We start from the raw sequence: 56,453 nt of genomic DNA, 5'->3' as shown, positions 1-56,453 counted from the left end.
GCTCCGCCACCGCGGACGACCTGAGCCTGCGGGTGAGCGAGGCCGGTGACGGCCCGGACAGCGTGCGCCAGACCCTCGCCTTCGCCCAGGCGCTCTCCGAGGCCACGGCGGCGACCGGCCGCTGATGTCGTACACCGTCGCCACGGGCTCCGGCCGGGACGAACCCGCCCTGCTCGACCCCCGTTCCGCACCCCTGCCCCGCTACGGCAGCGGCGCCCTGTCCGATCTGCTGCCGTCGATCGCCTCGGGCCTGGGCGTTCCCGGACTGTCCGATGCCATGGACCTCACCCCCGCCGACCGGGTGTGTGTCTTCCTGATCGACGGCCTGGGCTGGGAGTTGCTGCGCGCCCACCCCGCCGAGGCGCCTTTCCTGCACTCGCTGCTGGGCACCTCCATGAACGGCACCGGCACCCCCATGACCGCGGGTTTCCCCTCCACCACGGCGACCTCGCTCGCCTCGGTGGGCACCGGCCTGCCGCCCGGCGCGCACGGCCTGCCCGGCTACACCGTCGCCGACCCGGCCACCGGAGCGCTGATGAACCAGCTGCGCTGGCGGCCGTGGACCGACCCGCACGTCTGGCAGCCCTACCCCACGGTCTTCCAGCTCGCGGACGCGGCGGGTGTGCACACCTGTCAGGTCTCCGCCCCGGACTTCCAGCACACCCCGCTCACGAAGATCGCGCTGAGCGGCGGTACGTTCCACGGCCGGCTCTCGCCCGAGGAGCGCATGGACTTCGCGGCCGACCGGCTCGGCGCCGCCGACCGCTCGCTCGTCTACACCTACTACAGCGACGTCGACGGCAAGGGACACCGCTTCGGCGTCGACTCCGACGAGTGGCGTGCCCAGCTCGCCACCGTGGACCGGCTCGCGCGGCGCCTCGCCGAACAACTGCCGCCCCGCTCCGTGCTGTACGTCACGGCCGACCACGGCATGATCGACATCCCCTTCGACGCGGAGTCGCGCATCGACTTCGACGAGGACTGGGAGCTGCGCGCCGGAGTCGCCCTCCTGGGCGGCGAGGCCCGCGCCCGCCATGTCTACGCCGTGCCCGGCGCCGCCGCCGACGTGCTCGCGGTGTGGCGCGAGGTGCTCGGCGAGCAGATGTGGGTCGCGGGGCGCGACGAGGCCATCGAGGCGGGCTGGTTCGGCCGCCCCGGCGAGGGCGTGGACGACCGGGTCCACGGCCGGATCGGCGATGTCGTCGCCGCGGCCCGGGACGACATCGCGATCGTCGCCACCGAGACCGAGCCGAACGAGTCCGCGATGGTCGGGCTGCACGGCTCGATGACCCCCGTCGAGCAGCTCGTGCCGCTCCTCGAAGTACGCTCGTAAAGCACCGGGGCTGCCGCGGTACGGTCCCGAACCGGCCGGCCGCCGCCCCCCGTTCCCCGAGCCCACCCCCACCCCCCCCGCACTCCACGGCCCCACAAGTCGACGACGTACGAAAGGCATTGGCCTTCCCATGCCCGAGCTGGTGTTCTTCTCCGGAACGATGGACTGCGGAAAGAGCACGCTCGCTCTGCAGATCGAGCACAACCGCTCGGCCCGCGGACTGCAAGGGATGATCTTCACCCGCGACGACCGCGCGGGCGAGGGCAAGCTGTCCTCCCGGCTCGGCCTGGTCACGGACTCCGTCGAGGCGGGTGAGGGTTTCGACTTCTACGCGCACATCGTCGCCCACCTCTCGGCGGGCGGCCGCGCCGACTACGTCATAGCCGACGAGGCGCAGTTCCTCGCTCCCGAGCAGATCGACCAGCTCGCCCGGGTCGTCGACGACCTCGGACTCGACGTGTTCGCCTTCGGGATCACCACCGACTTCCGCACCAAGCTCTTCCCGGGCTCGCAGCGCCTGGTCGAACTCGCCGACCGTATCGAGGTGCTCCAGGTCGAGGCGCTGTGCTGGTGCGGGGCCCGGGCCACGCACAACGCCCGTACGGTGGGCGGGCAGATGGTGGTCGAGGGCGCCCAGGTGGTCGTCGGCGACGTCAACCAGCCCGAGGCCGTGGTCGGTTACGAGGTGCTGTGCCGGCGCCACCACCGCAAGCGGCAGACGGCGGCCGCCGCCCGCGCCGCGGCGCTGTCCCCCGACGTGCTGCCCGTGGACGCCCTCAACGGCCGGTCCGCAGGCTGAAGACGGCGCCCTCCGGGTCGGCGACGGTGGCCACGCGCCCGGCCTGCGCCTCGTGCGGGGGCGTGAGCACCGCCCCGCCGAGCTCCACCGCCCGCGCGGTGGCCGCGTCGACGTCGGCCACCGCGAAGTACGTCATCCAGTGCGGGCCCTGGCCGTGCGGCGGCGCGCCACCGGTCCCGCGCACCGCGGCGACCGGGCGGCCCTCCAGACACAGCGTCAGGGCGTCCTCCTCGGACGCGTCCGCGGGCTTGGCCTCGTAACCGAACAGTGCCTGGTAGAACTTGACGACCGTCGAGGTGCGCCGCGTGAGCAGCTCGTGCCACGCCGGGGTGCCGGGCACGCCCGCCAGCGCGGCACCCACCAGCTCCCCGCCCTGCCAGGCGCCGAACGGTGCCCCCGCCGGATCGCAGGCGAGCACCAGCCGCCCCGCGTCCTCCGCGTCGAGCGGGCCCACGCCCACCGTGCCGCCGCAGGCCCGGATCCACTCCGCGGCCGAGTCCGCGTCGTCCGTGGCGAGATAGGTGGTCCAGGAGGTCGGCAGCCGGCGGCCGGGGGTGCGCTCGCCGAGTCCGGCCACGTCCTGGCCGTCCAGCGTGGCCCGTACATAGGGGCCGAGCTGGCGCGGCCCCGGACTGTAGAACTCCCAGCCGAACAGGCCGCCGTAGAAGTCCTGGGTCGCGGCCAGATCATGGGCCAGCAGACTCGTCCAGCACGGAGTGCCCGGTGTGCGCCGCGTCTCGCCCGTGATCCTCCGGGGAGACCCCCAAACCTCGGTCATCGTCACTCTCTCCTCGGACCATCGTGGTGGCCGCGCGTCCAGTGCCGGTCCGCGGCGCGCGGGTGGTACGGGACGGGGCACGTGCAGATGGTCGCACCACCTGACGTGACGCGCCCCCCGGCCGCGCCGGGATTCACGGGTTCCCGCAGGAGAATGCCCGAATTCACGTTTCGGTTCCGTTTCGGCGCCGTTGCCGTCCAGTATCGATCAGCTGTGCGCCGCCTTGCCAGGGGGCCGTTCGGCGCAATGTCAGATACGACAGGATGGGGGCCATGAACACCATCGTCACCGCAGTCGAACTCATGAGCAGGGCGGCCGAGTTGGCGCCGCCCGTCCTGCTGGACGTCCGCTACCGGATGGGCGGCCCGCCCGGCCGCCCGGAGTACGCGGCCGGACATCTGCCCGGCGCGGTCTACGTCGACCTGGAGACCGAGCTCGCCGGACCGGCGGGCGAGCGGGGCCGGCACCCGCTGCCCGAACTCGCCGTGTTCACCGAGGCGATGCGGCGCGCCGGGGTGCGCTCCTCGCGCGAAGTCGTCGTCTACGACGGGGGCCAGGGCTGGGCCGCCGCCCGCGCGTGGTGGATGCTGCGCTGGGCGGGCCACCCCCGGGTACGGGTCCTCGACGGCGGTCTCGCCGCGTGGACGGCGGCGGGCGGAGAACTCACCAAAGAGGGACCGGCAGTGGAGCGCGGGGACTTCACCCCCGCGCCCGGGGCGCTGCCGCTGCTCGACGCCGACGGCGCGGCGGCACTGGCCCGGCGCGGTCTGCTGCTGGACGCCCGGGCGGGGGAGCGCTACCGGGGCGAGACCGAGCCGATCGACCGCGTCGCCGGGCACATCCCGGGCGCGGTGTCCGCCCCGACCACGGACAACGTGGCCGAGGACGGGCGGCTGCGGCCCGCCGGGGAACTCGCCGCCCGCTTCGCGGCGCTCGGCGCGGGCGGCGGCACCGAGGTGGGTGTCTACTGCGGTTCGGGCGTCTCCGCCGCGCACGAGCTGCTGGCCCTGGCGGTCGCGGGCATCCCGGCCGCCCTGTACGTCGGTTCCTGGAGCGAGTGGTCGGCCGACCCCACCCGCCCGGTGGCCACGGGCCCGCAACCGGGCTGACGGGGAGTCACCCGAGGCCGCCGCGGACGGGACCCGCACGCGCCGGTGCCCGTACGGCGCCGAGGGGGCGGACCGCAAGCGCGGCACCGGTCCGCCCCGGGGCGGACCGCTGCGGGGCGAAGGCCCCCCACGCGCAGCCGGATGCCACCAGGACGCCGGGCCGCGGGGTCGCCCCGGCGGTGCTTCACGGAAGGGCGGCCCCCAGGCCGTGGCGGCGGCGCGCCTTGATCCCGGGCCGCCGGGCGGGCCGCCGCTCACCGGCCGCCCCCGGTCCGGGGCGGCGGGGCGGCGGGGCGACGGCCGGGGACCGCGGCGGGGCTCACTCCTGTTTCTTACGGCGCGTGCCGAAGACGATCTCGTCCCAGCTCGGCACCGCCGCCCGGCGGCCCGGCCGGACGCCGTCCGCCTCCGCCTGACGGTCCGTCGTGCCGATCAGCCGGTCCCGGTGGCCGGCCACCGAACGCGGCATCAGCACGTCCGCGTACGCGGAGCCCGCGCCGCTGGCGGCCGGGGCCGACTGGGAGGCCTCCGTCTCCTCCGCCTCCGCGACCGGGGCCACCGACGGCGGCTCGGGGACGACCATGTCGCCCCGGAAGCTGGGCACGGCCTCCAACAGGCTCGTCAGCGAGTCCCGTTCCTTGCCCGGCTCCTTGCCGGACTCCTCGCCGGGCGCGGCGCGCTCCCCGCCGTCGGCCCCCTCCGGCGACTGCCGGTCCGGGGCGCGGTCCGCCCGGTCCCGGGGCAGGCGGGCGATGCGCGGCACGAACGGGAAGCTCGGCTCGGGCGTGTCGTCGGCCTCGCCGATCAGCGCCCGGGCCTCGTCGTCCATCGCTTGAACGATCCGCCTCGGAGGGTCGTACGTCCAGCTCGCGGCGCGTGGCTCACCTGCCGCCCGGTAGACGAGGAGGACCTCCCACGTGCCGTCGTCGCGGCGCCAGGAGTCCCACTGGGCGGTGTCCTTCTCGGCCCCGCGCAGCAGCAGCCGCTCGGCGACGGCCTCGCCGAGCTGCGGGCCCGTGCTCTCGCCGGGGCGGCGCACGGGCGTCTTGCGGGCCCGCTCGGCCATGAACGCGCGCTCGGCGAGCACCGGGCCCTCGAAGCGCCGCACGCGCTCCACCGGGATCCCGGCCAGCTGGGCGACCTCCTCGGCCGAGGCTCCGGCGCGTATACGCGCCTGGATGTCACGGGGCCGGAGATGGCTCTCCACCTCGATCTCGATCTGGCCCAGGCGAGCGCGGTCGTTGCGCACGGCGGCGCGCAGCCGTTCGTCGATGGGGAGGGTGTACTCCGTGCTGTCCGCAGCCTTGAGCACCAGCCGTGTGCCGTCGTTGGAGACGGCCACGACACGCAGTTCGGGCATGGGGACCTCCCGGGTGGTGCCTGCCGACGTCACGTGCGTCGCTGCTTCCGCTAGTCGAGTGTGGCCTGCCCGGGTGCAGCCTGCCACAACATTGCCGAGTTGACGGGGCGAGAGCCGCCTCGGCCCCTCCCGTATCGGTCCGGGCAGCCGGACGGGATACCGGGGCCAGGGCTCGCCACAGTACTCCATTCGGGCCACGGGGGGTGGATCGGCACGCCATCGAAGTTCACGCGCAGGGCGGGAGCCGATCTGTCCCGCGATGACCGTTGCCCCGGGCACGGGTGTCGAGGTTCACACAATCACCGCATCCGGAACTGTTCGTGAGGCCCGAATGTCTCTTCTGGTCGTAAGAGGGATTGAAGGCTACACAGAGGCGGGAGATGGACGGCAAAGGCGAAAGTGGGGCAAAAGCCAAGGTGGAACCCAAAGGAAAACGCCTTGAGCTGAGCTTCGCGCAGGTCGCCGGAAGCGCCTTGGCGGCGGTGGTCGCCGCGCTGCTCGCGGGCCAGCTCGGGGTGTACGGCACGGTCGCCGGTGCCGGAGTGGTCAGCATCGTCGCGACCAGCGGCGGCACGATCTTCCAGCACCTGTTCAAGCGCACGGGGGAGCAGCTCCGCGAGGCGACGGCGACGGCGGCGCGGCCGAAGCTGCGTCAGGTGCCGACGCGCGGGGAGGGCGCCGAGGACGAGGCGACGCGGATGCTGCCCGCGGCCGACGCGACTCAGCTGTTGCGTGGAGATACGCATACGCCGGAGCCCGGAGCGCACGCGGGCGCGCACCAGGAGCCGTACGCCGGTGTGTACTCCGAGGAGTACACGGAGGGGACGACCCACGGCACCCGGCTGCGCGGCTGGAGGCGACCGGCTCTCGCGGCCGGTTTCGTCTTCGTCCTGGCGATGGTCGGGGTCACGGCGGTGGAGATGGCCAAGGGCTCCGACGCGTCCGGTACCGGCGGCACCACGTCCGTCGGCCAGATCTTCACCGGCAACAAGGGCGGCGAGGAGAAGAAGAAGGACAACCCCCAGCAGCAGGAGAGCCCGAACCCCGGTCACTCGTCGGGCGGCGGGCACGAGCGCGGCACCGGCGGGGACCGCGGCTCGACGCCGGACCCGGATTCCTCGCAGCCGGCCGGTGGCGGCGCGGGCAAGCCGTCGCCGAACCCGTCGGGTTCCTCGGGGTCCTCGGGGTCCTCGGGCTCTTCCTCCGGCGGGCACACCCCGAAGCCCGACCCCACGCCCCCGCCGACGCAGTCGCCGGACAGCGGCAAGAGCGGTGGTGACAAGGGAGGCGACAAGAGCGGCACGGGCGGTACCGGTTCCACCGGTGGCCAGGGCACCGGCAGCGGCGGTGGCCAGAGCGACAACAAGCCGCCGCAGGGGCGGACCGCTGAGAACACTGCAGCGGGCACCACGGGCTCCGGCTCCGTCACCCAGGGCACGGCCCTGTAACGCCTGCGCAGCACCCCGGCACACCAGGGAGCCGCACATGGGCTGCCCCACAGGGACGAAGGAAACATCCGGACGTCCCCGTGGGGCAGCCCCGTTGCTTGTGCGGTGGAGTGCTGGATCAGTCGCCCAGCACGCGCCGCAGATACGCGTTGCCGAACACGCGGCGCGGATCCAGCCGGTCGCGCAGCGCGACGAAGTCCCCGAGGCGCGGACAGACCTCGGCCAGGGCGGAGGCGTCGAGGCTGTGCAGCTTGCCCCAGTGCGGGCGTCCGCCGTGCGCCGTCATGACGCGTTCGGCGGCGGTGAAGTACGCGCGGTAGGGGGTGCCCCGGTACATGTGTACGGCGATGTAGGCGGTGTCCCGTCCGTACGCGGTGGACAGCGGGATGTCGTCCGCCGGGGCGGTGCGCACCTCCACGGGGAAGGAGACCCTCAGCCGTGACCGTTCGACGGCCGACCGCAGTTCACGCAGTGCCGGGACGGCCGCCTCGCGCGGTAACGCGTACTCCATCTCCAGGAAGCGCACCCGGCGGGTGCTGGTGAAGACCTTGTAGGCGGTGTCGGTATAGCTGCGGGCCGACAGGGCGCGGCCCGCGAGCCGGGCGATGGCGGGGACGGCCGCGGGCACGGCCCGGCCGACCGAACACACGGCCTGGAAGAGGCCGTTGGCGACGAGTTCATCCTCGACCCAGCCGCCGACACGGCCCAGGGGAGCGGCGGGCCCCGCGCTGCGGTTGTTGCGCTTGGTGGTGCAGTTGTCGGTGTGGGGGAACCAGTAGAACTCGAAGTGCTCGTTCTCCGCCACGAGTTGCTCGAACTCCGCCGTGACCCGCGCGAAGGACATGGGCTCCTCCCGGGCCCGCAGCAGGAACACCGGCTCCACCGCGAAGGTGAGCTCGGCGATCACCCCGAGCGCGCCGAGGCCGATCCGGGCGGCGCTGAAGACCTCGGGGTGCTCGGTGGCGGAGCAGTCGAGCACCCCGCCCTCGGCCGTCACCAGGGTGAGGCCGGTGAGCTGGGCGGCGAGCGAGGCCGAGTCACGGCCGGTGCCGTGGGTGCCGGTGCTGACCGCGCCGGAGACGGTCTGCTCCATGATGTCGCCCATGTTGGCCAGCGAGAGCCCGTGCGCGGCCAGTTCCTTGTTGAACACGTGGAGCGGCGTTCCGGCCGCCACGGTCACGGTGCCCGCGGCGCGGTCCACCGCGCGGACGCCGGTGAGGCGTTCGGGCCGGATCAGCAGGCCGTCGGTCGCGGCGGCGGCGGTGAAGGAATGGCCGGTACCGGCCGCCTTGACACGCAGCCCCGCCTCCGCCGCGTCCGCGACCGCCTCCGCCAGCTCCCGGGTGGAGGCGGGGGCCACGGTCCGTTCCGGGTGGACGGTGACATTGCCCGCCCAGTTACGCCACGCACCCCTTGTTGTGGTCATCTCCGTCATACGCGTGAGACCCTCCCCTTGCCTGCGGCACGGAAGGACCGTGCCGCTGCGGCGCCGGCCGGCGCAGCCGGCGGTATCCGAGGAACGCCACCGCCACCGCGAGCACCCCCGCCGCCCCGGACACCGCGTACCCCGCGACCGCCCCGGACGCGTCGACCACCGCGCCGGCGGCCGACGAGCCGAGCGCCACGCCGACCGCGAGCCCGGTACTCGTCCAGGTCATGCCCTCGGTCAACTGTGCGCGCGGTACGTGCTGTTCGACGAGGGCCATCGTCGTCACCATCGTCGGCGCGATCGACAGACCCGCGACAAAGAGCGCAACGGCCAGCAACGGCAGGTTCCCGACCAGTTGGAGGGGGATCATACTCACGGTCATCGCGCACACCCCCACGAGCCAGCGCCGGGCGGGGTCGCCCTTGAGGTGCAGCAGCCCGAAGACCACACCGGCCAGGCACGATCCCAGCGCGTAGGCCGCCAGCACCAGGCTCGCGGCGCTCTTGTGGCCCTGAGCCTCGGCGAAGGCGACCGTCACCACGTCGACCGAGCCGAAGATGGCGCCCGTCGCCGTGAACGTCGCGACCAGCACCCGCAGTCCGCGCGAGCTCAGCGCGGAACCCCCGGAGCCGCCCTCGCGCGGGTGGGGCGCCGGCTCCGTCGCGCGCTGCGCGGTCAGCCAGAAGACGCCGACCGCCAGGAAGCAGGCGGCCAGCAGCGGCCCCGCCTCCGGGAACCACGCCGTGGACAGGCCGATCGACAGGATCGGCCCGAAGATGAAGCACACCTCGTCGACGACGGACTCGAAGGAGTACGCCGTGTGCAGCTTGCGCGGCGAGCCCGCGTGGATCGCCGCCCAGCGGGCCCGCACCATCGACCCCACGCTCGGCACGCAGCCCAGGAACGCCGTGAAGACGAACAACAGCCAGTCCGGCCAACCCTGTTGGGCGCTGATCAGCAGCCCGGCCGCCGCGAGCAGCGCCACGCACGTCGCCGGCCGCATCACCCTGCGCTGCCCGTGCCGGTCGACCATCCGGGAGATCTGCGGGCCGAGCACGGCCGCGGACAGCGCCAGGGTCGCGGACAGGGCCCCCGCCAGCCCGTACCGGCCGGTGAGCTGGGAGACCATCGTGACGATGCCGATGCCCGTCATGGACAGCGGCATCCGGCCGAGCAGGCCGGCTATGGAGAACTCCTTGGTGCCGGGGGCGGTGAAGATCTCGCGGTAGGGACTGGGCAAGGGGGCCGCCAGGAAGTCGGGGGGAGAACGGGGAAGGGAAAGGCGGGGGTGACGCGGGCGGACGGAAGGGGTGAGAGTGAGGATGTCGGTAAGGAACGTAAGTGGCCGATACAGCTTACGGTTGGACGTCTGTGCGCCGCACGGCTATTTCCTGCCGCGCGACGGGGCTGCCCGCCCGGCTGTCACCGGTGGGTGGCAGGATCGGAGCCATGTCGGAACAGCCAGCTCAACACTCCTGCTCGACGGGCGCGATGCCCGCCTCGGCAGCGCCGTACGACGCGCTGCTGCTGCTGTCCTTCGGCGGCCCCGAAGGACCGGACGACGTCGTCCCGTTCCTGGAGAACGTCACGCGCGGCCGAGGCATCCCCCGCGAGCGGCTCAAGGAGGTCGGGCAGCACTACTTCCTCTTCGGCGGCGTCAGCCCGATCAACGAGCAGAACCGGCAGCTGCTGCGCGCCCTGCGCGAGGACTTCGCCGCGCACGGCCTGGACCTGCCGGTCTACTGGGGCAACCGCAACTGGGCGCCCTATCTGACCGACACCCTGCGCCAGGTGGCCGCCGACGGGCACCGCCGCGTGCTGACGCTGGCCACCAGCGCGTACGCCTCCTACTCCGGCTGCCGGCAGTACCGCGAGAACCTCGCGGACGCGCTGGCCGCCCTGCGCGGCGAGGGCATCGAGCCGCCGCGCGTGGACAAGCTCCGCCACTACTTCAACCACCCGGGATTCGTCCGCCCCATGGTCGACGCCACCCTGGCCGCCCTCGGCGAACTCCCCGAGGAGGTACGGGCCGGGGCGCACCTGGCGTTCACCACGCACTCCATCCCCACCGCGGCGGCCGACACCTCCGGCCCGGCCGAGGGCCACGGCGACGGCGGCGCCTACGTCGCCCAGCACCTCGACGTCGCGGCCCTCATCGCGGAGGCCGTGCGCGAGGAGACCGGCACCCCGCACCCCTGGCGGCTGGTGTACCAGTCGCGCAGCGGCGCCCCGCACATCCCCTGGCTCGAACCCGACATCTGTGACCACCTCACGGAGCTGCACGCGGCCGGCGCCCCCGCCGCCGTCATGGTCCCCATCGGCTTCGTCTCGGACCACATGGAGGTCAAGTACGACCTCGACACCGACGCCGCCACCCGGGCCGCCGAACTCGGCCTGCCCGTCACCCGCGCCGCCACCGTCGGCGCCGACCCGCGCTTCGCCGCCGCCGTCCGCGAGCTCGTGCTGGAGCGCGCCGCCACCGAACGCGGCGAGCACCCGCGGCGGTGCGCCCTCGGCACCCTCGGCCCCTCCCACGACCTGTGTCCCGTCGGCTGCTGCCCGGCCAGGGCCCCGCGCCCGGCCGCCGCAGGCGCCGACAGCCCGTACGCGTAACCACCCCATCCCAGAAGGAGCATCGTGCACGACGAGTCCCACGGCCCCCTGAAAGCCGAACTCCTCGCTGTGGCCCTGGAGGCCGCCGAACGCGCCGGAGCGCTGCTGCGTGACGGGAGGCCGGCCGACCTGGGCGTGGCCGCGACCAAGACCAGCTCCATCGACGTCGTCACCGAGATGGACATCGCCGCCGAGAAGCTGATCACCGGCTTCCTCTCCGAGCGCCGCCCGCAGGACGGCCTCCTCGGCGAGGAGGGCGCGAGCACCACGGGCACCACCGGAGTGCGCTGGATCATCGACCCCCTCGACGGCACCGTCAACTACCTCTACGGACTGCCCTCCTGGGCGGTCTCCATCGCCGCCGAGCTCGACGGCGAGGCCATCGTCGGCGTCGTCGCCGCCCCGATGCGCGGCGAGACCTACCGGGCCGTCCTCGGCGAGGGCGCCTTCGCCGGCGACCGGCCGCTGCGCTGCCGCCCCGCACCCGCCATGGACGCCGCCCTCATCGGCACCGGCTTCGGCTACCTCGCCTCGCGGCGCGCCTCCCAGGCCGAGGTGCTGCGCGCCCTGCTGCCGCAGGTCCGCGACATCCGGCGGGCCGGCTCCGCCGCCATCGACCTGTGCGACGTGGCCGGCGGCCGCCTCGACGGCTACTACGAGCGCGGCCTCAACCCGTGGGACTACGCGGCCGGGGTCCTCATCGCCCGCGAGGCCGGCGCGCTCACCGGCGGCCGCCCCGGCATCGAGGCATCCACCGAACTGACCGTGGCCGCCCCGCCCGGCCTCTTCGAACCGCTCCAGGCCCGGCTGGAGGAGCTGGGGGCCTGGAAGGGCTGACCCGCGGGCGCCCGGCCCGGCCCCCGGACCGCACGCCAAGGCGCCCCGCCGCTGTTCCGTCAGCGGCGGGGCGCCTCGTGCGCGTGGATCGGACTCTCGCGGCCGTCCGGCCGCCTACGCGGCGTTGACCTCGACCCCGTGCTCGGCGGCCAGCCGGTGCAGATCCTCCAGCGCCGCCTGCTCGACCTCGGCCAGGAATTCATCGCCCGACCGGCGAGCCGCGTCCAGATCGGACCGGGTGCTCGCTATGCGCTGCAGAATGCCGGCGGTAAACGCGTCCATGGTGCTGCGCCCCCTCGTCGTGGGTTCGTTGGCGGGTGGTGCCTGGGGGTCTCCCGGCCGGGGGCCGGAAGCGGAGCGATCGGCTTCCCCTCGCGGCCAGTGGATACGGTGGACCGCCACAAGGTGTGATCGCGGGTGTGCAGTCGTCTTCCCCACCGCTACCGACGCGGAAACCTGCGCCCCGCTTCGAATCCGCCACTCCTCTTCCACCCCCTGTCGCCCCCTTACGGCCGGTTTACCGAGAACCGAGGCAGGATGGAGGGGCCCCTCACCGGGGTCGACCATGCCTGCCCGTCCGGGCCCGAAGGGAAGGAACCACCCGTGCGCGTACTCGTCGTCGAGGACGAGCAACTGCTCGCCGATGCCGTCGCCACCGGACTGCGCCGGGAGGCCATGGCCGTCGACGTCGTGTACGACGGGGCCGCCGCCCTGGAGCGCATCGCCGTCAACGACTACGACGTGATCGTCCTCGACCGCGACCTTCCCGTCGTCCACGGCGACGACGTGTGCCGCAAGGTCGTCGAGCTCGGCATGCCCACCCGCGTCCTGATGCTCACCGCCTCCGGCGACGTCAGCGACCGGGTCGAGGGCCTGGAGATCGGCGCCGACGACTACCTGCCGAAACCGTTCGCGTTCAGCGAGCTGGTCGCGCGGGTACGGGCCCTGGGCCGGCGGACGTCCGTCGCGCTGCCGCCCGTCCTGGAGCGGGCCGGCATCAAGCTGGACCCCAACCGGCGCGAGGTCTTCCGCGACGGCCGCGAGGTGCAGCTGGCGCCGAAGGAGTTCGCGGTGCTGGAGGTGCTCATGCGCAGTGAGGGTGCCGTGGTCTCCGCCGAGCAGCTGCTGGAGAAGGCCTGGGACGAGAACACCGACCCCTTCACCAATGTCGTGCGCGTGACGGTCATGACCCTGCGCCGCAAGCTCGGCGAGCCCCCGGTGATCGTCACCGTGCCCGGCTCGGGATACCGGATCTGACCGTCGATGGCTTCTTCTCCTACGACTCCCGCACCGCCTGCCACTCCGCCCAAGCCGACGTGGGCCCCGCGCCCGCCTGCGGGGCGGCCTTTCCCCTGGCTGCGCCCGACCATCCGGATACGTCTGACCCTGCTGTACGGCGGGATGTTCCTGATGGCAGGCGTGCTGCTGCTGACGATCATCTATCTGCTCGCGGCGCATGCGCTGGACGTGACCAGCACACCGCTCGTGAAGCTGCTGGGTGGCAGTCAGGTCGACGCCAACCGCGCACTCTGCCCGGAATTCACCGGCAATCTCACCTCTGACCAAGCGAACAGGATCCTGGAGATCTGCTCCAGCCGACTGAGGGCAGAGGCTCTCGGCAGCCTGTTGCAACGCTCCCTCTTCGCCCTCCTCGGCCTCGCCGTCATCGCCTTCGCCTTCGGCTACGCCATGGCCGGCCGCGTCCTCTCGCCGCTCGGCAAGATCACGCGTACCGCCCGCCGGGTCGCCGCCACGGACCTGTCGCGGCGCATCGAGCTCGGCGGCCCCGAGGACGAGCTGAAGGAGCTGTCGGACACCTTCGACGAGATGCTGGACCGGCTGGAGCGGGCGTTCACCGCGCAGCAGCGGTTCGTGGCCAACGCCTCGCACGAGCTGCGCACCCCGCTGGCGATCAACCGGACGCTGCTGGAGGTGACGCTCTCCGACCCGGGCGCCTCCCCGGAGGTGCAGCAGCTCGGCAAGACGCTGCTGGCCACCAACGAGCGCAGTGAGCAGCTCGTGGAGGGGCTGCTGCTGCTCGCGCGCAGTGACAACGAGATCGTCGACCGCAAGCCGGTGGATCTCGCCGAGGTGGCCTCGCAGGCCCTGGACCAGACCCGGTCCGAGGCGCAGGCCAAGGGCGTGGAGCTCAGAGGGACCCGGCAGCCGGCGGTGGTCCAGGGCAACGGTGTGCTCCTGGAGCGGATCGCGCTGAATCTGGTGCAGAACGCGGTCCGCTACAACACCGAGGGCGGCTGGGTCGAGGTGACCACCCGGGTCCAGCCGGGCCAGGCGCTGCTGGTCGTGGAGAACACCGGTCCCGTCGTGCCCGCCTACGAGGTGGACAACATCTTCGAGCCGTTCCGGCGGCTGCGTGCCGAGCGCACCGGCAGCGACAAGGGCGTCGGCCTGGGGCTGTCCATCGTCCGCTCGGTGGCGCGGGCGCACGGCGGCCGGATCACGGCGGAGCCGAGGGAGGGCGGCGGTCTGGTCATGCGGGTCGTCCTGCCGACGTGAAGCCGACGGGATGCCGACGGGATGCCGGGGTGACGCCGACGTGACACAGTGGGGTCCGGCCGTCGGGCCCTCCTGTCAGGAGAGGAAATTCGTTCGCTTTGGGCGGAATCGTCCGGGCTCGGAACGGGCCTCGTTCCACCCCGGGCGGTGTGTGATCGCTCACATGCGGCGAGTTCCGGCCATCCACTCTCCGTGATCGGCGTTCGTCCCGGAAGCCCTGGAAAATGGGGGTTTCCGAGGGTCGTGATCACGGGAAGTACACGTGGAGGCGCGTCGGCACGCGGTATCCGGACCGTGTACGGTCCCGTTCGCCATCCAACCCCATCACCTCTTCAGGTGTGCGGTTGGGTGTCGATTGAGTAACAGACCTTGATGTGAGGCAAAATCTCCGCCTCGGGTCGGGCACAAGTCCGGCCTCTCACGCGTTACGTGCGCTGGAGACACCGCAGACACCCAGAGGGGGAGAGCGACATGGCAACGGACTACGACACCCCACGCAAGACCGATGACGACGTCGATTCCGACAGCCTTGAGGAGCTGAAGGCCCGGAGGAACGACAAGTCGGCGTCCAACGTCGACGTCGACGACTTCGAGGCGGCCGAGGGCATGGAGCTGCCCGGCGCCGACCTGTCGAACGAGGAGCTCGCGGTCCGCGTCCTTCCCAAGCAGGCCGACGAGTTCACGTGCATGAGCTGCTTCCTCGTGCACCACCGCAGCCAGCTGGCGCGTGAGAAGAACGGCCAGCCGATCTGCCGCGACTGCGACTGAGGACAGGGTCTGCGATGGCAGGCTCGACCCCGTTCCGGAAGCGGCGCTCCCGCCGGCCCGAGCTGACCACCGGGGCGGACGGGACGGCCGCGCGGCAGGACGACACGGCCTCGGGCGCCACCGACAGCACGGCCGACGCCGTCGAGCGGGGCCGCAGGGCCTCGCTCGCCGCGGCCCTCGGCCGCCGTGGCGCCGCCCGGACGGGGGGAGCCGAGGGCGCGGGCGGCCCGGCCCGGCCGGTCCGCCCGTCGGGCCGGAGGGTGCGGGCGGGCCTGGCCGCCGTGGCCGACCGGATCATCGCGAACGCTCCGCGCATCCCCGTGCGCGACCTGGCCGCGCTGCGCGCGCAGTTCCCGGGCCTGGGCCCGGAGGAGATCGCCGACAAGCTGGTGGCCGGAGCCGCGCACGGCACGTCCACCGTGGGCGCCGGTGTCGGCGCGGCGGCCATGCTGCCGGTGCCGCCCGCGCTGCCCGCCGAGCTGGCGGCGGAGATGATCGGCGTCGCCGCCGTGGAGTTCAAGCTCATCGCCGAGCTGCACGAGGTCTACGGAGTACGCGCCCCCGGGACGCTGCGGCAGCGCACGACCGCCTATCTGGGTGCCTGGGCCGACGAGCGCGGTATCGATGTCGCCGCCCCCTTGAGCATCAACGCCGCGCTCGGGGTCCAGATGCGCCGCGAGCTGCGCCAGCGCGTCCTCAAGCGCACCTTCCGCAAGCTGCCCAGCCTGGCGCCCTTCATGATCGGCGCGGCTGTGGGCGCCGTGATGAACCGCCGCGACACCAAGCGGCTCGCCGACCGCGTCCGTGAGGACCTGCGCGGCAAGCAGGTGCCCTGGGACCGGCTGCCGCCCGCCGGGGACCTGCCGCCCGCCGAGGACCGATAGCGACCGGACAGCCCCGCTCAGGCCCGTACGGCCTGGAGCGCGGCGGCCAGCTTCTCGGGCGTGCGCGTGGAGAGATAGACGTACGGGGTGGGGTCGCCCGGATCCGTGACCTCGATCCGCACCGCCGTGGGCACATAGCCGCGCAGCAGCATGAAGGCCCGGGTGTCCGCCTTGTACGTGCGCCAGGCGCGGGCCTCCTCCGCGCCCAGGACCTCCGGCGTCCCGAGCGCCTCCACCGGGATCCGGGCGTCCCCGGCGACCAGCGCCCCGCCCACGACGCGGATGCGCACCGAGCCGTACGAGCTCACCGCGACCGCCGCCAGCGCCGCGCCGCCGACCAGCCCGGCGAGCATCGGCACCGTCCCCAGCGGCAGCAGGATCAGCGCCAGGGCCACCCCGACGAGAAGCGCGATGAACCACCAGGAACGGGGCGCGGTGAGGCGTTCTTCGTAAGGCTGCATGGGCCCAAGCTTGACACGGGCGGGACCGGGCCCCGCCGTCGCGGGTAAGGTCAGCCCCTGTGAGTGGAAGAACGACAGCCCTGACGCCGCCGCCGGAGGCCGGGCCGCCGGTGCGGCATCCCGACGCACCCGCCCCCGGAGAGCTCATCGGGGCGCACTACGAGTACTGCTTCGGCTGCGGCGGCGGGGTCCCGCACGGACTGCACGTCGAGGCGCGCGCGGGCGAGGGCGTGAGCATCACCGCGGAGTTCCGGGTCAAGGAGGCCCACCAGGGCGCTCCCGGGCTCGCGCACGGCGGGGTGCTGGCGACGGCACTGGACGAGACGCTCGGTTCGCTGGGCTGGATGCTGCGGGTGATCGCGGTGACCGGCCGGCTGGAGACCGACTATCTGCTGCCGGTGCCGGTGGACGCCGTGCTGCACCTGCGGGCCGAGGTCACCGCGGTGCACGGCCGTAAGATCTACTGCACGGCCACGGGCCGGATCGGGGGCCCCGAGGGCCCCGTCGCGGTCCACGCGGAAGCACTGTTCATCGAGGTCAAGGTCGACCACTTCATCGAGAACGGCCGCCCGGCCGAGATCCAGGCCACGCTGGCCAACCCCGACCAGGTCAAGGTCGCGCGAGCTTTTGAGGTGAACCCGTGAGCCGGAGCCCCGTCGATGTACTGATCCAGCGCGTGGACCCGGAGGTGCCGATCCCCTCCTACGGGCACCCGGGCGACGCGGGCTGCGACCTCGTGACCACCGAGGCCGCGGAGCTGGCGCCGGGGGAGCGGATGGTGCTGCCCACGGGGGTGTCCATCGCGCTGCCCGACGGGTATGCGGCCTTCGTGCACCCGCGTTCGGGTCTCGCCGCCAGGTGCGGGGTCTCGATGGTGAATGCCCCGGGGACCATCGATGCCGGGTACCGTGGAGAGATCAAGGTGATTGTGGTCAATCTGGACCCGCGTGAGAGCGTGCGGTTCGAGAGGTTCGACCGCATTGCCCAGTTGGTCGTCCAGCAGGTCGAGAAGGTCCGCTTCCACGAGGTGGCGGAGCTTCCGGGCTCGGCGCGGGGCAATGGGGGCTTCGGCTCCACCGGTGGCCACGCCGCCGTGGGGCATGGATTCGCTTCGGTCGTAGCCGACCGGGAAGGACAGTGACGTGTTCGGTCGTCGCCGCAAGCGCAGCGAGGACGCTGTCGAGCAGCTCGACGGCGTGACCTCCGACAGGCCCGACGAGGGTGCCCTCCCTGAGGAAGAGGCGGAGGGCACGGCGCAGCGCGTCCGGCTGGAGCCGGGGCCGCGCCCCGACGGGCCGTGGGACGTGACCGAGGTCGCCGACCCCGGCGAGGGCCGGGTCGACCTGGGCGGGCTCCATGTGCCCGGGGTCGAGGGCATGGAGCTGCGGGTGGAGGTCGCCGGTGACGCGATCGTCGCCGCGACCGTGGTCCTGCGGGACAGCGCCGTGCAGCTGCAGGCGTTCGCCGCCCCGAAGCGCGAGGGCATCTGGGGCGAGGTCCGGGCCGAGATCGCCTCGGGCATCACCCAGCAGGGCGGGGTCGTCGACGAGGTCGAGGGGCCGCTGGGCTGGGAGCTGCGGGCCCAGGTGCCCGTGGCGCTGCCGGACGGCACGCAGGGCGTGCAGCTCGTGCGCTTCGTCGGCTGTGACGGCCCGCGCTGGTTCCTGCGCGGAGTGATCTCCGGCCAGGGCGCGGTGCAGCCGCAGACCGCCGGGCTGCTGGAGCAGATCTTCCGGGACACGGTCGTCGTGCGTGGCGCCGGTCCGATGGCGCCCCGTGACCCGATCGTGCTCAAGCTCCCCGACGACGCGCAGATGGTCGCCGAGGGCATGCAGCCCGACGCCTCCGAGGGCTCGCGCTTCGCGGGCGGCGTGGAGCGTCTGGAGCGCGGTCCGGAGATCAGCGAGGTCCGCTGACGCGGACAGCCGACACCGTGCGCCCGTGGCGCGACGACGCCGCGCGCCGGTGGCGCAATAGCGAACGCAACGGCCGGATTTCGCCGTTCCGTTGGGCCGCAACCCTGTCCCGGGGTTGCGGCCCATTTGCGTTTTCGCAGGTCAACGCGGGATGCGTATGGATCTCGTCAACGGCGCGCTAATGGCCGTATGAGAGGCGTCAACGGCGGCGTCGGACCGGGACAACGAAGGTTTCCTGTGGGGGTCCGTTCATCCGAACCTCTCTAGGAGCACACGATGGCCGACGTGGCCTTCGTCGTCACCACGATCGCGGTCTTCGCGCTGGTGGCTCTCGTCGCCAAGGGGGTGGCGAAGCTGTGACCGTCGAGAACCTCGTCGGCCTGATCGTGGCCGTCGCCCTGCTGGGCTACCTGATCCTCGCCCTTGTCTTCCCGGAGAGGTTCTGAGCACTGCCATGAGCCCCGTTCTCTCCGGAATCCTCCAGCTCACCGCGGTCGTCGTGGCGCTGGCGCTGGTGTACCGCCCGCTGGGCGACTACATGGCCCGCGTCTACGGCTCCGGCAAGCACCTGCGCGCCGAGAGGTGGATCTACCGTCTCATCGGCGCCGACCCGAACGCCGAGATGCGCTGGCCCGCGTACCTGCGCGGCGTGCTGGCCTTCTCCGTGGCCGGCCTGCTCTTCCTGTACCTGCTGCAGCGCGTCCAGGGCGTACTGCCCAAGTCGCTCTCGCTCGGCTTCACCGCGATCAGCCCCGACCAGGCGTTCAACACCGCCGCCTCGTTCGTCGCCAACACCAACTGGCAGTCCTACTCGGGCGAGCAGGCCATGGGCCACGCGGTGCAGACCCTCGGCCTCGCGGTGCAGAACTTCGTCTCCGCCGCCGTCGGCATGGCCGTCGCCATCGCCCTCGTCCGCGGCTTCGCCCGCTCCCGCACCGGTGAACTGGGCAACTTCTGGGCCGACTTGGTGCGCGGCACGATCCGTATCCTGCTGCCGATCTCGGTGATCGGCGCGCTGGTGCTCGTCGCCTGCGGCGCGATCCAGAACTTCGCCGGCATCCACGAGATCGGCCAGCTGACCGGCGGCACCCAGCAGGTCAACGGCGGGGCCGTGGCCTCGCAGGAGGTCATCAAGGAACTCGGCACCAACGGCGGCGGCTACTTCAACGCCAACTCCGCCCACCCCTTCGAGAACCCCAACGCCTTCAGCAACCTCTTCGAGATCTTCCTGATCCTCGTCATCCCCTTCGCGCTCACCCGCACCTTCGGCAAGCTCGTCGGCAACGTCAAGCAGGGCTACGCGATCCTCGCGGCCATGGGCCTGATCTGGCTCGGCTTCACCGCGCTGATGATGTGGACCGAGTACGCCCACCACGGCCCGGCGCTGCAGGCGGCCGGCGGGGCGATGGAGGGCAAGGAGCAGCGCTTCGGCGTGGGCGCCTCGGCGATCTTCGCGACGACCACGACGCTCACCTCGACGGGCGCGGTGGACTCCTTCCACTCCTCCTTCACCGGCCTCGGCGGCGGACTGACGCTGCTGTCGATGATGCTCGGCGAGATCGCCCCCGGCGGTGTCGGCTCCGGCCTCTACGGCATGCTGGTCATGGCCGTCATCGCGGTGTTCATCGCGGGTCTGATGGTCGGCCGGACGCCCGAGTACCTCGGCAAGAAGATCGGCACCCGCGAGATCAAGCTCGCCGCCTGCTACATCCTCATCACGCCGACCCTCGTCCTGGGCTTCACCGCCCTGTCGATGGCGCTCGTCGGTCCGCCGGACTCGATCCTCAACAAGGCGGACGCCTCGGTGAACCACAGCGGGGCGCACGGCTTCTCCGAGGTGCTCTACGCCTTCACCTCGGGTGCCAACAACAACGGCTCCGCCTTCGCGGGCCTGAACGCCAACACCCCCTGGTACAACACCACGATCGGCCTCGCCATGCTGCTCGGCCGCTTCCTGCCGATGGTCTTCGTCCTCGCGCTGGCCGGCTCGCTCGCCGAGCAGCAGCCCGTGCCCGAGACCGCCGGCACCCTGCGCACCGAGAAGCCGCTGTTCGCCGGTCTGCTCGTCGGCGCGATCCTGATCATCACCGGCCTGACCTACTTCCCGGCCCTGGCCCTTGGCCCGATGGCGGAGGGACTCTCATGAGCACCACCACCCCTGTCCGTACCGCACCCGAGGAGCCCCAGGAGAGCCGTCCGCACGGGCCCGAGGGGCCCGGCCGGGTCACCGGCGGCCTCTTCGACCCGGCGCAGCTGCTGAAGTCGCTGCCGGACGCGTTCAAGAAGCTCGACCCGCGGGTGATGGTCAAGTCCCCGGTGATGTTCGTGGTCGAGGTCGGCTCGGTGGTCACCACCGTGCTGGCGGTCAAGGACCCGGGCGACTGGTTCGGCTGGGCCATCACCGTGTGGCTGTGGCTGACCGTGCTCTTCGCCAACCTCGCCGAGGCCGTCGCCGAGGGCCGCGGCAAGGCCCAGGCCGACACCCTGCGCAAGGCCAAGACCGACACCGTCGCCCGCCGGCTGACCGACGGCGGCGAGGAGTCGGTGCCCGGCACCCAGCTGCGCGTCGGCGACCTCGTGGTGTGCGAGGCGGGCGACGTCATCCCCGGCGACGGCGATGTCGTCGAGGGCGTCGCGAGCGTCGACGAGTCCGCGATCACGGGTGAGTCGGCGCCCGTCATCCGCGAGTCGGGCGGCGACCGCTCGGCCGTCACGGGCGGCACGAAGGTGCTGTCCGACCGCATCGTCATCAAGATCACGACGAAGCCCGGCGAGACCTTCATCGACCGGATGATCAACCTCGTCGAGGGCGCTGCCCGGCAGAAGACGCCCAACGAGATCGCGCTGAACATCCTGCTCGCCTCGCTGACCATCGTCTTCCTGCTCGCGGTCATCACCCTGCAGCCCTTCGCGATCTACTCGGGCGCCGAGCAGACGATGATCGTCCTCGCGGCCCTGCTGGTCTGCCTCATCCCGACCACCATCGGGGCGCTGCTGTCCGCGATCGGCATCGCGGGCATGGACCGGCTCGTGCAGCGCAACGTGCTCGCGATGTCCGGGCGCGCCGTCGAGGCCGCCGGTGACGTCTCCACGCTGCTGCTCGACAAGACCGGCACCATCACCTACGGCAACCGCCAGGCCGCCGAGTTCGTACCCGTCAAGGGCACCATGGCGGCCGAGGTCGCCGACGCCGCCCAGCTGTCCTCGCTGGCCGACGAGACGCCCGAGGGCCGCTCGATCGTCGTCCTGGCCAAGGAGAAGTACGGGCTGCGCGAGCGGCACGAGGGCGAGCTGGCCGGAGCCGAGTGGGTGCCCTTCACCGCGCAGACCCGCATGTCCGGCGTGGACGTCGACGGCCGCAAGGTCCGCAAGGGCGCGACCGGTTCGGTCGTGGCCTGGGTCAAGGAGCGCGGCGGCAGCGTCCCCGACGACGCCCAGCAGCTCACCGAGGAGATCTCCCAGGCCGGTGGCACTCCGCTGCTGGTCGCCCTGGAGGACGACAAGGGCGCCCGGGTGCTCGGGGTCATCCACCTCAAGGACGTCGTCAAGGACGGCATGCGCGAGCGGTTCGCCGAGCTGCGCCGCATGGGCATCAAGACCGTCATGATCACGGGCGACAACCCGCTGACGGCCAAGGCCATCGCCGAGGAGGCGGGGGTCGACGACTTCCTCGCCGAGGCCACGCCCGAGGACAAGATGGCGCTCATCAAGCGCGAGCAGGCGGGCGGGAAGCTCGTGGCGATGACCGGTGACGGGACGAACGACGCCCCGGCGCTCGCGCAGGCGGACGTCGGTGTCGCGATGAACACCGGTACCTCGGCCGCCAAGGAGGCCGGGAACATGGTGGACCTGGACTCCAACCCCACCAAGCTCATCGAGATCGTCGAGATCGGCAAGCAGCTCCTGATCACCCGGGGCGCGCTGACGACCTTCTCGATCGCCAACGACGTCGCCAAGTACTTCGCGATCATCCCGGCGATGTTCGCCGTGGCCTACCCGGGCCTGGACAAGCTCAACATCATGAGCCTGCACTCGCCGCAGTCCGCGATCCTGTCGGCCGTCGTCTTCAACGCGCTGATCATCGTGGCGCTCGTGCCGCTCGCCCTCAAGGGCGTGCGCTACCGGCCGATGAGCGCGGACAGCATGCTCCGCCGCAACCTCGGGATCTACGGACTCGGCGGCCTCATCGCCCCGTTCATCGGCATCAAGCTCATCGACCTGATCATTACCCTCATCCCTGGCATCGGGTGAACCCACCATGAACAACTCCGTACGCAACACAGCCCGGTTGGTCGTGGCGGGACTGCGCGCCCTCCTCGTGCTCACGGTGGTCTGCGGCGTCATCTACCCGCTGGTGGTCACCGGCATCGCCCAGGCCGCCTTCCACGACAAGGCCAACGGCTCCGAGATCAAGGCCGACGGCAGGTCCGTGGGCTCCGCGCTCCTGGGCCAGAGCTACACGCTGGACGCGAAGGACAAGGACGGCAATCCGCTGCCGGACCCGAAGTTCTTCCAGCCGCGCCCCTCGGCCGCCGGCCCCAACACCGAGAACACCCAGTACAAGCTGCTGGTCTCCGGGGCCTCCAACCTCGCCGCCGACAGCAAGGTCCTGCTCGACTCCGTGGGTCAACGCCGCAAGGACATCGCCGAGTTCAACGGCGTCGACCCGAAGTCCGTACCCGTCGACGCGCTGACCGCCTCCGCCTCCGGAGTCGACCCGGACATCTCCCCGGAGTACGCGCGCCTGCAGGCCGCCCGCGTCGCCAGGGCCAACGGCCTGCCGGCCGCGAAGGTCGAGCAGCTGGTCGAGGACCACACCGACGGCCGCCAGCTGGGCTTCATGGGCGAGGAACACGTCAACGTCCTCAAGCTCAACATCGCCCTGAAGGAGATCGCCGCCAAGGGCTGAGCCCCTCGCGGGCCGACCCGAAGGGGCCGGGGCGGACCACCGCCCCGGCCCCTCGCGCGTGCCCGGTCTCACCACACGTCGCCCGGCCGCCAGTCGCAGACGATCTCCCCGTCGAGGTCGACCTTCGCCCCGACCGGCAGCACGAAGATGCAGCCGTCCTCGTCCTCCGTGCGCTCGATGCCGGTGGGGGCCAGGACGAAGGACGGGCCGCGCCACAGCTGCCAGCCGCGGCCCGCGTACAGGGGGACGGCCTCGTCGGCGGCGCCGAGCGCCCCCAGCTCGTAGCGGCCGCGCCGCAGCACGCCCTCCAGCGCCTCCATCACCGCCGAGCCGTGGCCCTGCCGGCGCCGGTCCGCCCGTACCGCCACGGCCTCCACATAGCCCGTGCGCAGCGCGCGGCCGCCGTGCAGCAGCCGGCGCTGCACCAGGCAGCCGTGGGCTATCAGCCGGCCGCCCTCCCGTACCAGGGCGTGCATCCCGCCCACGGAGTGGTCCCAGTCCTCGTCCTCGAAGTCGCCCTCGAAGGCCTCGTCCACCAGGCCGCGGATCGCGGCGAGTTCGGTGTCGGTGAGCTGCGAGGTGTGAGCGGTGCGTACGTCAGTCATGCGGCCATGCTGCCAGGGGCGCCCCGGAGCGAGGAGGGGGAAGCGCGGAGCCCGGAGCGGGCGCGTCCGCTCCCCGCGCGCGTCCCGCCTCCGGCCTGCGCTCCTGTACCGGGGACGGGTCACGGGTGGGACGCGTCAGAACTGCGTCAATACCGGGCCCCGCACCGCCCACCGCCCCATATGTCCAAAACGGGCGCCGTAAGGTCGTGCCGAGCGCGGCCGTGCCGCACACCGGGGCACGTCCGGACGGAGAACCATCGACAAGGACGAAAAACTCCGCCCCGAACACCGCCGCGCGTCGTGAAAGACAATGGGGCCATGGGACGCGGCAAGCTTCGGATCTACCTCGGCGCGGCACCGGGCGTCGGCAAGACGTACGCGATGCTTTCGGAGGCGCACCGCCGCATGGAGCGCGGCACGGACATCGTGGTCGGCTTCGTGGAGCACCACGGCCGGCCGCGCACCGAGGTCATGCTGCACGGCCTGGAGGAAGTGCCCCGCAGCCGCCTCGCCTACCGGGACAGCGTCTTCACGGAGATGGACGTCGACGCCGTCCTCGCCCGCCGCCCCGCCGTCGTCCTCGTCGACGAGCTCGCCCACACCAATGTGCCCGGCTCCCGCAACACCAAGCGCTGGCAGGACGTCGAGGAACTGCTCGCCGCCGGCATCGACGTCATCTCGACCGTCAACATCCAGCACCTCGAATCACTCGGCGACGTCGTCGAATCGATAACGGGGGTCCGGCAGCGCGAGACGGTGCCCGACGAGATCGTGCGCCGTGCCGACCAGATCGAGCTCGTCGACATGTCGCCGCAGGCCCTGCGCCGCCGCATGGCCCACGGCAACATCTACAAGTCCGACAAGGTCGACGCCGCCCTTTCCAACTACTTCCGCCCCGGCAACCTCACCGCGCTGCGGGAGCTCGCCCTGCTGTGGACCGCCGACCGCGTCGACGAGTACCTGCGCCAGTACCGCGCCGAGCACGACGTCTCACGGATCTGGCAGGCCCGCGAGCGCATCGTCGTGGGACTGACCGGCGGCCCCGAGGGCCGTACCCTCATCCGGCGCGCCGCCCGGATGGCCGCCAAGGGCGCCGGCGGCGAGATCCTCGCCGTCTACATCGCCCGCAGCGACGGACTGACCTCCGCCTCGCCCAAGGAACTGGCCGTCCAGCGCACCCTCGTCGAGGACCTCGGCGGCACCTTCCACCACGTGATAGGCGACGACGTCCCCGCCTCCCTGCTGGAGTTCGCGCGCGGCGTCAACGCCACCCAGATCGTGCTCGGCTCCAGCCGCCGCAAGACCTGGCAGTACATCTTCGGACCCGGCGTCGGCCAGACCGTCGCCCGCGACTCCGGCCCCGACCTCGACGTGCACATCGTCACCCACGAGGAGGCCGCCAAGGGCCGCGGCCTGCCCGTCACCCGCAGCGCCCGGTTCGGACGCGGGCGCGTCCTGGCCGGCTGGCTCGTGGGCGTGGGCGTGCCCGTCGTCCTGAGCGCGCTGCTCACCAACCTCGGGCCCGACCTCGGCTTCGCCAACGACATGCTGCTGTTCCTGTGCGCGACGGTCGGGGCGGCCCTGCTCGGCGGACTGCTGCCCGCGCTGTTCTCCGCCGCGTTCGGCTCCCTGCTGCTCAACTACTTCTTCGCGCCGCCGCTGCACGAGTGGACGATCGTCAACCCGAGGAACATCGTCGCCATCGTGATCTTCGTGTTCGTCGCGGTGTCCGTGGCCTCCGTCGTCGACCTCGCCGCCCGCCGCACCCACCAGGCGGCCCGGCTGCGCGCCGAGTCCGAGATCCTCTCCTTCCTCGCCGGCAGCGTCCTGCGCGGCGACACCAGCCTGGAAGCCCTGCTGGAGCGGGTGCGCGAGACCTTCGCGATGGAGTCCGTGGCCCTGCTGGAACGCCCCAGCGAGGTCGAGCCCTGGAACGTCGCCTGCAGCGTCGTCACCAGCAACGGCAAACCCCTGCTGCGGCCCGAGGACGGCGACGTCGACATGCCCGTCGGCGACAACCTGGCCCTCGCGCTCGCCGGCCGGGTGCTGCCCGCCGAGGACCGGCGGGTGCTCGCCGCCTTCGCCGCCCAGGCCGCCGTCGTCCTCGACCGGCAGCGGCTCGTCGGCGAGGCCGAGCGCGCCCGCCGCCTCGACGAGGGCAACCGCATCCGCACCGCGCTGCTCGCCGCCGTCAGCCACGACCTGCGCACCCCCCTCGCCGGCATCAAGGCCGCCGTGACCTCGCTGCGCTCCGACGACGTCGCCTGGTCCGAGGAGGACGAGGCCGAACTGCTCGCCGGCATCGAGGACGGCGCCGACCGCCTCGACCACCTCGTCGGCAACCTCCTCGACATGTCCCGGCTGCAGACCGGCACCGTCACCCCGCTCATCCGCGAGATCGACCTGGACGAAGTGGTCCCCATGGCCCTCGGCGGGGTCCCCGAGAACAGCGTGACCCTCGACATCCCCGAGACGCTCCCCATGGTCGCCGTCGACCCCGGCCTGCTGGAGCGCAGCGTCGCCAACATCGTCGAGAACGCCGTCAAGTACAGTCCCGACGGCAACCCGGTGCACGTCTCCGCGAGCGCCCTGGGCGAGCGGGTCGAGGTCCGCGTCGCCGACCGGGGGCCCGGCGTCCCCGACAGCGCCAAGGACCGCATCTTCGAGCCCTTCCAGCGCTACGGGGACGCCCCGCGCGGCACCGGCGTCGGCCTCGGCCTCGCCGTCGCCCGCGGCTTCGCCGAGGCCATGGGCGGCACGCTCGCCGCCGAGGACACCCCCGGCGGCGGCATGACCATGGTGCTCACCCTGCGGGCCGCCGAGGGCCGCCCGCCCGTGCGCCCGGACCTCCCGGCCCAGGCCACCTCCTGACCCTGCGGTCCGCCCCCCCGGGGGGGGCGGACCGCGCAGACCAGCCAGATCCCTGACCCCGGGCCCGTCGGACGGGCCCTGACGAACAGCAGAGGTGGTTCCGCATGAACCGGGTGCTCGTGGTGGACGACGAGCCGCAGATCGTCCGCGCCCTCGTGATCAACCTCAAGGCGCGGAAGTACGAGGTCGACGCCGCGCCCGACGGCGCCACCGCCCTCCAGCTCGCCGCCGCCCGCCACCCCGACGTGGTCATCCTCGACCTCGGTCTGCCCGACATGGACGGCGTCGAGGTGATCAAGGGACTGCGGGGCTGGACCCGGGTGCCGATCCTCGTGCTGTCCGCCCGCCAGACCTCCGACGAGAAGGTCGAGGCGCTCGACGCGGGCGCCGACGACTACGTCACCAAGCCCTTCGGCATGGACGAGCTCCTCGCCCGGCTGCGGGCCGCCGTGCGCCGCGCCGAGCCGGTGGGGCCGTCGGCCACCGGCGACGACGCGATCGTGGAGACCGAGGTGTTCACCGTCGACCTCGCCGCGAAGAAGGTCAACCGGGGCGGCAAGGACGTCCGCCTGACCCCCACCGAGTGGCACCTGCTGGAGGTCCTGGTCCGCAACACGGGCCGCCTCGTCAGCCAGAAGCAGCTCCTCCAGGAGGTGTGGGGCCCCTCCTACGGCACCGAGACGAACTACCTGCGGGTGTACATGGCCCAGCTGCGCAGGAAGCTGGAGCTGGACCCCTCGCACCCGAAGCACTTCATTACAGAGCCGGGGATGGGGTACCGGTTCGAGGTGTGAGGGCGCGCCCGGAGCCTGCCGGGGGTCCGGGGGTTGTCCCCCGGGGGATGCGGCATTACAGAGCCGGGGATGGGGTACCGGTTCGAGGTGTGATCAGGCGCTGGGGGCCCCGGTAGGCTGGTTTCATGAGCGCTGTACCCCGTTCCGAGAAGCCGACCGGCCGGTTCCGCCGGATGCTCGACCGGCTCTCCACCTCGCAGGAGGACCTGCACTCGGCCGAGCTGCGGCAGGACGCGGAGGAGGCGGGCTGCACCAGGATCTGCGACTGCGACGACCGGCAGATCGTCAAGGTCACCGGAACGCTGCGCACCGTCACGCTCCGGCCGCGCGCCGGAGTGCCCGCGCTGGAGGCCGAGCTGTTCGACGGCTCGGCCGCGCTGGACGTGGTGTGGCTCGGACGCCGCTCCATCGTCGGTATAGAACCCGGCCGTAAGCTGATCGCCTCCGGCCGGATCTCGACGATCCGCGGCCGCCGGGTGCTCTTCAATCCCAAGTACGAACTCCGACCGCTCGGACAGGAGTAGCGGTGACGTCTCTCGACAAACCGGCCGAGAAGCGTACCGGCCGACACGCGGCCGATACGGACGACTCCGCGGCAGCGGATTCCAGAGCGGACTCCAGAGCGGCCACCGAGGCGGCCCTCTTCGACGCCTTCGGCGGGGTGCGGGGCATGGTCGAGACGACCGTGCCCGGCCTGGTCTTCGTCGCGCTCTACACGGTCAAGCGGGACATCCACGTCGCGGCCGTCGCCGCGCTGGGCCTCTCGCTGGTCCTGGGCATCGCGCGGCTCGTGGGCAAGGACACGCTCAAGCACGCGTTCAGCGGGGTCTTCGGCGTCGCGTTCGGTGCCGTGTTCGCGATGATGTCCGGCGACGCGAAGAACTTCTACCTGCCCGGCATGCTCTACACGCTCGGGCTCGCGGTCGCCTACATCGTCACCTCCCTCGCGGGCTGGCCGCTGCTCGGCGTGATCCTCGGACCGGTGTTCAAGGAGAACCTCTCCTGGCGGACCCGCAACCCCGGCCGCAAGGCCGCCTACACGAAGGCGAGTTGGGCCTGGGGGCTGATCCTCCTCGCCAAGTCGGCGGTGCTCTTCCCGCTGTACTGGTGGGGGGACGCGACGCAGCTGGGCTGGGTGAAGGTGATGCTCGGCATCCCGCCGATGCTGCTCTCGGTCTACCTGACCTGGATCTTCCTGGCGAAGGCCCCGCCGCCGATCGACGTCTTCGCGGAAATGGAGGCAGCCGAGGCCGGGGGAGCCGCCAAGGCCGGCGGCACCGCCGGTGCCCGGGACACCGGGAAGCCCGCGCTCGCGGAGGCGGAGGGGCACGGCGGCCCGCCGCAGTGACGCGCGGGCGCCGTCCCGCGATCCGTGACCGAAACGCCGGTGGCCCGGAACCGATACGGTTCCGGGCCACCGGCGTTCGTCACATCCTTCAGGCGGAGTCGTCCTCGCGGCGGACCGACAGCAGGTCCTCCAGCTGCTCCTCGCGGGCGGGGGCCGCCACGAACAGCAGCTCGTCGCCGGCCTCCAGCGCGTCCTCGCGGTTCGGGGTCAGGACCCGGTTGCCGCGGATGATGGTGACCAGCGAGGTGTCGTCCGGCCAGGCCACGTCCCCGACCCGGGTGCCCGCCAGCGCGGACTCCGGGGGCAGCGTCAGCTCCACGAGGTTGGCGTCGCCCTGGCTGAAGCGCATCAGACGGACGAGGTCGCCGACGCTCACGGCCTCCTCGACGAGGGCCGACATCAGGCGCGGGGTGGAGACGGCCACGTCCACGCCCCAGGACTCGTTGAACAGCCACTCGTTCTTGGGGTTGTTGACCCGCGCGACCACACGCGGCACCCCGTACTCGGTCTTGGCGAGCAGCGAGACGACCAGGTTGACCTTGTCGTCGCCCGTCGCCGCGATGACCACGTGGCAGCGCTGCAGCGCCGCCTCGTCGAGCGAGGTGATCTCGCAGGCGTCCGCCAGCAGCCACTCGGCGAGCGGTACCCGCTCGACGGAGATGGCCGTGGGGGCCTTGTCGACGAGCAGCACCTCGTGCCCGTTCTCCAGCAGCTCACCCGCGATGGACCGGCCGACAGCCCCGGCCCCGGCAATGGCAACCCTCACAGCATTACCCCGTTCTCCCCCAGTGCCTGAACGGCCTGGGAGGTGCCCCCATCTCCGCCCACGCGGCGAACGCGCGCGTCGTTCCTCGTCTGCGGCCCGGCGGCCGCGTGTGCGACGCTCACCGATGACCCTCCTCGGGGCCCTGCGCGAACGCGGCCTCCACCTTCTCGACCTCGTCCGTGCGCATCATCACGTGCACCAGGTCGCCTTCCTGCAGCACCGTCGCGGACGTCGGCAGCGTCGCCTCGCCCAGCCGGGTCAGGAACGCCACCCGCACCCCGGTCTCCTCCTGGAGCCGGCTGATGCGGTGGCCGATCCAGGCGGAGGAGCAGGGCACCTCCGCGAGCTGCACCCCGCCGCTGGGGTCGCGCCACAGCGGCTCCGCGCCCGACGGCAGCAGCCGTCGCAGCATCTGGTCGGCGGTCCACCGCACCGTGGCGACGGTCGGGATGCCGAGCCGCTGGTAGACCTCGGCGCGGCGCGGGTCGTAGATGCGGGCGGCCACGTTCTCCACGCCGAACATCTCCCGGGCCACCCGGGCCGCGATGATGTTGGAGTTGTCGCCGCTGCTGACGGCGGCGAACGCGCCGGCCTCCTCGATACCCGCCTCGCGCAGGGTGTCCTGGTCGAAGCCGATGCCGGTCACCCGGCGGCCGCCGAAGCCGGAGCCCAGGCGGCGGAAGGCCGTGGGGTCCTGGTCGATCACGGCGACCGTGTGTCCCTGCTGTTCCAGGGTCTGGGCGAGGGCCGAGCCCACCCGCCCGCAGCCCATGATCACGATGTGCACGACGCTACCCCAAGCTCCGGACTACCGCGCTGACCTGCACCAACAACCTGCTCACATCTTTCCTTGCGATCGTTCGCACCGCTATTGCGCGGCACGTCCGTCCTCGGCGCGCACGGGCGCACGGCACCACCGTATCCGCTGCGGCCCGCGCAGGCCGAAGCCTCCACCATCGCAGGAGGCCCCGCGCGCCCGGTCACCGGGGTCGCATTCCGGCCAAGAGAACGAGCCTAGGGCGGCGGCCGGGCCGGCCGGGCACCCCCGGTCCGTACTGCGTCACCTCGGCCGGGAACGGCACACACCCCGGGACGTGATGCATTCCCGGTCACCTGACGAAGTGCGGCGACGGCCATTGGCCGGATGCCGGGCCGCCCCGGACGATCGGGACCCCGCGGCGATTCCGCTCGCCGCGCGTCCTCCCGCCTGCGAAGGGAGTGGTGAGGCCCGCCCTTCTGCCGTGGTTCCACCCTGTTTGAGTGCAGCCCTTGACCCAGGCCCACAGGGCCGTTTGTGCACCGCCCTAAACGTTTCTTGGAGTCACCAGTGACTGATGCTCTGCTCGACGCCCGGCTCAAACCAGCTCTGCAGCAACCGGATTGGGGCGACGAGGCGCAGCTCCAGCGGGTCCGTGACGAACTCGCGAGCCGCCCCGCCCTCGTCCGCTCCGCCGACGTGGCGACCCTGCGCAAGCACCTCGCCCAGGTCGCCCGCGGCGAGTCCCAGGTGGTCCAGGCGGGCGACTGCGCCGAGGACCCCGCCGAGTGCACCTCGGGCTACGTGGCCCGCAAGGCCGGCCTGCTGGACGTCCTCGCCGGTGTCCTGAAGATGACCACCCACAAGCCGGTGGTCCGGGCCGGCCGGATGGCGGGCCAGTTCGCCAAGCCCCGCTCCAAGCCCACCGAGGAGGTCGCCGGCGCCGAACTGCCCGTCTACCGCGGCCACATGGTCAACACTCCCGAGCCGCACCCCGAGCGCCGCCGCCCCGACCCGCAGCGGCTGCTGTCGGGCTACCTCGCCGCCAGCGAGGCCATGACGCACCTGGGCTGGCTCAACCCCGCCCGCCGCTCGGGCGTCTGCCCGCCGGTGTGGACCAGCCACGAGGCGCTGCTGCTGGACTACGAACTGCCCATGGTCCGCCCCGACGAGCACGGGCGCGCCCTGCTGACCTCCACGCACTGGCCGTGGATCGGCGAGCGCACCCGCCAGGTGGACGGCGCCCACGTCGCCCTGCTCGCCGAGGTCGCCAACCCCGTGGCGTGCAAGGTCGGTCCGGGCATGACGGCCGACGAACTGCTCACCCTGTGCGAGGTCCTCGACCCCGCCCGCGAACCGGGCCGGCTCACCCTCATCGCGCGCATGGGCGCGGAGAAGGTGTCCGAGAAGCTCCCCCCGCTCGTGGAGGCCGTCAAGTCCGCCGGGCACCCGGTGATCTGGCTGACCGACCCCATGCACGGCAACACGGTCACCACCCAGGAAGGGCTCAAGACCCGGCTGCTGGAGGCGATCGTCCGGGAGATCCGCGGCTTCCAGTGCTCCGTGCGCACCGCGGGCGGCGTCGCCGGCGGACTGCACCTGGAGACCACACCGGAGAGTGTCACCGAGTGCGTGAACAACGAGTCCGGACTGGACCACGTCGGGGACAAGTACACGAGCTTCTGCGACCCCCGGCTCAACCCGCAGCAGGCCATCACCGTGGTCTCGTCCTGGCTGGGCTGAGCCGGAACCGTTCCGCCCGGCCCGAGCACCGATGAGAGGAAAGAACCCCATGGCAGGCATCCCTCCGATCGAGCCGTACCCGATGCCGGCAGCGGGCGACCTGCCCGGCAACACCGCACCGTGGACCGTCGATCCGGCCCGCGCGGTCCTGCTCGTCCACGACATGCAGCGCTACTTCCTCAAGCCGCTCCCCGGCACGCTGCGCGCGACGCTCGTCGGCAACGTCGCGCGACTGCGCGAGGCCGCGGCGGCGGCCGGAGCGCCCGTCGCCTACACCGCCCAGCCCGGCGGCATGACCGACCAACAGCGCGGACTGCTCAAGGACTTCTGGGGTCCGGGCATGCGCGTCGACCCCGCCGACCGGCAGGTCGTCGAGCCGCTCGCGCCCGCCCCCGGCGACTGGGTGTTCACCAAGTGGCGCTACAGCGCCTTCTTCCGCTCCGACCTGCTGGAGCGGATGCGCGCCCACGGCCGCGACCAGCTGATCGTGTGCGGGGTGTACGCGCACGTCGGCGTGCTGATGACGGCCGTCGAGGCGTTCACCAACGACATCGAGACCTTCCTGGTCGCCGACGGTGTCGCCGACTTCTCCGCCGGCCACCACCGGCAGGCCCTGACCTACGCGGCACAGCGCTGTGCCGTCGTCACCACCGCGCAGGACGCCACCCGTGCCCTGCGCGCCACCGAACGGGCCGCCGCGTGAGTGCCGGCGGCCCCTACCGAGGAGACCGGGAAGGAACGGCCATGACCGAGGATCTGCTCGCCCGCGTACTGGGCCCGCGGCCGCCCGCGTTCGCCCTGCTGCACCGCCCCGAGGCCACCGGCCCCGGAGCTCTCGACGTCCTCGTCGGCGAGGTCTCCGACCTCGACGCGCTCGCGGACATCCCGCTGCCCGAGCGGGCCCAAGGACCGGGCGCCCGCCACGAGGTGCTCGCCGTCGTCCCCTACCGGCAGATCGCCGAACGCGGCTTCCGCGCCGCCGACGACAAGGAGCCCCTGCTCGCGCTGACCGTCACCGGGCAGAGCACCGTCGGCGTCGCCGAGGTCCTCGCCCGCGTCCCCGACGTGCCCATCACCCTCACCGGGGAGCACTTCGACGTCGACGACGAGGCGTACGCGGACGTCGTCCGCCGCGTCATCACCGACGAGATCGGCGAGGGGGAGGGCGCCAACTTCGTCATCAAGCGCTCCTTCACCGCCGACATCTCCGGCTTCACCACCGCCCACGCGCTGACCTTCTTCCGCCGGCTGCTGGAGCGCGAGTCGGGCGCCTACTGGACGTTCATCGTCCACACCGGCGAGCGCACCTTCGTCGGCGCCACCCCCGAGCGGCACATCAGCGTGCACGGCGGCACCGCCGTGATGAACCCCATCAGCGGCACCTACCGCTACCCCGCCGCCGGGCCCAGCCTCCCCGAGGTCATGGACTTCCTCGCCGACCGCAAGGAGGCCGACGAGCTGTACATGGTCGTCGACGAGGAACTGAAGATGATGGCGCGGATCTGCGCCACCGGCGGCCGCGTCGTGGGCCCGTACCTCAAGGAGATGGCGCGCCTCGCGCACACCGAGTACTTCATCGAGGGCACCACCGACCGCGACCCGCGCGAGATCCTGCGCGAGACCATGTTCGCGCCCACCGTCACCGGCAGCCCGCTGGAGAGCGCCGCCCGCGTCATCGACCGCTACGAACCGCAGGGCCGCGGCTACTACAGCGGCGTCCTCGCCCTCATCGGCCGCGACGCCGCCGGCGAACGCACCCTGGACTCCGCGATCCTCATCCGCACCGCCGACATCGACGCCGGCGGCCGGGTGCGCATCGGCGTCGGCGCCACGCTCGTACGCCACTCCGACCCGGTGTCCGAGGTCGCCGAGACCCGCGCCAAGGCGGCCGGGCTGCGCTCCGCCCTGGAGAGCGGCGGGCCCTCCCGGTTCGGCACGCACCCCTCGGTGCGCGCCGCCCTGGAGCAACGCAACGACACCATCGCGGACTTCTGGCTCGCCTCCGACGGCGACCGGCTGCGCACCGACCCCGCGCTGGCCGGGCGGAGGGTCCTCGTCGTCGACGCCGAGGACACCTTCACCTCCATGATCGACCACCAACTGCGGTCCATGGGACTGGAGGTGACGGTACGCCGCTTCGACGCGCCGTACTCCTTCGACGGCCACGACCTCGTCGTCATGGGCCCCGGCCCCGGCGACCCGCGCGAGGCGGCCCACCCCAAGATCGCCCACCTGCGCGGCGCGATCGACACCCTCCTCGCCGAGCGGCGGCCGTTCCTCGCCGTCTGCCTGAGCCACCAGGTGCTCAGCCTGCGGCTCGGTCTCGACCTGGTGCGCCGCGACGTGCCCAACCAGGGCGTCCAGCGCGAGATCGACCTGTTCGGCTCGCGCGAACGCGTCGGCTTCTACAACACCTTCGCCGCCCGCAGCGCGGACACCCGCGCCGACATCGACGGCATCGGCGCCGTCGAGATCAGCCGCGACCCCCTCACCCGCGAGGTGCACGCCCTGCGCGGACCCCACTTCGCTTCCATGCAGTTCCACGCGGAGTCCGTGCTGACCCAGGACGGGCCGCGCATCACCGGCACGCTGCTCGCCGCCCTCGCCGCACAGGTGCCGGTCGCATGAGCGCCCCCGCGGTGCGGGGGCCGCGGCCGGGGCGGGCGGCGGCCGCCGCCCGCCCCGGGGCACCGAGCGGCGGCTACGTCCTCGCCGAGGCCGTCGGCGAGGGACCGGCCGCCGTACCCCCCGACGTCGTGCTCGTCGCACACGCCGGGGAGGAACGCGCCGCGCTCGACGCGCGGCGCATCCTCCAGGGCGAGGGCATCGCCACCCGCGTGGTGGCGATGCCCCGCGCCGCCTCCTTCCGTCAACAGCCGCGCGCCTACCGGGATTCGGTGCTGCCGCCCGCCGCCGTCACCGTCTCCGTGGCCACGGGCGCGCGCCTGGGCTGGTACCAGCTCCTCGCCGGCGCCGGGCAGCAGGACGCGGCCGGCAGCCGCGCCCTCGCCGACAGCCCCGGACTGACCCCGCAGCGGGTGGCGGCCACCGCCCGCGCCGCCCTGGCCCGCGCGGCCGGAAAGGGACACCCGTGACCGTGACACCGCAGCTCTCCCGGCTCCCGGGGACGGCGGCGGACGCCTCGCTGCGGGCACTGACCCGCGGCGGGGTGTCCGTCTGGCTCGACCAGCGGCCCGGCGACGGCCCGCCCGCCGCGCTCGTGCGCGGCCGGTACGTCACCGGCGTCCTGCACGATCCGGCCCGGCTCACCGGGCCGGCCCGCGAGGGCCCCCTGCGCAAGCTCGCCCGGCGCGGGCTGCGCGCGGAGGCGGCCCTGCGCGCGCTGACCGTCCACGACGTGCGGTGGGCCTGCGACATGCTGCGCCCCGTCCACGAGGCGACGGCCGGCGTCGACGGGCTCGTCGCCCTCGCCCTCGACCCGCGCCTGGCCCACGACGCCGCCGCCACCCTGCGCGAGGCCCGCCGGCTGTGGCGGGCAACCGACCGGCCCAACGCCGTGCTCGCCGTCCCCGCCACCGACGCCGGACTCGACGCGCTCGCCGCCGCCCTCGCCGAGGGCATCAACGCGGGCGCCACCCACGTCTTCACGCCCGAGCGCTACGAGCAGGCCGCCGAGGCCTATCTGACGGGACTGGCAGGGGCCCGCGCGGCCGGCCGGCACCCCGCCACGCTCGCCTCGTTCGCCGCCGTGCCCGTCACCCCCCTCGACACGGCGGTGGACGCCCTCCTCGACCGGGACGGCACCTGCGAGGCCAAGGCCATGCGGGGCACCGCCGCGGTCTCCACCGCCCGGCTCGTGCACGAGCGCCACGAACGGCTGCTGGACCGGCCGCGCTGGCACGCCCTCGCCGCCCGCGGCGCCCGCCCCCAGCGGCTGCTGTGGACGGCCACGTGCGTACGCGACCCCGTGCTGCCGGCCACCCGTTACGCGGACCGGCTCACCGCCCGGGGCACCGCCTGCGCCCTCACCGAGGAGACCCTGCGCGCCGTCGCCGACCACGGCCGGGCCGTGCCCCGCAGCTGGGGCGCACGCGACTACGCCGACGCCCGGCGGCTGCTGGGCCACCTCGACTGGTTCGGCATCGACCGCGACGCGCTCGCCCGCCGCCTGGAGAGCGAGAGCCTCAGGGCGGCCGAGGCCCGCTGGCACGCGCTGCTCGACTCCGTCGAGACGGCCGTGTCCGCGCCCGGCGAACTCCCGCGGGCGGAGGGGGCGTTACGGGGAGGGGGTGCCCGTTGACCGCGCGACACGTACGAGCGCGGAGCGCGGCGGCCGGCGGGCTTCCGCCGGGGCGGACCTCTCCAGTCGGCCACCGCGGGCGGCACCCGTGACCGGCACCCGCGCCGCCTGGAACCCCGTCGCCCGGGAGCTGTTCGCGGCTGCCGGGCGACGGCGGGTCGTGGTGTGGCGGGTGCCCGAGGGCGGCCGCGCGCGGCGGGTGAACGTGCTCGACCGGCACTCCGCCGCCGTCGGCTCGCTCGCCTGGATGCCCGACGGACGGCGCCTCGTGTGCGTGTCCGCCGACGGGCGCGCCGTCCTGTGGGACGCCCTCGACGGGACCTTCCTCGCCGACGTCAGCTCCCTCGACGCCCACTGCACCATGGCCGCCGTCAGCCCGCAGGGCCTCGTGGCCACCGCCGGCGCCGACGGCATGGTCGTGGTCGGCCACCCCGACGGCGGCTGGCACCAACTGGCCCTGCGGCACTACGACTCCGCCGTCGAGTGCTGCGCGTGGTCCCGCTCGGGGCACGCCCTCGCCGTCGGCTGCGACGACGGTACGGTCGACCTGCTCGCGCCCCGCCTCACGCACCTGCGCACCCTGAGCCTGCCGGACGGCACGGCCCGGACGCTGCGGTGGGCGCCGGACGACGCGTCCCTCGCCGTGCGCGCGGCCGACGGCACGCGGCACGTCCTGGCCGTCGGGGACTGACCAGGACCGGCCGGCCAGGACCGGGGGCGCCGGGGGAGAGCACAAGCCCCCCTCCCGGCGCCCCCGTTCGCGTCCTCAGGCCGCCACCGACGCCCGCTGCTCCCCGAGGATCCGCAGGGCCTCGAACGTCGCGTCGACCAGGGAGCGCAGCTCCGCCACCGCGTCCGGCTCCGTCATCTCCCCGCTCTCGTCGAGGCGTTCGTGCGCGCGGGCGATCGCGACCGGCGGGTGCTCGACCACGACCGCCTCGCACGCGTCCAGCAGGTCCATCAGCGCCGGCTGCGCGTCGATCGCCCCGCGCCCGCCCGGCGACGCGCTCAGCACGGCGACGGCCTTGCCGCTGAGCGCACACGCGCCGTCGGGGCGCGAGAGCCAGTCCAGGGCGTTCTTCAGCACCCCCGGCACCGCGCCGTTGTACGAGGGCGTGCTGATCACCAGGGCGTCGGCGGCCGCGACCAGGCTGCGGGCGGCCCGTACCGCCGCGGTGGTGCGCGCGTACTCGAAGTCCCCGTCGTAGAAGGGGATCCGCCCGATCGGCAGGGAGACCACCTCGGTGGGCTCCCGCCGTTCGCCGACGATACGGCGTACGGCCCGCAGCGCCGCCGAATTCACCGATCCCCGGCGCAGACTCCCCGAAATCAGTACCACCTTGATCATGTCGGTTACCGCCTCTCTGTGCGACACCAAGGAACATTCCGTCGCGCGGGCGGCCGGAAAGCGACAGACCGCAGCGCCCGGAATCCCGGGGCGTTCCCACGGGGTCCCGGAGATTTCCGGCAGCCGCTCGGTACGCGTGCCTCAGCCGGCGGGCACGGGCCGACGGCACAGAATGTCCGTGTGAATCCTGACGAGTTCCTGGCTGGGCCCGACCCCGAGTTCCTCCGCCAAGTACGCGCGCACGCTCGCGAATTCCGCCAGGGCCTCGGCCGGCCGGCCCGTCAGGTACAGGGCGCGCATGAGCTGGCCGCGCAGCGTCTCGCGCAGAGGGTGCGCGGCGACGAGCTCGCGCAGATCCCCCACGAGGCCGTCGGTGTCGCCGAGCTCCAGCCGCAGCGCGCACAGCTGCTCGGTCGCCTGGAGCCGGCGCTCCTGCAGTCCCGCGGCGGCGGCCTCCAGCAGCCGGCTGCCGGCGCAGGACAGCGGGTCGCCGCGCCACAGCGCGAGGGCCGCGCGCAGCTGCTCGGCCGCCCGCTCGGGCCGGCCCGCCGCCGACTCCTCGCGCGCGTCGCGCAGACGCGCGCGGAACCGCAGCAGGTCGAGCCGGTCCTCGCCGACCACGGCCCGGTAGCCGGGCGCCTCGGTGCGCAGCAGCCGCGGCCCGCCGGGCAGCCGGCGGCGCAGCTCCGCGACGCTCTTGCGGATCTGGTGGACCGCGGTGGCCGGCGGGCGCTGCTCCCAGGCCGCTTCGACGAGGCGTCCGACGGACACGACCCGGCCGGGCTCCAGCAGGAGGGCGACCAGGACGCGCTCCTGCAGCCGGCCGCCCAGCCGGATGCGTCCGGCGTCCGAACGGCATTCCAGGGAGCCGAGAACGGCGAAACGAACGCTCTGCTGTTCCGGTATCGGATCCGGTGTCTCGCGCATACGTCCTGTCCCCACGTTTTTCGGCAGTCCGGTCACCAGAGCGTACGGCCGCCCGCAAGGGCCGTCCGGACCGTCCGGAATCCTGTGTCAAGTCACCGGTTGGCCCATGAAATTGACCTGACGCACTCGTTCCGCACCTGACGGACTGAAGCCCGCGGCGGAAGCGGTGGCCGGGCCCGCGCCCACCATTGAGGGTGCTGCTGTGGTGAGTTGTCGAATTTCCCGGGCAATACGCGCACGAGGTGAGGGACATGGCACGGACGACGCTTCTCGACCCCAGAGGGACCAGGGAACTCGGAGTGCCCGGGGAGAGGGAAGCAGCGGCGGACCTCGTTCAGGGCGGCGACGGACACGCCGTCGACCCGGACGCCTATTGCGCGAGGATCCGCTACGGCGGCGGCCGGCGGCCCACCGCCGCGACCCTGCGCGGTCTGCAGCGCGCCCACACCGCCGCCGTCTGCTTCGAGAACGCGGACATCGCCCTGGGCCGCGACATCCCCCTGGACATCGCCTCGTTGGAGCGCAAGCTCGTGCACGCGGGGCGCGGCGGCTACTGCTTCGAGCAGAACCTGTTCTTCGCCGCCGTCCTCGAACAGCTCGGCTTCCCCGTCACCCGCCACCTCGCCCGCGTCCGGCGCGGCGGCCCCGGCACCCGCTACCGCTCGCACGTGGTGCTGCTCGTCGAGGCCGACGGCCGCACCTGGCTGTGCGACGTGGGCTTCGGCGACGAAGGCCCCCTGGAACCCCTGCCGTTCACCCCCGGGGCGCGGCTGACCGTCGGCGACTGGACCTGGCGCCTGGACCGCGAGGAGGCCGCCCCCGCGCGCGCCGGCCTCGACGGCGGCGCCGCCGAATGGGTCCTGCGCTCGGCGCGCCCCGACGGCTGGTTCGACGTGTACGCCCTGCGCCTGGAGCGGCAGGAACCCGCCGACTTCGAGGTCGCGCACTACTACACCGCCCACCACCCGGACTCGTTCTTCACCGGCCGGCTCGTGGCCCAGCGCGGCGACGAGCACGTCCGGCACACCCTCACCGACCGCGTCCTCAAGGCCCGTTACGCCGACGGCCGCGTCCTGCGCACCGACCTCGCCCCCGACGAGGTCGTCCACGTGCTGCGCGGCACCTTCGGGATCACGCTCACCGCCGAGGAGTCACTGCTGCTCCAGCAGCGCGTCGCCTCCTTCCACGACTGACCCCGCGCGTACGGGCCCACGGCGCGCCCGTACCGGCGGCCCCACCGGCCAGCGCCCCAGGAGTGGCCCATGCCCCGCACCCCCCTCCCCCCGCCCGGCCTCCACCTCGGCCTCGTCCCCGAGCAGGCGGCGGCCCGGCACGCCGGGACCACCATCACCCTCGACCACGACATGGCCGCCCTCCCCGGCGCCGGCCGCGAGCTGACCTACGCGCAACTCGCCGAGCACGTCGAGGACATGGCGGCCCGGCTGCGGGCGGCCGGCGTCCTGGCCGGGGAACACCTCGCCGTCCACAAGACCGCCGGCTTCGACATCTACGTCCTCGCCTGCGCCGCCTGCCGCATCGGCGCCGTGCCCGTCCTGCTCTCCCCGCAGCTCGACCCGGACACGGTCACCGCCCTGCTGGCCCGGCTGCCGCGCCCGCACCTGCTCACCGACGCCGCCACCCTGGCGGGCCCGCTCGCCGGGACGCTCACCGGCGACCTCGTCGGCCGGGTCGTCACCGCCGGCCCCGTCCCCGGCACCGCGCCCCCCGGCACCCTCGGCCTGCCCGAACTGGCCGGCGCCCCCCGCCGTCCCCCGGTCCTGGCCCACTCCTCACGGCCCGCGCTGCTCACCCACACCTCCGGTACCACGGGCCTGCCCAAGCTCGTCGTCCACACCGCGGCGAGCCTGTACGGGCGGCTCGTCCCGCAGCGCCGGCTGGCCGCCCTGATCCGCGGCCGTGAGACCTACGCCGCCCATCTGTCGTACGTCCACTCGCGGATGTACCTCGCGCTCGCCGTGGCCCTGCCCAAGGGGATGCCGGTCGTCGTCCTCGACGACCCCGATCCCGCGCACGTCGCCGAGGTCTTCGCCAGGACGCGGCCGGGCGTCGTGGAGACCCACCCCAACTCCTATGTCGCCTGGGCGGAACTGGCCCGCGACCCGCGCGGCCCGCTCGCGGGCGTCACCTGCTTCAGCTCCACCTTCGACGCTCTCCACCCGCCCACCATGCGCACCCTGCTCGCCGCCTCCCGCCGCCGGCGCCCGGTCTTCGCCCAGTTCTACGGGCAGAGCGAGTGCGGCCCGCTGACCTGCCGCCTGTACACGCGGGGCACCGTGCTCACGGCCGACGGCCGCTGCCTGGGCTTCCCGCTGCCCGGCTCCACCCGGGTGCGCCTGGTCACCGACGACGGCCGGCCCGCGACCCGCGCCCGCCCCGGCCGTATCGAGGTGCGCTCGCGGGGCCGGGCCCTGACCTACTTCGCCGAACCCGGGCGCTACGCCGAGCAGACGGACGGAGCCTGGTGGCGCACCGGCGACGTCGGCTACCGCACCCGCTTCGGCTGTCTGCACCTGCTGGACCGCGAGGCCGACGTCATCCCCGCCGTCGAGTCCACCCTGGAGGTCGAGGACGCGGTCATGGGACGGCTGGCCGAGCTCACCGAGGTCGTCCTCGTGCCCGGCCCGCGCCAGGAGCCCGTCCCCGTGGTGTGCGTGCGCGACGACGCCCCCCTGGACCGCGCGCGCTGGGCGCGCGCCGTCGCCGACCAGCCCGCTCTCGCCGAACCCGTGCAGCTGACCCTGGACCAACTGCCGCGCACGGCCACCATGAAGGTCCGCCGGCACGCACTCGTGGCGATGCTGCGCGAGCGCGCCGCGCAGGAGGTCTCATGAGGGCGACGGACCCCGACGGTCCCGAGGTCCTCGTGGTCGGCGCCGGCCCCACCGGGCTGCTGGCCGCCTGCGAACTGCTGCGGCGCGGCGTGCGCGTCCGCGTCGTCGACCAGTCGGACGCTCCCGCCGCCGAGCCCCGCGCGCTGTCCCTGTGGCCGCGCGCCGTGGACATCCTCACCGACCTCGGCGTCGGCGACGAACTGCGCGCGGCCTCCGTCCCCGTCAACGGCTACAGCTACTTCTCCGCCGGCCGGCCCGTCGCGCGCTTCGCCTTCCCCGCCGACTGCGCGGCCCGCAACCTCCCGCAGTACGTCACCGAACGCCTGCTGACCGGGCGGCTGCACGCGTTCGGCGGCAAGATCGAGCGCGGCGTGCGGCTGTTCGCGGCGCGCGAGGAGAGCGGCGCGGTGACCGCCCGGCTCGACCACGGCGACGGCGTCGTGGAGACCGTCCGCACCCCCTGGCTGCTGGGCGCCGACGGAGCGGGCAGCACGGTGCGGCACCTGATCGGCTCCCGCTTCGAAGGAGCCACCTACCCCATGGCGTTCGCGCTGCTCGACACCCGCGTCGAAGGGCCGCTGCCGCCCGACGAGATCCGCTACTACCAGGCCCCCGACGGCACACTGATCGTCGTGCCGCTGCCGGACGGCGTCTTCCGCGTCCTGTGCGTCGCCCCCGGCGACGGCCGGGGCATCGACGTGACGGGCATGCAGCGGCTGCTGGAGACCCGCGGCCCGCGCGGCGTCCGCATCACCGAACCGCAGTGGCAGACCGTCTTCAAGGTGCACGCCCGGCGCGCCACCACCCTGCGCCGCGGCCGGATCCTCCTCCTCGGCGACGCCGCCCACGTGCACAGCCCGGCCGGCGGCCAGGGCATGAACAACGGCCTCCAGGACGCCCACAACCTCGCCTGGAAACTCGCCGCCGTCCTGCACGGCACCTCCCCGGCCGGCCTCCTGGACGGCTACGGGCGCGAGCGCGCCGAGGCCACCGCGCGCATCGTCCGCGACACCGATCTGCAGACCCGCGCCTGGATGGCCGGCCACCCCGCCCGGGTGGCTGTCCGGGACGCCGCCTTCCGGCTCCTGGAGCGCACCGGCGCGGTCACCCGCTGGTACGCGCCCGTGATGGCCGGACGGCGGCTCGCCCACGCGCCGGTGCGCGCCACCCAGTCGCCGTCCGGCCCGGCCGGCTGCCGGCTGCGGGGCCGGCTGCCCGGCGGACTGCCGCCCGGCGCGGTCCTGCCGCGCCCCCTCGCCCTCTCCTACGGCATCGCCGGGCCCCAAGCCGACCCGGACTCCTGGGTGCTGGCCCTCCTCGCCCCGGAGGCCGGCCGCGAACGCTGGCTCGCCGACGCCGGCCGGATCGCCGCCCGCCGGCAGGCCCTGCGCGTGGTACGGCTGTGCCGCGCGGACGCCGCCCCCGTCACGGGCTGCCGCAGCGCCGGCTACTACCTCGTCCGCCCCGACGGCCACATCGCCGCCCACGGTCACCAGGGCGACCTCGGCCGCCTGGATTCCGAGCTCGGCCACGTGCTCAACTCCCGCCTCCCGTAAGGCGCGTACGCCGACAGCGGTGGAGCCGGGGCCGTGAACCGCGCGCCCCCTGTGTGAGTGACGGCGGCCCGGAGCGGCAGCCAGGACGATTGCGCAGAATTCCGGAACAGTACCCATGAGTGGCCAACAACCCCCATGGAGAGGCAGATCAGTCATGTCGTACCGGAAGTCCGGAGCCTGCGCCGTCCTCGCCGTCGCGCTCGCGACGGCGGTGCCCGCCGCCGCGCACGGCGGTACCAGGGCACCGGCCTGCAGAGCCGAGGCGGCCTGCTACGTCCAGTGGGCCGACCGCGACGGCCACTCCTACACGCAGAACAGCCCCGACACCAACTCCTGCTACCCGATGGTCCAGGGCGCGGTCTCCGGCTCCAACCAGGCCGGCCGGCGCGTGTACCTGTACAAGGACCGCGACTGCCAGGGCGGGGCCAAGGCGTATGTGGAACCGGCGAGTTCGTGGGCGGACGCCGACAACCCCTACTACTCCTTCGGCTTCGTCACGGGCTCCTGATCCCGCGCCGCCGCGCGCCACGCCCGGCGCGCGGCGGCCGGCAACGGCCGCCCCACCAGCGGGCGCAGCAGCGGATACGCGCCCGCGTCACCGGCCAGTACACCGCCCAGCAGCGTCCCTCCGTCCGCTCCGAGCACGAGCCGCGCGTAGGAGTCCGCGCGCCGGTCCGCCCGTACGCACTCGATCGCGCCCGGAGCCGTCGCGGACGCCTCCCCGAAGCTCGCGGCCTCCGCGCCCGGCAGCCGCAGCACGGCCGAGGTGTCCGCGCCGGTGAACGCCGTGTCCGCGACCCCCAGCAGCTGGTCGACCACCGCCTCCGCCATCCGGTAGCCGGGCGCCACCAGCCCGTAGCAGCGCCCCTCCACCGCCGCGCACTCGCCGACCGCCCAGATCCGCGGATCCGCCGTACGGCAGCGGTCGTCCACCAGGAAGCCGCCGCGTCCGCCGGTCTCCAGCCCGGCGGACGCGGCGAGTTCGTCGCGGGGCCGCACCCCGGCCGCGTACACCACCAGCCCGGCGGGGACGGCCCCGCCGTCCGCCGTCCGCACCGCGGCCACCCGGCCGTCCGGGCCCGCCACGACCTCCGCCACCGTCACGCCGCAGCGCACCCCGATGCCCAGCGCGCGCACGCGCCGGGCCAGCACCGCCCCGCCGTCCTCGTCGAGCTGCGCCGCCATCGGCCACGGCGCGGCCTCCAGCACCTCGACCCGCATCCCCAGCCGCCGCAGCGCGTCGGCCGCCTCCAGCCCCAGCAGCCCGCCCCCGATCACGACGGCGGGCCCGCCCGGTACGGCGTTCGCACGGATCGCGTCCGCGTCGTCGACCGTGCGCCAGACGAACGTGCCGGGCAGCCCGTGCCCCGGCACCGGCGGTACGAACGGCCGCGAACCGGTCGCGAACACGAGCGCGTCGTAGCACAGCCGCGCCCCGCAGGCGGTCACCACCCGGCGCGCCGCGCGGTCCACGGAGGCGGCGGCCGTCGCGAGCCGCAGGTCGATACGGGGGTCGGTGAGGAAGTGGTGGCCGGTGAGCGTGAGCTGACGGTCCGTCCGGCCGGCGGCGTACGCCGACAGCGCGAGCCGGTCATAGGCGGGCCGCCCCTCCTCGGCGAGCACCACCACGTGCCAGTCGCCCGCGAGATCACGGGCCCGCAGGTCGGTCACGAGCCGGTGCCCGGCCATGCCGTGCCCGACGACGAGGAGGGTACGGGACGCGCCGACGCGGCCGGGCCCGACGGGATGCCTCCGCCCCGGTCCGGCGGCAACGGGACCGTGCCCGGCAGCCGGTGAAAGGCTGTGCGCCACGGTCCCGTTGCCGCCGGACCGTTCCCCCTGTGCCGCCGCCTCCGCGTGCACCGTCTCCACCAGCGCGGCACACGTCCCGCACCCCGTCGTCGCCCGGGTCGCCGCCACGAGCTCCGGCAGACTGCGGGCGCCCGCGCGCCATGCCGCCAACAGCGCTGCCCTCGTCACGTTGTTGCACTGGCACACCACCGCGTCGTCGGCGAGCCCGCCGGGCGCGGGACCGGTGCCCAGCAACAGGGACAGGGCATCCGCCGGGAGCGGGTCGCCGCTGTCGCGCAGCTGCGTGAGAGCGGCGACGGCGTGCGGGAACCCGACGACGGTCGCGGCGGCCAATGCGCCGTCGCGCAGGACGAGTTCGGCGGATCGGCCACGGCCCGCGTCATGGACGGACAGCAGCTCGTCCGCCTCGACCGGCGAGGGAAGCGGCATGTGAGGCAGGGGCGTTGCGCAGGTGCCCCGCTCGCGGCGCGGCTCGTGAACGACCGGGAGCGCGTCCGGCCCCGGTCCGGACTCGTCCGGTGAGGCAGCCGGCGCCTGCGGCCCCGGCGCCGTGCCGGCCCCCCGGTCACGGCGCGTCAGCCGCTGCCGGGCAGCCGTCGTGTCCGCCCCGGAACCGGCTCCGCTCGCCGGGAGTGCCACCAGATCCACCCCCGGGATCCTCGGCCGTACCACCTCGCGCGTCCCCCGGTACGCCCCCCGCCCCGTCGCCAACAGCCGTGCCAGGGCCTCGGCCTGGTCCCAGGCCGTCGTCAGGTGGCCCGGCGCGCCGGCGGGGTGCTGGGCGCAGTCGCCGATCGCGTGGATCCTCGGGTCGCTCGTGCGCAGCGCGTCGTCGACGAGGAAGCCCCGGCTGCCCACCGCCAGCCCCGCGCGCCGGGCCGGCCCTGTCGCGGCCGTGACACCCGTGCACAGCAGGACCGCGTCCGCGCGCACCAACTGGCCGTCGCGCAGGGCGAGTTTCCCGGAGCCCGGGTGGAAACGTTCCGCCTCGGTCCCCGGCCGCAGCCGGACCCCCGCGTCCCGCAGCAGCCGGGCGAGCAGCAGTCCGGGCCGCTCGCCCAGCAGGTGCCGCATCGGCCAGGGGCCCCGGTGCACCAGGTCGACGTCGCGTCCCGCGCGCCGCAGCGCGAACGCCGTCTCCACGCCGAGGACCCCGGCGCCGACCACGGCGGCGGGGCCGTCGGGCAGGCGCGCGCAGTCGTCGAGGGTGCGCAGGGCGCCCGCGCCCTCCGGGAGTCCGGGGAGGGAGGGGAGCGCCGGGCGGGCGCCGGTGGCCAGGACGAGGGTGTCGTAGGGCAACTCCGCGCCGTCCGCGGTCCGTACGACGCGGCGCCGCCGGTCGAGCGCGGTCACCGCGCACCCCAGGCGCACCGTCACCGGAGCGGGCGGCGGGGGCAGGGTCAGGGCGGCGGGGGAGAGCGCGCCGTCGAGCAGGGACGTGAGCAGGGGCCGCTGGTAGGCGGGGTGCGGTTCCGCGCCGAGGACGGTGACGGGGCCGTCGTGCCCGTACGCGCACAGCCGGTCCACCAGCCGGTGCGCCGCCGGCCCGTACCCCACCACGAGGAGCCGGCCCACCCCCGCCGTCGTCACTCCTCCGCCCCGTCGCACGGCTCGACGCGCACCGCGCACACCTTGAACTCCGGCATGCGGCTGCGGGGATCGAGGGCGTCACCGGTGAGCAGGTTCGCCCGCCCGTCGCCCGGAAAGTGGAACGGCAGGAACACGGTGTCGGCCCGTATCCCCTCCGACAGCCGCACCCGCGCGTGCACGCTGCCGCGCGCCGAGGTCACCCGCGCCCGCGCCCCTTCGGTGAGCCCGGCCCGGGCGGCGGTCCCGGGGTGCATCTCGACGCACATCTCCGGTTCGGCGGCGGCCAGTTCCGCGACGCGCCGGGTCTGCGCGCCCGACTGGTAGTGGGCGAGGAGCCGGCCCGTCGTCGCGTACAGCGGATACGCCCCGCCGGGCGTCTCGGCGGAGGGGCGGTGCTCGACGGCGGCGAAGCGGGCCCGCCCGTCGGGGTGGGCGAAGCGGTCCAGGAACAGCCGAGGGGTCCCGGGGTGCGCCCCGTCGGGGCAGGGCCAGTGCAACTCCTCGCCCGCGTCGAGGCGTTCGTAGCGGATCCCGGAGTAGTCGGCCCGGCCGCCGCGCGAGGCCCGCCGCAGTTCTTCGAAGACCGTGCGCGGATCGGCGGGGAACCGTTCCGCCGGCTGCCCCAGCCGTACGGCGAGCTCGTGCAGCACCTGGAGGTCGTCGCGCACTCCCGGCGGCGGGGCCAGCGCGCGGCGCCGCCGCAGCACCCGCCCCTCCAGGTTCGTCATGGTGCCCTCCTCCTCGGCCCACTGGGTGACCGGGAGCACCGCGTGCGCCAGCCGCGCGGTCTCCGAGGGCACGAAGTCGCAGACCACCAGCAGCTCCAGGGCCCGCAGCCGCTCGGTGACGCGGGCGGCGCGCGGGGCCGAGACGACCGGGTTCGAGCCCAGGACGAGCAGCGCGCGCGGCCCGTCCGGCGTGCCGAGCGCGTCGAGCAGTTCGTACGCGCTGCGCCCGGGACCCGGCAGGTCGCCCGGATCGACGCCCCACACGGCGGCGACGTGCGCGCGGGCCGCCGGATCGGTGATCATCCGGTAGCCGGGCAGCTGGTCGGCCTTCTGCCCGTGCTCGCGGCCGCCCTGCCCGTTGCCCTGCCCGGTCAGCGTGCCGAAGCCGCTGCCGGGGCGGCCCGGAAGCCCCAGCGCCAGCGCGAAGTTGATGAGCGCGGCCACGGTGTCGGAGCCCTTGCTGTGCTGTTCGGCGCCCCGCCCGGTGAGCACGTACGCGCGCGGTGCCGCCGCCAGCAGCTCCACGGCCGTACGCAGCTCCGCCACGGCCACCCCGGTGACGCGCTCGACGCGCTCCGGCCACCAGGGCAGCGCCCGCTGCCAGGCCTCCTCGAAGCCCGTCGTGCGCTCGCGCACGTACGGCCCGTCCAGACGGCCCTCGGTGACGGCCAGGTGCAACAGGCCCAGCGCCAGGGCGAGATCGGTGCCCGGCGCGGGCCGCAGATGCACGGCGGCGCGCGCGGCCGTCGCGGTGCGGCGCGGGTCGACCACGATCAGATCGGCCCCCTCCAGGTGCCGCATCAGGGGCGGCATCGTCACCGCCGGGTTCGCGCCCGCGAGCAGGATCGCCCCGGCGCCGGCGAGATCGGTGACGGGAAAGGGCAGGCCCCGGTCGACGCCGAACGCGGCCGTGCCGGCGGCGGCCGCCGACGACATGCAGAAGCGGCCGTTGTAGTCGATCTGGCTCGTCCCGAGGGCGAGCCGGGCGAACTTGCCCAGCAGATAGGCTTTTTCGTTGGTCAGGCCGCCCCCGCCGAAGACGGCGACCGCGTCCGGGCCGTGCGCGGCCCGGATCCGCGCGAGCCGCGCGGCGACGGCATCCAGTGCCGTCTCCCAGCCGGTGGGGGCGAGACGGCCGTCCGCGCCGCGCAGCAGCGGAGCGCGCAGCCGGTCCGCCGTGGTGAGTACCTCGGCGGCGGTCCAGCCCTTCTGGCACAACCCGCCCCGGTTGACGGGGAATCCGGCGTCCGGTGCCACGGCGACCGAGGCGCCGGCGGGGGAGAGGAGCGTGCCGCACTGCAGGGCGCAGTACGGGCAGTGGGTGGGGACGCCGGCCCCGCCGGCGGCGGTCTCAGGCACGGGACGTCCCCGGCAGCTCCCCGGCCGGCGCCGCACCGAGGTGCTCGTGCCGCAGCCAGACCGCCCAGGTCACCCCCACGCACGCAGCATAGAAGCCCAGCAGCGCCCAGCAGACGGCCATGCCCGAACTCCCTGGTGCGGCCGTGCCGTAGCCGGCCATCAGCAGCAGGACGACGGCCGCGCCGCCGAGCGCGCCGGCCGCCGTGCCCGCCCCGTCCGCCGTGCGCGCGAGCCGCCGCGCCCGCGAGAACGCCCGCGCCGCGTCCCCGCCGCCCAGTACCGTCTCCTCGGCCTGCCGGGCCGCGAGCGCCACGAGCAGCGGCCGCGCCGCCCCGTCGGCCGCCCCGCCCACCGCGACCAGCGCGGTGAACGCCACCGCGAACAGGGTGAACCAGCCCTTGGCGGAGGCGATCAGCAGCACCGCCGAGGCGGCGGCCAGCGCCAGCAGCCCCAGCACGGTCGCCCGTGCCGCGCCCCGCGCCCGCGCGTACCGGGCGGCCGCCGGCCGGGCCGCCGTGCCCAGCAGCGGTCCCGCGACGGCCCACGCGGCGGCCGCCACGGCCCCGGTCCCGAACCGGCTCTGCAGCACCAGCCCGCAGGCCGCGCCGCAGCCCAGGAACGTGCCGAGGGTGGCCGCGCGCAGCAGCGCAGGCCACCAGGCGCGCGCCGTGCCGACGCGCCGGGCGCCCGGTACGGCCCGTACCGGCGGCAGGTCGTCCATGCGCAGCGCCGCCACGACCGCCACGAGCGCGGCGAGCGGCAGATACACGGCGGCCACCGCGGCGGGGTGCGCGGTCCCGGCGCAGACGAGCACCAGCAGCCCGGCCAGCTGCACCCCGGCCAGCCCCGAGAAGGCGCCGCGCACGGCGAACGCCCGGGCCCGGCCGCGCAGTCGGCGCGGATGCGCCGCCGCCGGGCCGCGGGCGGACGGGCAGTCGGCCCCGCCGACGCCCGCCGTCGCGGCCACGAGCACGAGCGCCCACAGCGGGGTGCCCGGCCGCTGCACCGCGTAGACGGCCGCCGACGCGGGCACGAGCAGCAGGGCCGTGGCGAGAACCGTACGGTCGCGCGCGCCGAGCCGGGCCGTGGCCCGCGCGTACGGCAGCCGCAGCAGCCCGCCCGCGAGCAACGGCGCGCCCACCAGCAGGAAACGCCCGCCCGCGGTGAGGGGCAGGCCGGTGCCGGGGGAGAGGAACAGCACCAGGACCGACCACATGCCCCATACGGAAAAGGCGAGGTGTTCCGCCGCGGTGGACAGCAGGAGATTGCGCCGCGCGATGTGCCGTCCGGCCCGCTCCCAGAAAAGCGGATCCTCCGGCTCCCACGGCTCGGAACCCGGGCGGGAGGGGACCGCCTCGATGGTCATCTCCCTCTCCTTTCCTGCCTTTTCCGCCGTGATCCCGCGATGGCGCCGGGGGTGCGCGGGCGCGGAACGGCGGAGCCGCCTTCTCGCCGGGGGAGTACGAGAAGGCGGCCGTCTGTGAGGGGCGGTCGCCGGGACGGCCGGCGGCGGTCCCGGTCCGCCTACCGCGGCCGCCGTTCTCCGACGACGTCCTTGATCTTCGCCGGCGAGGCGGCGACCGTCCACGTGCTGTCCTGCGGACGGCCCGCGCTGTCGAGGACCACCCAGGTGAAGCGCCGGCCCGGTTCGGCCGCCGTCACCCCGGAAATCCATTGGCCCCCGGTGAATTCTCCGGGCACTGCGCTCATGGAAAGAGCATGCGGACCGGCCGCCCCCGGCGGCAACGGGGGCTCGGGCGATACGTCAGGTCGCCCCGGGACGGCCCCGACCGGCTTTTCACCGGGGCGATTTCGTGGTCAGCACGATCCGCTTTCCGTGCAATTCCCCTTTCTCCATGCGCCGGTGGGCCTCGGCGGCCGCGCTCAGCGGCAGCAGTTCGCTGCTGCGCGGGCGCAGCAGCCCCGTCGCCAGCAGCCGGTTGACGGTCGCGGCCGCCTCGGCGAGCTCGCCGACGGTCGCCCGGGAGATCACGAAACCGGTGACCGTGCCGTCCTTGCGGAACAGCGGACCCACCGGCAGCAGCGGCAGGTCCTCCACCCCCGCCAGCAGCACGATCCGGCCACGCGGGGCGAGGAGTTCGACGGCCGTCGGCACGTCGTTGCCGCCGTGCGTCTCGATGTGCACGTCCACCCCGCAGGGGGCGGCGGCCGCGATGTGCTTCGCGAGCTGCGGGTCCTCGTAGTCGAGGACCTCGGCCGCGCCCAGGGAGCGCACGTAGGCGGCGTCCCGCCGGTGCGCGGAGGCCACGACCCGGGCACCGGCCCAACGGGCCAGCACCACCAGGGCGCTGCCGACGTTCCCCGCGCCGCCGCCCACGAACACCGTCTCGCCCGGCCGCAGCCGGCCGTGCGTGAAGAGCGCCAGCGCGGCCGTCGCCCCCGGGTGCAGCACGGCGACCGCGTCCAGCGGCGGCACCCCGGCCGGCAGCCGGTAGAGCCGGTCGGCGGGCACCACCACCCGCTCGGCGGCGGCCCCCTGACGGCCGTCGTGGCCCAGGCTGTTGGACCACACCAGATCCCCGGGAGCGAAACCCGGCGCCCCCGGACCGGCCTCCGCGACCCGGCCCACGAGATCCCGCCCGATCACGAAGGGAAAGGGCAACGGGGTCGGATAACTCCCGGAACGGACAAAGATGTCCACGGGATTGACCGTGGTGGCCAGGGAATCGACCAGGACGTCGGTCGGGCCCGGCCGGGGATCGGGCAGTTCACCGAATCTGATGTTCTCCACTGGCCCGGTCTTTTCGATATAGGCGGCGCGCATGATACTCACCCTGGCATGCCCGGCGGCTCGTGCGGCGCCGACTCCCCCTTCTTTCCCCCGCGTTGTGTCAGCTCGGCATTGGCCTGTACCAAGGGGGCGGGGAACCTGACGGACCCGGCCGGTGCGCTTTGACCGGCCGCCACCGGGCGACGAGATTGAAACGCGTGTGGAAGCCGTGCCGTCACCCGGTCACCTCGCCCCGCACAGCCGATTCCGGAGTTTCCCAGAGCGGAGGAACACGCGCATGAGTAGCAGCCGGCTAGAGGTCTGCATCGTCGGGGTGGGGCCACGCGGGCTGTCCGTGCTGGAGCGGCTGTGCGCCAACGAGCGCAGCGCCCCCTCGGCGGCCCAGGTGACCGTGCACGTCGTGGACCCCGCGGCCCCCGGCGCCGGCACCGTCTGGCGCACCGACCAGTCCCGCCACCTGCTGATGAACACGGTCGCCTCGCAGATCACGATCTACACCGACGACAGCGCGAACATCGCCGGACCCATCGAGCCCGGCCCCAGCGTCTACGAGTGGGCGCGCGAACTCGCCGGGCTGACCGGCGAGGAGGCCGCCGCCCACGACGAGTCGATCCTCGCCGAGGCCCGCGCCATGGGCCAGGACACCTACCCCACCCGCGCGTTCTACGGCCACTACCTCAACGACAGCTTCCTGCGGATCGTCGCGAACGCCCCCCGGCACGTGACCATCGAGGTGCACCGCTCCGACGCCGTCGCCATGGCCGACACCGAGGGCGTCACCGGCGGCCCGCAGGGCGTCCGCCTGGAGAACGGCACCCGGCTCAACCAGCTCGACGCCATCGTCATGGCCCTCGGCCACGTCGCCGCCAACCTCTCGCCCCGCGAGGCCCGCACCGCCTCCCTGGCCCGTATCCACCACCTCGACTACGTCACCCCCGTCAACCCCGCCGACATCGACCTGGCGGCCATCGAGCCCGGCGACCCGGTCCTGCTGCGCGGCCTCGGCCTGAACTTCTTCGACTACATGGCCCTGTTCACCGCCGGCCGCGGCGGCACCTACGTGCGGGAGGGCGGCCGTCTCCGCTACCGGCCCTCCGGCAACGAGCCCCGCCTGTACGCCTTCTCCCGGCGCGGCGTGCCCTACCACGCGCGCGGCGAGAACGAGAAGGGCGTCGACGGCCGTTACCTGCCCCGGCTCCTGACCGCCGAGTACATCGCCGGACTGCGCGAGCGCGCCGGGCGCGGGGGCCCGGTGCACTTCTCCACCGACCTGTGGCCGCTGATCGCCAGTGAAGTGGAGAGCGTCTACTACGGCACGCTGCTCCAGCAGCGCGGACGCGGCGCCGAGCGCGAGGCCCTGGTGAGCGAGTACCTGAGGCTGGAGAAGGAGGACGAGCGGACCGAACTCCTCGACCGCTACGGCATCCCCACCGAGGACCACTGGTGCTGGGAGCGGCTCTCACGGCCCTTCGGCGAGCGGACCTTCGCCGACCGCGCCGACTTCCGCCGCTGGCTGCTCGACCACCTCGCCGAGGACGTCCGCCTCGCCCGCGAGGGCAACCTCAGCGGACCGGTCAAGGCCGCCCTCGACGTCATGCGCGACCTGCGCAACGAGATCCGCCTCGCCGTCGACCACGGCGGCCTCGACGGCGACTCCTACCGCGACGACCTGCAGGGCTGGTACACCCCCCTCAACGCCTTCCTGTCCATCGGCCCGCCCGCCTCCCGCATCGAGGAGATGATCGCCCTCATCGAGGCCGGTGTCCTGGAGATCACCGGACCCGGTACCGTCGTACGCATCGACACCACCGAGCCCGCGTTCGTCGCGACCTCCGAGACCGTCCCCGGGCCTCCCGTGCGCTCCAAGGTGCTCGTCGAGGCCCGGCTGCCCGAACCCGACCTGCGGCGCACCGCCTCCCCGCTGCTGCGCCACCTCCTCAACACCGACCAGGTCACCACCTACCGCATCGACGCCACCACCGGCACCCCCTACGAGACCGGCGGACTGGCCGTCACCGAGCGCCCGTACCACGTCATCGACGGCCGCGGCCACCCCCACCCGCGCCGCTTCGCCTACGGCATCCCCACCGAGGCCGTGCACTGGGTCACCGCCGCCGGCATCCGGCCCGGCGTCGACTCGGTGACCATCGGCGACGCCGACGCCATCGCCCGCGCCGTGCTGAGCCTGCCGCCCGTCGCCCATGTCCCGGCCGCACTGCGGCCGATGGACGCCGCCACCGACACCACCGGGGTGATCGTGTGACCCACCCGACCGCTGCCGTCGACAGCGGACTGCTCTCGCCCGTGCGCGCCGGCACCCCCGCCGAGGCCGCCACCGACGACACGGCCTGGCTGCAGGCCATGCTCGACGCCGAGGCCGCCCTCGCCCGCGCCCAGGCCCGCCTGGGCGCCGTGCCCCAGGAGGCCGCCGACGTCATCACCGACGCGGCCCGCGCGGACGCACTCGACGTACGCGCCCTGGCCCTGGCCGCCCGGGAGACCGCCAACCCCGTCGTCGGCCTCGTCAAGGCGTTCACCGCCGCCGTCGCGGCCCGGCCCGGCGGCCCGGCCGCGGCCGAGTACGTCCACCGCGGCTCCACCAGCCAGGACATCCTCGACACCGGCGCCATGCTCGTCGCCTCCCGCACCCTCGCCCTGATCCGCGCCGACCTCGCCCGCACCGCCGACGCCCTGGCCGAACTCGCCGCCCGGCACCGCGACACCCTCATGGCCGGCCGCACCCTCGCCCTGCACGCCGTCCCCACCACCTTCGGCCTCAAGGCGGCCGGCTGGCGGCAGCTCGTCCTCGACGCCGAGGCCCGCCTGGGCGCCGTCCACGACGGCGGACTGCCCGTCTCCCTCGGCGGCGCCGCCGGCACGCTCGCCGGATACCTCCAGTACGCGCGCCTGGACGCGGCCCCGGGCGCCGACGACGGCAGCTACGCACGCCGCCTCGCCGACGCCTTCGCCGAGGAGACCGGACTGGCCCGGCCCACCCTGCCCTGGCACGCGCTGCGCACCCCGCCCGCCGACCTCGCCGCGGCCCTCGCCCACACCGCCGGGGCCCTCGGCAAGCTCGCCGCCGACGTGCAGTCCCTCGCCCGCACCGAGGTCGCCGAGGTCGCCGAACCCGGCCCGGCCGGACGCGGCTCCTCCTCCGCCATGCCGCACAAGCGCAACCCCGTGCTCGCCACCCTGCTGCGCAGCGCCGCCCTGCAGGTACCCGCCCTCGCCGCCGCGCTCACCCAGTGCATGGCCTGCGAGGACGAGCGCTCGGCCGGAGCCTGGCACGCGGAGTGGCAACTGCTGCGCGAGTGCCTGCGACTGGTCGGCGGCGCCGCCCACACCGCCGTCGAACTCGCCGAGGGCATCGAGGTCCGCGCCGAGCGGATGCGCGAGAACCTCGCGCTGACGGGCGCGTTGACCGTCACCGAACGGCTCGCCGCCGTCCTCGCCCCCCGCCTGGGCAAGGCCGAGGCCAAAGCCCTGCTCACCAAGGTCTCCGCCGAAACCGCCGGCACCGGACGCCCCCTGCACACGATCCTCGCCGAGGAAGAGGCACTGACCGGCCACTTCACCGCCGCCGAACTCGCCGCGCTGTGCGACCCCGCCGACTACACCGGAGCCGCCGGCGAACTCGTCGACGAGGCCCTGCGCCCCCGCTGAACAGCACCACGGGCAGCGGGCACCACGGCCGGGCGCCCGCCGTCGCACCACACGGGTGCGACGGCGGGCGCATGTCTGTTTCGTCACTCCTGGTGGAGATCGGCCACACGCCCCACGGCGTGGTTAGGATGATCGCCGTATTCCGCTTCCGGACGGGGCGTCAGGACGCCGCCCCGCCCTCCTCCGGCAGTTGCCGGACGGTGACCGCCGACCCCATGCCCCCTTCGTCCACGAGGAATTGATGTCGCATCACATACCGGACGCGGTGAGCTGGTGCCTGGCCCTCGCGCTGGTCGTCACCCTGGTGCTGCTCGTGCGCGCACGACGGATCACCGCCACGCTGCGGATGCGAACCGCGGCGCTGGAGGAGAGCCTGCAGGCACGCGACACCGAACTGCGGCACCTGGTCACCGTCCGGCTGCCCGCCGTCACCGCCTCCATGCACCAGCCCGTCCCCCTGCCCGGCCTCTTCGACGAACGCCTCACCGGCACCGTCTTCGCCCAGGGCCTGCAGTCCGTGATGGACACCTTCACCCAGTCCGTGGACAAGGCACAGGCACGCGCCGACCAGTCCGCCAAGGCCGCCCTCAAGGCGTCCATGCGCGCCGTCCAGGGCCTCGCCCACGAACAGCAACTGGCCATCTCCGACATGCAGGAACGGCACGACAACCCCGACGTGCTGCGCGACCTGCTGCAGATCGACCACGCCAACTCCCAGTTCGGGCGGCGCGCCCAGGCCATCGCCGTCCTGTGCGGCTCCTGGCCGGGCCGCCAGCGCAGCGCCTCCCCGCTCACCGACGTCGTCCGCGGCGCCACCTCCCGCATCCGCGACTACCGGCGCGTGCGCGTCCACCACCACTGCGACCTCGCCGTCATCAGCCGCGCCGTCGAACCCGTCGTCCTCGCCGTCGCCGAACTCCTCGACAACGCCGCCCGCCACTCCCAGCCCAACACCACCGTCGAGGTCGGCATCCAGCCCGTGCACAACGGCGCCTGCGTCGTCATCGACGACGCCGGCGTGGGCATGGACGGCCAGGAGGTGCAGCGCGCGGCCGCCCTGCTGTCCGGGCAGACCACCGTCGACGTCTCCCGGCTCGGCGACCCCCCGCAGTTCGGCTTCCCCGTCATCGGCGTGCTCGCCGCCCGCTACGGCTTCACCGTCGCCGTCGACACCCGCTCGCCCTACGGCGGCGTACGGGCCGTGGTCTTCCTCCCCGGCGACCTGCTCACCCAGCCCGACCTCGACGGCCCGGCCACCACCCCGCTCACGCCCCCCGCCCCCGACGCGCTGCGCGACCCCGCCCGACGCGACCTGCACGTCGCCGCCGACACCCGCCGCGCCCCCCGCCCCACCGCCGACGCGGCGCCCGGCCCGGCCGTCACCGGCTCCACCGCCGGCGGCCTGCCCAAGCGCCGCCGACGGCAGCCCGCCGGCCCGCCCGGCCGCGGCACGCCCCCGCCCGCCGGGCGCACCCCCACCCCGCCCGCCGGCACCCCGGCGGGCGAACCGCCGCAGCGCAGCGCCGAGCAGACCGCCCGCATCATGGGCGCGTTCGC

Annotated in this window: 51 protein-coding genes (1 of these 51 running past the window's edge); 35 read left to right on the top strand and 16 right to left on the bottom strand. The window is 73.9% G+C overall.

What is annotated here, in order from left to right:
- From ACFP1Z_RS26130 to ACFP1Z_RS26120, 3 genes are all read left to right on the top strand, one after another.
- A protein-coding gene (locus ACFP1Z_RS26130; RefSeq protein WP_390319991.1) for a DUF5998 family protein crosses the window boundary here: on the top strand, positions 1-125 show its 3' end. It extends 463 nt beyond the left edge of the window; the window shows 125 of its 588 coding nt (coding positions 464-588); its start codon lies off the left edge, out of view; its stop codon occupies positions 123-125.
- Positions 125-1,333 (top strand): alkaline phosphatase family protein, encoded by a 1,209-nt coding sequence (locus ACFP1Z_RS26125; protein WP_390319989.1) that lies wholly within the window; start codon positions 125-127, stop codon positions 1,331-1,333. The genes ACFP1Z_RS26130 and ACFP1Z_RS26125 overlap by 1 nt, the downstream gene beginning before the upstream one ends.
- Before the next feature lie 130 nt (positions 1,334-1,463).
- A complete protein-coding gene (locus ACFP1Z_RS26120) occupies positions 1,464-2,132 on the top strand; it encodes a thymidine kinase (protein WP_390319987.1) in 669 nt (222 codons plus the stop codon).
- Here ACFP1Z_RS26120 and ACFP1Z_RS26115 read toward each other — a convergent pair.
- A complete protein-coding gene (locus ACFP1Z_RS26115) occupies positions 2,110-2,910 on the bottom strand; it encodes a VOC family protein (protein WP_390319985.1) in 801 nt (266 codons plus the stop codon). The two genes, ACFP1Z_RS26120 and ACFP1Z_RS26115, sit on opposite strands and share 23 nt — an antisense overlap.
- A 272-nt stretch (positions 2,911-3,182) precedes the next feature.
- On the opposite strand from ACFP1Z_RS26115, the gene ACFP1Z_RS26110 reads away from it, so the two are divergent.
- The gene (locus ACFP1Z_RS26110) at positions 3,183-4,019 is read left to right on the top strand and encodes a sulfurtransferase (RefSeq protein ID WP_390319984.1); all 837 of its coding nucleotides are present in this window, start codon (positions 3,183-3,185) and stop codon (positions 4,017-4,019) included.
- A 319-nt stretch (positions 4,020-4,338) separates the two neighbouring features.
- Here the strand turns inward: ACFP1Z_RS26110 and sepH are convergent, their stop codons facing one another.
- A complete protein-coding gene (gene sepH / locus ACFP1Z_RS26105) occupies positions 4,339-5,412 on the bottom strand; it encodes a septation protein SepH (protein ID WP_390319982.1) in 1,074 nt (357 codons plus the stop codon).
- A 383-nt stretch (positions 5,413-5,795) separates the two neighbouring features.
- On the opposite strand from sepH, the gene ACFP1Z_RS26100 reads away from it, so the two are divergent.
- Positions 5,796-6,827, top strand: a complete 1,032-nt coding sequence (locus ACFP1Z_RS26100) for a hypothetical protein (RefSeq protein WP_390319980.1) — start codon at positions 5,796-5,798, stop codon at positions 6,825-6,827.
- A 118-nt stretch (positions 6,828-6,945) separates the two neighbouring features.
- On the opposite strand, the gene ACFP1Z_RS26095 is transcribed toward ACFP1Z_RS26100, so the two are convergent.
- Complete coding sequence (locus ACFP1Z_RS26095; RefSeq protein ID WP_390319979.1) at positions 6,946-8,262, bottom strand: D-arabinono-1,4-lactone oxidase; 1,317 nt, start codon at positions 8,260-8,262, stop codon at positions 6,946-6,948.
- On the bottom strand, positions 8,225-9,496 hold the full coding sequence (locus ACFP1Z_RS26090; RefSeq protein WP_390319977.1) for an MFS transporter: 1,272 nt from the start codon (positions 9,494-9,496) through the stop codon (positions 8,225-8,227). The genes ACFP1Z_RS26095 and ACFP1Z_RS26090 overlap by 38 nt, the downstream gene beginning before the upstream one ends.
- 209 nt (positions 9,497-9,705) lie before the next feature.
- On the opposite strand from ACFP1Z_RS26090, the gene ACFP1Z_RS26085 reads away from it, so the two are divergent.
- Both ACFP1Z_RS26085 and ACFP1Z_RS26080 read left to right on the top strand, forming a co-directional pair.
- Positions 9,706-10,869, top strand: coding sequence for a ferrochelatase (locus ACFP1Z_RS26085; RefSeq protein WP_390319975.1), 1,164 nt, complete (start codon positions 9,706-9,708; stop codon positions 10,867-10,869).
- A gap of 24 nt (positions 10,870-10,893) precedes the next feature.
- Positions 10,894-11,706, top strand: a complete 813-nt coding sequence (locus tag ACFP1Z_RS26080) for an inositol monophosphatase family protein (protein WP_390319973.1) — start codon at positions 10,894-10,896, stop codon at positions 11,704-11,706.
- Positions 11,707-11,820: 114 nt separating this feature from the next.
- On the opposite strand, the gene ACFP1Z_RS26075 is transcribed toward ACFP1Z_RS26080, so the two are convergent.
- Positions 11,821-11,988, bottom strand: coding sequence for a hypothetical protein (locus ACFP1Z_RS26075; protein WP_390319971.1), 168 nt, complete (start codon positions 11,986-11,988; stop codon positions 11,821-11,823).
- A 321-nt stretch (positions 11,989-12,309) separates the two neighbouring features.
- Here ACFP1Z_RS26075 and ACFP1Z_RS26070 point away from each other — a divergent pair, with 321 nt between their 5' ends.
- The 4 genes from ACFP1Z_RS26070 to ACFP1Z_RS26055 all read left to right on the top strand — a co-directional run bounded on the left by ACFP1Z_RS26070 (position 12,310) and on the right by ACFP1Z_RS26055 (position 15,875).
- Positions 12,310-12,963, top strand: a complete 654-nt coding sequence (locus ACFP1Z_RS26070) for a response regulator transcription factor (RefSeq protein WP_390319968.1) — start codon at positions 12,310-12,312, stop codon at positions 12,961-12,963.
- 6 nt (positions 12,964-12,969) lie between these two features.
- Complete coding sequence (locus ACFP1Z_RS26065) at positions 12,970-14,223, top strand: sensor histidine kinase (protein WP_390319966.1); 1,254 nt, start codon at positions 12,970-12,972, stop codon at positions 14,221-14,223.
- A gap of 471 nt (positions 14,224-14,694) precedes the next feature.
- On the top strand, positions 14,695-14,991 hold the full coding sequence (locus ACFP1Z_RS26060; RefSeq protein ID WP_106674973.1) for a DUF4193 domain-containing protein: 297 nt from the start codon (positions 14,695-14,697) through the stop codon (positions 14,989-14,991).
- A 14-nt stretch (positions 14,992-15,005) separates the two neighbouring features.
- Entirely contained in the window at positions 15,006-15,875 is an 870-nt protein-coding gene (locus ACFP1Z_RS26055; RefSeq protein ID WP_390319965.1) for a hypothetical protein, read from the top strand.
- 17 nt (positions 15,876-15,892) lie between these two features.
- Here the strand turns inward: ACFP1Z_RS26055 and ACFP1Z_RS26050 are convergent, their stop codons facing one another.
- Positions 15,893-16,336: a DUF3093 domain-containing protein gene (locus ACFP1Z_RS26050; protein WP_390319963.1), complete on the bottom strand. Its 444-nt coding sequence runs from the start codon at positions 16,334-16,336 to the stop codon at positions 15,893-15,895.
- A gap of 59 nt (positions 16,337-16,395) precedes the next feature.
- Between ACFP1Z_RS26050 and ACFP1Z_RS26045 the strand changes: the two genes are divergently transcribed.
- From ACFP1Z_RS26045 to kdpC, 7 genes are all read left to right on the top strand, one after another.
- A complete protein-coding gene (locus tag ACFP1Z_RS26045) occupies positions 16,396-16,980 on the top strand; it encodes a PaaI family thioesterase (protein WP_390319961.1) in 585 nt (194 codons plus the stop codon).
- A complete protein-coding gene (dut, locus tag ACFP1Z_RS26040) occupies positions 16,977-17,477 on the top strand; it encodes a dUTP diphosphatase (RefSeq protein ID WP_390319959.1) in 501 nt (166 codons plus the stop codon). The genes ACFP1Z_RS26045 and dut overlap by 4 nt, the downstream gene beginning before the upstream one ends.
- 1 nt (position 17,478) lies before the next feature.
- The gene (locus ACFP1Z_RS26035; RefSeq protein WP_390319957.1) at positions 17,479-18,252 is read left to right on the top strand and encodes a DUF3710 domain-containing protein; all 774 of its coding nucleotides are present in this window, start codon (positions 17,479-17,481) and stop codon (positions 18,250-18,252) included.
- A 356-nt stretch (positions 18,253-18,608) separates the two neighbouring features.
- Positions 18,609-18,698, top strand: a complete 90-nt coding sequence (gene kdpF / locus ACFP1Z_RS26030; RefSeq protein WP_390319955.1) for a K(+)-transporting ATPase subunit F — start codon at positions 18,609-18,611, stop codon at positions 18,696-18,698.
- A gap of 8 nt (positions 18,699-18,706) precedes the next feature.
- A complete protein-coding gene (kdpA, locus tag ACFP1Z_RS26025) occupies positions 18,707-20,398 on the top strand; it encodes a potassium-transporting ATPase subunit KdpA (RefSeq protein ID WP_390319953.1) in 1,692 nt (563 codons plus the stop codon).
- Positions 20,395-22,503: a potassium-transporting ATPase subunit KdpB gene (gene kdpB, locus ACFP1Z_RS26020; RefSeq protein ID WP_390319951.1), complete on the top strand. Its 2,109-nt coding sequence runs from the start codon at positions 20,395-20,397 to the stop codon at positions 22,501-22,503. Before kdpA ends, kdpB begins: the two co-directional genes overlap by 4 nt.
- A gap of 7 nt (positions 22,504-22,510) precedes the next feature.
- Complete coding sequence (gene kdpC / locus ACFP1Z_RS26015; RefSeq protein WP_390319949.1) at positions 22,511-23,161, top strand: potassium-transporting ATPase subunit KdpC; 651 nt, start codon at positions 22,511-22,513, stop codon at positions 23,159-23,161.
- A gap of 68 nt (positions 23,162-23,229) precedes the next feature.
- Here the strand turns inward: kdpC and ACFP1Z_RS26010 are convergent, their stop codons facing one another.
- On the bottom strand, positions 23,230-23,766 hold the full coding sequence (locus tag ACFP1Z_RS26010; RefSeq protein ID WP_390319947.1) for a GNAT family N-acetyltransferase: 537 nt from the start codon (positions 23,764-23,766) through the stop codon (positions 23,230-23,232).
- A gap of 318 nt (positions 23,767-24,084) precedes the next feature.
- On the opposite strand from ACFP1Z_RS26010, the gene ACFP1Z_RS26005 reads away from it, so the two are divergent.
- The 4 genes from ACFP1Z_RS26005 (at position 24,085) to ACFP1Z_RS25990 (ending at position 28,779) form a co-directional block, all read left to right on the top strand.
- Positions 24,085-26,637: an ATP-binding protein gene (locus ACFP1Z_RS26005; RefSeq protein ID WP_390319946.1), complete on the top strand. Its 2,553-nt coding sequence runs from the start codon at positions 24,085-24,087 to the stop codon at positions 26,635-26,637.
- Positions 26,638-26,741: 104 nt separating this feature from the next.
- The gene (locus ACFP1Z_RS26000; protein WP_390319944.1) at positions 26,742-27,431 is read left to right on the top strand and encodes a response regulator; all 690 of its coding nucleotides are present in this window, start codon (positions 26,742-26,744) and stop codon (positions 27,429-27,431) included.
- A 125-nt stretch (positions 27,432-27,556) separates the two neighbouring features.
- Positions 27,557-27,955, top strand: coding sequence for an OB-fold nucleic acid binding domain-containing protein (locus tag ACFP1Z_RS25995; protein ID WP_390319942.1), 399 nt, complete (start codon positions 27,557-27,559; stop codon positions 27,953-27,955).
- A gap of 2 nt (positions 27,956-27,957) precedes the next feature.
- Positions 27,958-28,779 (top strand): DUF3159 domain-containing protein, encoded by an 822-nt coding sequence (locus tag ACFP1Z_RS25990; RefSeq protein WP_390319940.1) that lies wholly within the window; start codon positions 27,958-27,960, stop codon positions 28,777-28,779.
- Between the two features lie 88 nt (positions 28,780-28,867).
- On the opposite strand, the gene ACFP1Z_RS25985 is transcribed toward ACFP1Z_RS25990, so the two are convergent.
- Together ACFP1Z_RS25985 and ACFP1Z_RS25980 are read right to left on the bottom strand one after the other, a co-directional pair.
- Positions 28,868-29,545, bottom strand: coding sequence for a potassium channel family protein (locus ACFP1Z_RS25985; RefSeq protein WP_390319939.1), 678 nt, complete (start codon positions 29,543-29,545; stop codon positions 28,868-28,870).
- A gap of 118 nt (positions 29,546-29,663) precedes the next feature.
- Positions 29,664-30,332, bottom strand: coding sequence for a potassium channel family protein (locus tag ACFP1Z_RS25980; protein ID WP_390319937.1), 669 nt, complete (start codon positions 30,330-30,332; stop codon positions 29,664-29,666).
- 540 nt (positions 30,333-30,872) lie between these two features.
- Here ACFP1Z_RS25980 and ACFP1Z_RS25975 point away from each other — a divergent pair.
- The 6 genes from ACFP1Z_RS25975 to ACFP1Z_RS25950 all read left to right on the top strand — a co-directional run bounded on the left by ACFP1Z_RS25975 (position 30,873) and on the right by ACFP1Z_RS25950 (position 36,997).
- Entirely contained in the window at positions 30,873-32,045 is a 1,173-nt protein-coding gene (locus ACFP1Z_RS25975; protein WP_390319936.1) for a 3-deoxy-7-phosphoheptulonate synthase, read from the top strand.
- Positions 32,046-32,094: 49 nt separating this feature from the next.
- Complete coding sequence (locus ACFP1Z_RS25970; protein ID WP_390319935.1) at positions 32,095-32,748, top strand: isochorismatase family protein; 654 nt, start codon at positions 32,095-32,097, stop codon at positions 32,746-32,748.
- A gap of 41 nt (positions 32,749-32,789) precedes the next feature.
- Positions 32,790-34,673: an anthranilate synthase family protein gene (locus ACFP1Z_RS25965; protein WP_390319933.1), complete on the top strand. Its 1,884-nt coding sequence runs from the start codon at positions 32,790-32,792 to the stop codon at positions 34,671-34,673.
- Positions 34,670-35,140 (top strand): transketolase-like TK C-terminal-containing protein, encoded by a 471-nt coding sequence (locus tag ACFP1Z_RS25960; protein ID WP_390319931.1) that lies wholly within the window; start codon positions 34,670-34,672, stop codon positions 35,138-35,140. The genes ACFP1Z_RS25965 and ACFP1Z_RS25960 overlap by 4 nt, the downstream gene beginning before the upstream one ends.
- Positions 35,137-36,306 carry a transaldolase family protein gene (locus tag ACFP1Z_RS25955; protein WP_390319930.1) on the top strand — a complete coding sequence of 390 codons (1,170 nt, stop codon included), beginning with the start codon at positions 35,137-35,139 and terminating at the stop codon, positions 36,304-36,306. The genes ACFP1Z_RS25960 and ACFP1Z_RS25955 overlap by 4 nt, the downstream gene beginning before the upstream one ends.
- A gap of 88 nt (positions 36,307-36,394) precedes the next feature.
- Complete coding sequence (locus tag ACFP1Z_RS25950; RefSeq protein ID WP_390319928.1) at positions 36,395-36,997, top strand: WD40 repeat domain-containing protein; 603 nt, start codon at positions 36,395-36,397, stop codon at positions 36,995-36,997.
- Between the two features lie 75 nt (positions 36,998-37,072).
- Here ACFP1Z_RS25950 and ACFP1Z_RS25945 read toward each other — a convergent pair whose 3' ends face one another.
- Together ACFP1Z_RS25945 and ACFP1Z_RS25940 are read right to left on the bottom strand one after the other, a co-directional pair.
- Positions 37,073-37,654 carry an NADPH-dependent FMN reductase gene (locus tag ACFP1Z_RS25945; protein ID WP_390319926.1) on the bottom strand — a complete coding sequence of 194 codons (582 nt, stop codon included), beginning with the start codon at positions 37,652-37,654 and terminating at the stop codon, positions 37,073-37,075.
- Between the two features lie 141 nt (positions 37,655-37,795).
- A complete protein-coding gene (locus tag ACFP1Z_RS25940) occupies positions 37,796-38,581 on the bottom strand; it encodes an AfsR/SARP family transcriptional regulator (RefSeq protein WP_390319924.1) in 786 nt (261 codons plus the stop codon).
- A 251-nt stretch (positions 38,582-38,832) separates the two neighbouring features.
- Here ACFP1Z_RS25940 and ACFP1Z_RS25935 point away from each other — a divergent pair, with 251 nt between their 5' ends.
- The 4 genes from ACFP1Z_RS25935 (at position 38,833) to ACFP1Z_RS25920 (ending at position 43,497) form a co-directional block, all read left to right on the top strand.
- Positions 38,833-39,774, top strand: a complete 942-nt coding sequence (locus ACFP1Z_RS25935; protein ID WP_390319923.1) for an arylamine N-acetyltransferase family protein — start codon at positions 38,833-38,835, stop codon at positions 39,772-39,774.
- Positions 39,775-39,843: 69 nt separating this feature from the next.
- Positions 39,844-41,433 carry a class I adenylate-forming enzyme family protein gene (locus ACFP1Z_RS25930; RefSeq protein ID WP_390319921.1) on the top strand — a complete coding sequence of 530 codons (1,590 nt, stop codon included), beginning with the start codon at positions 39,844-39,846 and terminating at the stop codon, positions 41,431-41,433.
- Positions 41,430-42,989: an FAD-dependent oxidoreductase gene (locus ACFP1Z_RS25925; RefSeq protein ID WP_390319919.1), complete on the top strand. Its 1,560-nt coding sequence runs from the start codon at positions 41,430-41,432 to the stop codon at positions 42,987-42,989. Before ACFP1Z_RS25930 ends, ACFP1Z_RS25925 begins: the two co-directional genes overlap by 4 nt.
- Positions 42,990-43,143: 154 nt before the next feature.
- Positions 43,144-43,497: a hypothetical protein gene (locus ACFP1Z_RS25920; protein ID WP_390319917.1), complete on the top strand. Its 354-nt coding sequence runs from the start codon at positions 43,144-43,146 to the stop codon at positions 43,495-43,497.
- Here ACFP1Z_RS25920 and ACFP1Z_RS25915 read toward each other — a convergent pair.
- The 5 genes from ACFP1Z_RS25915 to ACFP1Z_RS25895 all read right to left on the bottom strand — a co-directional run bounded on the left by ACFP1Z_RS25915 (position 43,467) and on the right by ACFP1Z_RS25895 (position 51,263).
- Positions 43,467-46,391, bottom strand: coding sequence for an FAD-dependent oxidoreductase (locus tag ACFP1Z_RS25915; protein WP_390319915.1), 2,925 nt, complete (start codon positions 46,389-46,391; stop codon positions 43,467-43,469). The genes ACFP1Z_RS25920 and ACFP1Z_RS25915 overlap by 31 nt on opposite strands.
- Positions 46,388-48,478 (bottom strand): molybdopterin oxidoreductase family protein, encoded by a 2,091-nt coding sequence (locus ACFP1Z_RS25910; protein ID WP_390319914.1) that lies wholly within the window; start codon positions 48,476-48,478, stop codon positions 46,388-46,390. The genes ACFP1Z_RS25915 and ACFP1Z_RS25910 overlap by 4 nt, the downstream gene beginning before the upstream one ends.
- A complete protein-coding gene (locus ACFP1Z_RS25905) occupies positions 48,471-49,844 on the bottom strand; it encodes an MFS transporter (protein WP_390319912.1) in 1,374 nt (457 codons plus the stop codon). Before ACFP1Z_RS25905 ends, ACFP1Z_RS25910 begins: the two co-directional genes overlap by 8 nt.
- 158 nt (positions 49,845-50,002) lie before the next feature.
- Positions 50,003-50,188 (bottom strand): hypothetical protein, encoded by a 186-nt coding sequence (locus ACFP1Z_RS25900; RefSeq protein WP_390319911.1) that lies wholly within the window; start codon positions 50,186-50,188, stop codon positions 50,003-50,005.
- An 88-nt stretch (positions 50,189-50,276) separates the two neighbouring features.
- Positions 50,277-51,263 carry an NADPH:quinone reductase gene (locus tag ACFP1Z_RS25895; RefSeq protein WP_390319910.1) on the bottom strand — a complete coding sequence of 329 codons (987 nt, stop codon included), beginning with the start codon at positions 51,261-51,263 and terminating at the stop codon, positions 50,277-50,279.
- Between the two features lie 244 nt (positions 51,264-51,507).
- On the opposite strand from ACFP1Z_RS25895, the gene ACFP1Z_RS25890 reads away from it, so the two are divergent.
- The 3 genes from ACFP1Z_RS25890 to ACFP1Z_RS25880 all read left to right on the top strand — a co-directional run.
- Positions 51,508-53,493: an FAD/NAD(P)-binding protein gene (locus tag ACFP1Z_RS25890; protein ID WP_390319908.1), complete on the top strand. Its 1,986-nt coding sequence runs from the start codon at positions 51,508-51,510 to the stop codon at positions 53,491-53,493.
- The gene (locus ACFP1Z_RS25885; protein ID WP_390319907.1) at positions 53,490-54,896 is read left to right on the top strand and encodes a nitrosuccinate lyase; all 1,407 of its coding nucleotides are present in this window, start codon (positions 53,490-53,492) and stop codon (positions 54,894-54,896) included. Before ACFP1Z_RS25890 ends, ACFP1Z_RS25885 begins: the two co-directional genes overlap by 4 nt.
- A gap of 241 nt (positions 54,897-55,137) precedes the next feature.
- Positions 55,138-56,453, top strand: a 1,316-nt coding sequence (locus ACFP1Z_RS25880) for an ATP-binding protein (protein WP_390319906.1), incomplete at its 3' end; no start/stop codon positions are given.

The organism is Streptomyces gamaensis, from assembly GCF_042656465.1.
Classification (GTDB): Bacteria; Actinomycetota; Actinomycetes; order Streptomycetales; family Streptomycetaceae; genus Streptomyces; species Streptomyces gamaensis.
Note: the sequence above shows the minus strand (reverse complement) of the source record. Positions and strands in the feature narration are given on the sequence as shown.

Bases quoted from the DNA above. Each gene is read 5' to 3' on its own strand.
- kdpB (WP_390319951.1), top strand. From the start codon at position 20,395: ATGAGCACCACCACCCCTGTCCGTACCGCACCCGAGGAGCCCCAGGAG.
- ACFP1Z_RS25895 (WP_390319910.1), bottom strand. From the start codon at position 51,263: ATGCGCGCCGCCTATATCGAAAAGACCGGGCCAGTGGAGAACATCAGA.
- ACFP1Z_RS26095 (WP_390319979.1), bottom strand. From the start codon at position 8,262: ATGACGGAGATGACCACAACAAGGGGTGCGTGGCGTAACTGGGCGGGC.
- ACFP1Z_RS25965 (WP_390319933.1), top strand. From the start codon at position 32,790: ATGACCGAGGATCTGCTCGCCCGCGTACTGGGCCCGCGGCCGCCCGCG.
- ACFP1Z_RS26125 (WP_390319989.1), top strand. From the start codon at position 125: ATGTCGTACACCGTCGCCACGGGCTCCGGCCGGGACGAACCCGCCCTG.
- ACFP1Z_RS26060 (WP_106674973.1), top strand. From the start codon at position 14,695: ATGGCAACGGACTACGACACCCCACGCAAGACCGATGACGACGTCGAT.
- ACFP1Z_RS26075 (WP_390319971.1), bottom strand. From the start codon at position 11,988: ATGGACGCGTTTACCGCCGGCATTCTGCAGCGCATAGCGAGCACCCGG.
- ACFP1Z_RS26115 (WP_390319985.1), bottom strand. From the start codon at position 2,910: ATGACCGAGGTTTGGGGGTCTCCCCGGAGGATCACGGGCGAGACGCGG.
- ACFP1Z_RS26085 (WP_390319975.1), top strand. From the start codon at position 9,706: ATGTCGGAACAGCCAGCTCAACACTCCTGCTCGACGGGCGCGATGCCC.
- ACFP1Z_RS25905 (WP_390319912.1), bottom strand. From the start codon at position 49,844: ATGACCATCGAGGCGGTCCCCTCCCGCCCGGGTTCCGAGCCGTGGGAG.
- kdpC (WP_390319949.1), top strand. From the start codon at position 22,511: ATGAACAACTCCGTACGCAACACAGCCCGGTTGGTCGTGGCGGGACTG.
- kdpA (WP_390319953.1), top strand. From the start codon at position 18,707: ATGAGCCCCGTTCTCTCCGGAATCCTCCAGCTCACCGCGGTCGTCGTG.
- ACFP1Z_RS25930 (WP_390319921.1), top strand. From the start codon at position 39,844: ATGCCCCGCACCCCCCTCCCCCCGCCCGGCCTCCACCTCGGCCTCGTC.
- ACFP1Z_RS25945 (WP_390319926.1), bottom strand. From the start codon at position 37,654: ATGATCAAGGTGGTACTGATTTCGGGGAGTCTGCGCCGGGGATCGGTG.
- ACFP1Z_RS26110 (WP_390319984.1), top strand. From the start codon at position 3,183: ATGAACACCATCGTCACCGCAGTCGAACTCATGAGCAGGGCGGCCGAG.
- ACFP1Z_RS25970 (WP_390319935.1), top strand. From the start codon at position 32,095: ATGGCAGGCATCCCTCCGATCGAGCCGTACCCGATGCCGGCAGCGGGC.
- ACFP1Z_RS25920 (WP_390319917.1), top strand. From the start codon at position 43,144: ATGTCGTACCGGAAGTCCGGAGCCTGCGCCGTCCTCGCCGTCGCGCTC.
- ACFP1Z_RS26055 (WP_390319965.1), top strand. From the start codon at position 15,006: ATGGCAGGCTCGACCCCGTTCCGGAAGCGGCGCTCCCGCCGGCCCGAG.
- ACFP1Z_RS25960 (WP_390319931.1), top strand. From the start codon at position 34,670: ATGAGCGCCCCCGCGGTGCGGGGGCCGCGGCCGGGGCGGGCGGCGGCC.
- ACFP1Z_RS26005 (WP_390319946.1), top strand. From the start codon at position 24,085: ATGGGACGCGGCAAGCTTCGGATCTACCTCGGCGCGGCACCGGGCGTC.
- ACFP1Z_RS26065 (WP_390319966.1), top strand. From the start codon at position 12,970: ATGGCTTCTTCTCCTACGACTCCCGCACCGCCTGCCACTCCGCCCAAG.
- ACFP1Z_RS25995 (WP_390319942.1), top strand. From the start codon at position 27,557: ATGAGCGCTGTACCCCGTTCCGAGAAGCCGACCGGCCGGTTCCGCCGG.
- ACFP1Z_RS25925 (WP_390319919.1), top strand. From the start codon at position 41,430: ATGAGGGCGACGGACCCCGACGGTCCCGAGGTCCTCGTGGTCGGCGCC.
- ACFP1Z_RS25935 (WP_390319923.1), top strand. From the start codon at position 38,833: ATGGCACGGACGACGCTTCTCGACCCCAGAGGGACCAGGGAACTCGGA.
- ACFP1Z_RS26050 (WP_390319963.1), bottom strand. From the start codon at position 16,336: ATGCAGCCTTACGAAGAACGCCTCACCGCGCCCCGTTCCTGGTGGTTC.
- ACFP1Z_RS25890 (WP_390319908.1), top strand. From the start codon at position 51,508: ATGAGTAGCAGCCGGCTAGAGGTCTGCATCGTCGGGGTGGGGCCACGC.
- ACFP1Z_RS25940 (WP_390319924.1), bottom strand. From the start codon at position 38,581: ATGCGCGAGACACCGGATCCGATACCGGAACAGCAGAGCGTTCGTTTC.
- ACFP1Z_RS26010 (WP_390319947.1), bottom strand. From the start codon at position 23,766: ATGACTGACGTACGCACCGCTCACACCTCGCAGCTCACCGACACCGAA.
- ACFP1Z_RS26000 (WP_390319944.1), top strand. From the start codon at position 26,742: ATGAACCGGGTGCTCGTGGTGGACGACGAGCCGCAGATCGTCCGCGCC.
- ACFP1Z_RS26120 (WP_390319987.1), top strand. From the start codon at position 1,464: ATGCCCGAGCTGGTGTTCTTCTCCGGAACGATGGACTGCGGAAAGAGC.
- ACFP1Z_RS25900 (WP_390319911.1), bottom strand. From the start codon at position 50,188: ATGAGCGCAGTGCCCGGAGAATTCACCGGGGGCCAATGGATTTCCGGG.